Origin of the sequence: Brachyspira murdochii DSM 12563, from assembly GCF_000092845.1 — a bacterium.
GTDB lineage: Bacteria > Spirochaetota > Brachyspiria > Brachyspirales > Brachyspiraceae > Brachyspira > Brachyspira murdochii.
In genome coordinates, this window is the sequence record NC_014150.1 from 807,403 (window position 1) to 865,073 (window position 57,671).

A 57,671-nucleotide genomic window follows, 5' to 3' on the forward strand; every position below is an offset into this window, starting at 1 on the left:
TGTAATCTAATAATGTATAATTGTTTCCTCTCGAATATTTACCAGATAATGGAAATTTTACGCCTCCTCCTATACCTATTTGGAATATTGAAGGACGCCATTCAAGACTAAGTCCTGTAATAATACTATCAAATTCATGTATGAATTCTTGAAATTGAAATGTATCTCTATACCAGCCGAAATCTGCTCCTAATACTATATAATGTAATTTGTCTATTGTAAAATATATTGACGGCTGAAATATAACGCCTACTTCAAATGCAGATTCTGCCTGTTCTGTTAAATAGTCCGATATAATACCAGTTTGATAAAAACTAGGACGGCTTCCAGCTAATGGAACATACAAACTCATTACGAAACTATGTGAATATGCTAATGCTGATGTCATTATAAATATTAGTATAATACTTTTTTTCATATTTTTCCCTTAAAACTAAAAAACTAATATAATTTAGAATATTTCTTTAAATGCTATAAAACTTTTTCAATTAATATAATTTATCTAGTAAATAGTCAAATTATATATTATATTCCATTATCTCCAAATTCAAATATATCTAAATGTAAACCTATTTGAGCCCCTATATCAACAGAAGCTAATTTCCCAGTATATTTATATCCTTCACCTAATGAAGCTAAGTTATCTCTTATTTGATAGTATGGTATGTCAAAATTAACATAGAATGATAAACTTAAAACAACCAAATTTATACCTGTATAAAGTCTTACATAAGGTATAATAGTATTATTAAATCTGCTGTATAAATCGCCGCCGCTTAATTTCGTACCATTGTTATTTTCTAAGTATGCCCCTGAAAGAGGAAACTTAACACCGCCTCCTACACCTATTTGGAATATTAAAGGACGCCATTCTAAATTAATACCAGTCATAATACTATCAAATTGATGTGTAAAGTTTTTTGTGCTAGTTTGAAATTGAAAAGTATCTCTATACCAGCCAAAATCCAAACCTAAAGATATATAATTATAGCTTGCTGCACTTATTGTAAAATTCACTCTAGGCTGAAATATTACTCCCATTTCAAATGCCGATTTTGGACTTAATGATGAAGTTGTATTTAAATTATCGTTTTGATATAGACTAGGAATACTTCCTCCTAATGGAATATAAAGACCTAAACCTAAAGAGTGGGAATAGGCTAATGCCGATGTCATCACAAGTAAGCTAATTAGTATAATAATTTTTTTCATATTATTTCCTTTTATTTTCTTAAAACTAATAAAAAATTGAGTAATGATTTAGAATAAATTAATAAATTGAGACACAAATAAATGAATTTTAAAATATTGCATAAATTAATTCCATAAAACCTTTATAAACCTAGTATAATTTTTTTTGATATAAAAGTCAATATAAAAATATATAATTTTATTATACTATATAGTAGTATTTATTGTTTTTAGAAATTCTTATTTTATAATTAAAGTATATGTATATATGAAAACATTTTCTATTATTATGTTTTTTGATAAAGATTTAATTATATAAATATAAGTTCTTCTCTTTCATTTTTTCCAAATTGGAATATATCTAAATGTATACCAAACTGAACACCTATATCAATAGAAAATAACTTACCTGGATATTTATAGCCTTCACCCAATGAAGATAAATTATCTTTTATTTGTATATTTGCTATATCGAAATTAGCATATAATGATAAACTTAGAACAACCAAATTTATACCAGTATAAACTCTTATATAAGGTATTAGAGGGTTGTTAAATCTTGCTGAAATATTTCCTCCATTTAATACTGTATCATTGTCTCCAATCCAATATTTACCTGTAAAAGGAAATTTAACACCTCCTCCTATACCTACTTGGAATATTAAAGGACGCCATTCAAGATTAATTCCAGTCATAAGACTGTCAAATTCATGTGTAAAATCTTGAAATTTGAATGTATCTCTATACCAGCCTACATCTAAACCTATAGAAATACGATGAATGCCTTTTTTATCTGCCTGAAAACTAACTCTAGGCTGAAATATAACCCCTATCTCAAATGCACTATGAGGAGATAATGTTATATTTGGATTAGCATTATCATTTTGATAGAGGCTAGGAATACTTCCACCTAATGGAATATAAAGTCCTAATCCTAAAGAGTTGGAGTATGCTATAGTTGATGTTATTATAAATATGGTGATTAGTATAATACTTTTTTTCATATTTTTCCTCAAAACCTATAAAATTGTGTGAGATAGAATAATTTAGAATATTTACTTTTAAAAAAATTGTGATTTAATAAATTGAAAATACAAATAAATGACCGTTTAAATATTGCATAAATTAATTCCATAAAACCTTTATAAACCTAGTATCAGTATAAATCTTTTGATATAAAAGTCAATATAAAATATATAACCTATATTGGTATTATAATTTTTTAAACTTTATCTTTTTATAATGAAAGTATTAAAAATGGGGATATATAAAAAATATACCCCCCAAAAATTTTTTTCAATTATAGTAATAAAAATTAATTTATTATTAATTTTGTCCAAATTCAAATATATCGAAATGCAATCCTATTTGAGCCCCTATATCAACAGAACCTAATTTTCCGGGATAGCTATATCCTTTTCCTAATGAAGATAAGTTATCTTTTATCTGCATAGTTGGTATATCAAAATTAACATATAATGCTAAACTTACAAGATATAAATCTATACCTGTATAAAGTCTTACATAAGGTATAATAGGATTATTAAATCTTGCTGAGAAATTTCCGCCGCTTAATGATACTTTATTATTTCCTTCCCAATATTTACCTGTAAAAGGAAATTTAACACCGCCGCCTATGCCCAATAGAAATATAGAAGGACTCCATTTAAAATTAAGACCAAGCATAACAGTATCAAATTCATGTGTAAAGTTTTGAGAATCAGTTTGAAATTTGAATGTATCTCTATACCAACCTACATCTACACCTATAGATATTCTGTTATATTCATCTATCTCAAAATTAACTCTAGGATTAAATATAACTCCCACTTCAAATGCTGATTTTGGACTTAATGATGAAGTTGGATTTAGATTATCGCTTTGATAGAGACTAGGAATACTTCCTCCTAATGGAACATAAAGTCCTATGCCTAAAGAGTGCTAATAGGCTAATGCCGATGTCATCATAAGCAAACTGATTAGTATAATAATGTTCTTTTTCATATTTTTTCTCCTTTTTTCAAACTATAAATAGTAATGTTTGGGTATAAAATAATTATGAAATTGTATAAACAGTATTGATTGTATTATATTAAATATATTGATTTGATTTGATTTGATTTGATTTGATTTGATTTGATTTGATTTGATTTGATTTGATTTGATTTGATTTGATTTGATTTGATTTGATTTGATTTGATTTGATTTGATTTGATTTGATTTGATTTGATTTGATTTGATTTGATTTGATTTGATTTGATTTGATTTGATTTGATTTGATTTGATTTGATTTGATTTGATTTGATTTGATTTGATTTGATTGTTTCTTTTAATAAATTTCATTTTATTTCATAACCTCTAGGAGTATTATAAATATTTTTATATAAAAGTCAATATCAAATATAAGTTTTTATTATACAATACCTTGGTATTTATCTATAATAGAGAGAGTCTTTTTAGAAGCCCCGTTATTTTGTAGGAGTAAATTATACGCTTTTTCTGCCAGATTATTTCTAAGCTCTTCATTCTCATATGCTTCTTGTATAAGATCAGCTAGTTTTTCTTTATCTTTGCATGTAAATACAGCTTCTTTCATATACTCGTAAATTTCTATGAAGTTGTACATGTACTTTCCAACTATAACCGCCTTTTTAAAATAAATTGCCTCTAATATATTGTGTCCGCCCATAGTACCCATAAATGTGCCGCCCATTATAACCAAGTCAGAAAGTTTATACCAATTTAATAATTCTCCTATAGTGTTTATAATAATTCCGTCTTCTGAGCTTTTTTCATAATCTGTATAAAGAGGCAAGTCATAATTTAATCTTTCTGCGAGTTTTTGTATATCTTCTCCTCTGTTAATATCTCTTGGAACTATTACAATATAGACTTTATCTTTTAGGTTGAGTTTATCTATTGCTTTTAATATTAATTCTTCTTCTCCTGCATGTGTGCTTCCAGCTGTTATTACGAATTTATTTACAGGTATAGTGTTTTCCAATTCATCTATCTTTTTTTCATCAGCATAATATGTTATATCATATTTTAAATTTCCGGTAACTGTTATAAGTCCTTCAGGCATTCCTATTGTAATCATATTTTCTTTATCTATGTTGCTTTGTGCTAGAATTTTTGTATACATATTAAAATAAGGCTTAAAAAAGAATTTAAAATTTTTATATCCTTTTAATTCTTTTTTACCTATCCTTCCGTTAATCATATATAATGGTATAAGTTTTTTATGAAGAGTATATATAAGCGTAGGCCATATTTCTATTTCAGCTATCATAACATATTCCGGAGATATTAGATTAATAAGTTTATTAATCATATGCGGATAATCTAATGTAAGATAAAAAAGTTCTGCTTTATCCCCATAATTTTTTCTTGCTATATCATATCCTCCTACAGTAGTAGTAGATAGATAAACATTATATCCTCTCTCTATTAAAGTAAATACTATCTCTCTTACAGCGACTATTTCACCAACACTTACAGCATGTATCCAAACAGCATTTTTATTATTTTCTTTAGGATATATAAATCCTAGTCTCGATAAAGCACCTTTTCTAATAGGCTTATTAAATATCATCATAATAAAAAAGGATATAAATAAAAAAGGATATAAGATATACCCCAGAATTGTATATATATACATTAAAAACTTTTGCATTAACAAAACCTATTAACTTAAGAAATAGCAATAATAGATAATACAATAATAATCATATACATAAAAAAAGAAATTAATGCTTTTACAATAGCATGCTGCTTTCTGGTACCCCATTCGCACCTGAAATATACAATAATAAATAAAATAAATAATAATATTTCTATGGCATTAATTATAATAAAAATAGCACTGTATATACCGGTTTTTATATTATTATGTTCTACAATATAAAAAGCTGCTATAGGAAAAAGCATAAGTATAGCGGCATTAACTAATTTATGTATTAAAATATATTTATTAATATTCATAATATAGATTATACTAAATAAATATATTATGTCAATTAATTGCTAAATCAATTTTAATAATTTTTTAACTAAAATATTCATTATGTTTGAAATGATTTATAATTTTACCTTACTTAGTTTGTAAACTTTTATAAATATCTTTTAAAGTAGTTTTTTTAAGTTCTTTTTCCATAGCATACTGAACACTATCCAGTTTCGGCTGAAGTATTTTATTAATATTTCCGCCTACTGGGCATTTTTTATTTGGGTTTTCATGAAAGCTGAAAAGTTTTCCTTCATCTAGGCTTTCTACAGCATTAAATATGTCAAGTAATGTAATATTTTCTGTTTTTTTATTTAGACTTATTCCTCCTGTTCCCCTTTTTACGGTAATAATATCTGCTTTTTGAAGCTGTATTAATATATTTCTTATAATAACAGGATTAACTTGAACACTTTCTGATATGAAATTTGATGTTATCTTTTCATCTTTAAACTCTAATATGCAAAGCAATGTATGAACAGCTATTGTAAATCTTGAACTAATCTTCATTAAATTATCCTTATGATTATTAAAAATTATAATATATTTATTTTCTTAATGCAAATAAAAAACTGAAGAAAAAATGCTTAAGATATATAGATATTATTTAGTATACTTATAATTTAAATTAGATAAAAGAATTACAGATAGCACCACTTGTTATTTATATATTTGTAATAATATTGCTTTATGAAAATAAGGTTGTTATAAAGGGGCTTAAAAGAAATTTTAAGTCCCTTTATTAAATGGTTTAAAATATATGTTATTTATTATGATTTACTTCTAATATACTTATCATCTCTTTTATAAGATTTTTTTCGCTCATAGCTGTCATCAAATGATCCTGAGCATGAACAAAAAGCATAGTAATTTCTATTTTTTCACCGTCTGCTTCTCTAGTTATTAAATTAGTCTGAAACTCATGAGATTTTAATATTATCTCATCAGCCTCTTTCATTTTTTGAGCTGCCTCATCAAATTTTTTTTCTTTAGCAAGTCTTAAAGCCTCATAAGCCAAACTCTTACTCTCACCAGCCAAACTAATAATAGGAAATACATTCTCCTCCATAAATTTTTCTTGCTCTTCAGTCATAACTATAGCCTCCTAAATATAAATTATTTTTATTTTTTATATTACCAAGCAAACATCAAATGTATAAATATTTTCTATAATTTTACTTGATATAATATTCTATCCCTCAAAGCCCTTGTTTTTCACTAGCTCTTTAAACCAATAGCCTGATTTTTTTATTGTCTTTTTACCGCTTTCTAAATCAAACCTTATAAATCCGTATCTGTTTTTATAAGCATTAAGCCAAGACCAGCAGTCTATAGGAGTCCACATCAAATAACCTATACAATTAGAACCTTCTTCTATACCCTTGTGAAGCCATTTCAAATGCTCACTTACAAACTCTATTCTGTAATCATCTTCAACAATACCGTTTTTTATAAATCTTTCTTCGTTTTCCACACCCATACCGTTTTCTGTGATAAGCCATTTTTTATTGGAATAGTTTTCCTGTATATTTTTAGCTATATCATAAATACCTTTATAATATATTTCCCAGCCTCTGTAAGGATTCATAAGTCTGTTGGGCATCTCATAAGGCTCAAAGAAATTTTCAGGCATTAAAGTATCCGATTCAAACTTACTCTCTCTTGCTTTTACTCTTCTAGGCTGATAATAATTTATTCCTAAAATCGATATAGTATTTTCTCTTAATATATCCTTATCACCTTCTTCATATATAGGAGTAAGATTATTTTCATTTACAAAGTCTATCAAATCAGATGGAAACTCTCCCTTAACAGCAGGATCCAAAAAACTTCTATTAAAAATCAAATCGCATATATGAGAAGCATTTAAATCTTCTTTATTATTTTCATCTCTAGGATATGAAGGAGTAAGATTAAGTATTATACCTATATCACCTTTTTTACCAGATTCTTTAAAAGCTTTTACAGCCTTTGCACTTGCCAAGTTCATATTATAAACAACCTGAACCGCTCTTTTAAATGATACAACTTCTGGATAATGAAATTTATACAAATATCCGCCCTCAGCAACTACTATAGGCTCATTAAAAGTAAACCATTTATGAACTTTATCTCCATAAAGATCAAACATTTTAGAAGCATATTTTGCATAAAGTTCAACTACTTCTCTATTTTCAAATCCTCCTATCTCCTGAAGTTTTAAAGGCATATCAAAATGATACAAACATATTATAGGCTCTATATCATTTTTTATAAGCTCATCTATAACATTATTATAAAACTCAACAGCTGTTTCATCTAATTCTAAAGTATTAAAATCTTTTACTATTCTGCTCCATTGTATTGAAGTTCTAAAAACATTATGTCCTGTTTCTTTTATTAATTTTATATCATCTTTATAATCTCTAAAAAAATTAGATGTATATTCAGGTCCTACTTGATTATGGAATTTTTCTTTTGATATTTCAAACCAATAATCCCATATATTTTTATTAGTCTTATTATAAAAACCTTCGCTTTGAGATCCTGAAGTAGAACTCCCAAATAAAAAATTATCACTAAATTTATATTGTTTCATATTATAAAAAACCTCATTAATTTTATTTATTATTTGCTTCTTCTCTTTCTAATGACATCTCATAAGCTCTAAGGAAAGGTATATAAGCAAGATATGATGTGAATATTAATACCAAACTCAATATCATAGAAGCAAAATTCAAATTAGTAGCAAGCAATGCTGCCAATGGTCCCGGAGTTGTCCAAGGTACTAATGATACAATATGACCTATAATATTTAATTTTGTAAATACCCAAGCTATAGTTGCATTTATTATAGGGAGACATATAAAAGGTATAACAAGAATAGGATTCATCACAACAGGTGCTCCAAACATAATAGGTTCATTAATATTAAATACTGCTGGAACTATTGATAATTTTCCTATAGATTTTATATGTTCATTTTTGCTTCTTACCATAGCTATTGCCAAACCTAAAGTAGTACCTACTCCTCCTATAAATACATAGGAATCAAAAAATCCGCCTGCAAATATCTTTGTTACTGGCTCTCCAGCTTGGAGTGCTGCCTGATTTACTGCCAGATTTGATAATGTAATAGCTTTTACTATAGCATCTACTATATTAGTACCATGAAGTCCTGCAAACCATAATATATGTATCACAAGAAGAATAATTATTATAGAAGGAAGAGAATCTGATACTTTAAGTAATGGCTCAAATATTTTCATTACTAATTCCGGTATCATCATCATTAAACTTTTTTGTATAATAATATTGAAAGCCTGAAATATTACTATAACTACAACTATAGGTATTAAAAGTTCAAAAGACTTTGCTATGGCAGGAGGTACTGATTCTGGAAGTCTAATAATAAGTTTTTTATTTACCAAAAATCTGAATATTTCTATAGATATAATACCAAAAATTATAGCTGCAAATAAACCTTTAGCATCCATAAATCTAACGTCCATAACAGGTATTGAACTGTCAGCATTAACTAAAAATGATTTTGATACAGCCTCTGCTATAGGAGCATATTCTACTTTTGCAGATACTAATAAAAAACTAAATAATGATAAAAATCCTCCAGTAATAGAATTAAGCTGATAATGTCCTGATAATGAATAGCCTATACCATAAGCCACAAATAATGACATTATACCCATACTTACATAAAAAGGCTGAACCAAATCGCCTTTAAAAGAATTCATCAAATTAGTATACCATTCCATATACAAAAAATTACTATTATCTGTGAAAGGTAAATTTAATATCAAAAGTATAAAAGATCCTACTATTAAAAAAGGCATAGCAAACACAAATCCATCTCTTATTGCATTTAAATATCTATTGCCTGCTATTTTTGACGCTATAGGAAGAAGTTTGCTTTCTATAAATGCCATTAATTTATCATTCATTATCTACTCTCCATTATATATATGATTTTTATATTATATTAATAAAATATTTAATAAATATTATTTAAACTACACCTGCATATAATACATATGATAATTAATATAATTACCCAACTGTAATTTGGTGTTCGTACAGCAAAACTATTGAGTTATTTTAAATCTTTGAGCCATGTTTATATAATCCAATAAAAATAAATAATCTTCATCTATTTTACCTACAACATTGGTTCTTGAAGTATTTTTCATATCTTTTAATGCTATCTGAAGTTCTCCAGCATAAGTTCCATATTCGGAAGAATCAATAAGTATATCTCCTCGTTTAATGTCTGTAATAGGATTAAATATTTTAAAATTATTTCCTTTGTATTTTACTCTAGGATTTGATGACCTAATAAAATAACTGCTTGCATCTGCTCTGTTTTGATGCATCTCTTCAAGAATTATTTTTCTCTCTATTTCATGAAGATTGTCTAGTAATTTAGCTTTTAGAGTTATAAGTCTTTTATCCAAACATGCAAGTTTTTTAAAAGTCTCTTCATTAGCATAACAATTAGCGATAAACACAGCATCAACACCTAAAAAGAATAATTCCATAGCCTGTATTTCTATAGGAAGATTTCTATGTTCTTCTAAAGTACATATACCATCATCTACAGGCCAAGGTCCGAAACTAGCCTCTTTAGCATTAACAAAAGCTGATGATTTTATAGAATGTCTTTTAAAACGATTCATACTTTCAATAAACAGTTTTTTATCAAGTCCGCTGTAGGCATGAGGATAGAAGTTATAGCAGCCTATAAGATTTTCTCTATTCGGATAATAATTCATTATAGTATCTAAATATGATGTAGAATTACTCATATTAATCTCTATTTTTAAATTATAATCATTATAAGTCATTAAACTCTCTTCATTTCCGCTATATCCTAAATCAAGTCTTATAGCCCAAGCCCCTAGTTTATGAAAAAAATCAAGCTCCTCATATGAAATACCTAAATGCTTAAATACAGCAGGAGATATATCTAAAGTAGTATTTATGCCTCTATCTTTAGCATAATTTATGATCTCTGAAAACTCTTTCATAATATCATCTTTAGAATGCTCAACCGATAATAAACACATAAAACATCTAGTAAAGCCATATTTTGAAGCTAAATCTATATAAGACTTATTATCCTCCATTTTAGAATGAAAAGGATAAACAGAAATACCTAATTCTCGCATAAAAACAATCCTATAATAAATAATCCTATTACAAATTTATAAATTAACCCTATAAATATTATTGAACTTTTAAGTTTAAAGCAAAATCTAATATTTTTTCACCGTTCATAGTGCCGTAATCTTTGAAATCTATAACATCTAACGGTTTATTTTTTTCTTTAGCTTTAGCTTGGAATTCTGCTTTTTGGAATTTTACCTGCGGTCCAAGTAAAAATACATCATAACTATCTAATAATTCATAAAATCTTGCTGTAGCTACTGCTTCTATTTCTACGTCTATATTTTTTTTAGCAGCTGCCTCTTTCATTTTTTTTACAACCATACTTGTTGACATTCCTGCTGAACATAATAATAAAATTTTTGTCATAATTTTAAACCTCTCTTTTTTATTTTTTATTAGCTTATCACTTTTTTATAATAACTCAAACAATAAAACTACTATATTAATCTGGTATTTTTTTGTTTTTTATTTTGTTATGATATATAATATTTTTATGAAAAATAAATATATTAAAGAAATATTATCCATTTTATCTGCTGAATCCTATATAACAGCTGAAAAATTGGCAAAAGAATTAAATGTAAGCGAAAAAACTATACGGATAAAAATACAGGAATTAAATAACGATCTTGAAAAAACTGGTGTAAAAATAGTATCAAAGCCGAGATACGGGTATACTCTTTTATGTGATGATAATAATAAAGATATTAAGGCTATTAGTTTTAATACTGTTAATGATTTTGAATACAGAGTAAAATATATTTTTGAATACTTAATTAATAATAATGATGAATATATAAAATCTGATACTTTAAGTGAAGCTCTTGATATATCTAAAACAACATTGACAAATACTTTAAAAATCATAGAAGATAATATTAAATATTACAATATAAAAATAGAAAGAAGACCTAATTACGGAATAAGAATTATAGGAAATGAATTTGATATTAGAAACTGTATTATAGATTATTATTTAAAACAGTATATTCATGATGAAAAATATATTAATAAATCAATAGAAAAATTTGTAATAGACTTTATTAAAGACAATGATATTAAATTATCCGAAATAAATTTGGAAAACTTTATATTATATATATTAGTTTCCATAGAAAGAATAAAGATGGGTAAAGTCATTGACTGCTATGATAAAGATATTCTAAAAGATATAAAAGAAGAAGAATTAAAATTAGCAAATCAATTAGCGGAAATATTAGAAAAAGAAAGTAATATAAAGTTTAATGAAGCAGAAAAAATATTTATAGCAATACATATAGCCTCAAAAAGTTTATTAATATCTTCAGAGAATTCCAACTTTATAATACAAAATAAGCTTGATAATATAGTTCAGGAAATACTTGATTTGGTATATAGTAATTTAAAAATAGATTTGAGAAATAATCTTAATTTAAGGCTTTTATTAAATCATCATATGATACCGCTTGATATAAGAATAAGGTACAATGTATTACAAAAAAATCCTATGCTTTGCGATATAAAAAGTAACTACGGTCTATCATATTTAATAGCTTCTGAAGCAAACACAGTTTTGAAAAGTTATTATAAAAAAGAAATTTCTGATGATGAAATAGGATATTTAGCTTTACTCTTTCAAATAGCTTTGGAAGAAAACAGTAATGAAGAAAAAAATAAAATAAATATATTAATAGTTTGCGGGAGCGGAAAAACAACTTCAAAACTTCTAATGTACAAATATAAAAAAGAATTTGCTGATTATATAGATAATATTTATACAACCGATTTGATAATGCTTAAAGATTTTGATTTTTCAAAGGTTAATTATATATTTTCAACCGTACCTATTAATTTTAGAGTTCCGCTTCCTATTGTGCAAATAGGATTATTTTTAGAAAACACCGATATTATAAATGTAAAAAATGCCTTAGAATTATCAAAAAATGATTTTTTAAATGATTATTATAATAAAGACCTATTTTCATTAGATATTAAAGGAAACAGCAGAGATGAAATAATAAAAAACATATGCATTAATATCAAAAAATATATAGATATACCCGATAATTTTTATGACTCTGTTATGAAGAGAGAAGATTTATCAGAAACAGATTTCGGCAATTTGGTGGCTATACCGCATCCTTTTGATATTCTAACAGAAAAAACTTTTGTATATGTAGCGGTACTTGAAAAGCCTATTATATGGTACAAAAATAATGTTCAGGTGATATTTTTAGTTTCAATATCAAATAATAAAGATGATAATTTGCAGAAATTTTATCAGTATACTGTAGATTTTCTGCTTAATGAAGAAAGCGTTATAAAACTGATAGAAAATAAAACATTTGACAATTTAATGTATTTACTAAGAAATAATTAATGGAAATAACAAAATGACTAGCTTTAATTATACTATCAAAAATATTAACAATATACATGCAAGACCTTTGAGCGATCTTGCTAAAATAGCAAAAGACAGTAAATGCAATGTTATTATAAGCGACAGTAAAAAAAATAAAAAAGATGTAAAAAAGATAATAGGAATAATGCAGCTCAATTTAAAAATAGGAGATGAAGTTATAGTCTCAATAGAAGGCTATGATGAAATTTTAGAAAATAAAGCCAAAGAAAATATATATAATTTTTTCAAAACAAATTTTTAATTTTTATAATTATTTAATATGTACATAAGCAATTATAATTTATAAATTATAAATTTCTATATTAAACTATTTTAGAAACTAATTTTATCAATATTCATAGTTTTTTAATTTAATATTTTTTATTATAGCTGCATATTTGTCATGCATAATAGGTAAAAGCTATGCAAATATCTAAATTTAAAAAATATAAAAAAACTATAGTTAATTATATATGCCTAAACAAATATAGTTTGTAAAAAATTAATTTTTTAAATTTATATATTAGCATAACTTTACAGTTGTTTTACCCCAACTTATTTAGTAGTGCCACAAATAATCATTTTCTATGTGCCATAGGCAAGCGAAGTCTGGAAAAATTAATAAAAAATTGACAAACTTAAAAATTTTCAGCATATATAAAATAATAAAGCCTATTATATTAATTATAATAGGCTTATAATTTCTTTTAATATAAAATCTTAATCTTTATAAGGTGATATATCTCTAAGTCTAGCGACTATTTTTTCTATAGCATCAGCAGTATACATCATCTCTTCCATAGTATTATCCAAAGACATAGAAAACCTTGTAGAACTATGAGCATACTCAAAAGGTACTCCCATAGCCTGAAGTACTGGAGAAGGCTCTAATGTACCAGATGAACATGCACTTCCGCTTGAAGTACAAATACCATATCCGTCTAATAAAAGAAGTACAGCCTCCCCTTCTATATTTTTAAAACTTATATTTGCAGTATTACTTACTCTATTAGCACCTTTTCCATTAATTTTTATATCGGTTATTCTTTTAGTAACTTCTGCCTCTAAAGCGTCTCTAAGTTTTGAAGTATGTTCAATAAATCTTGGAAGCTCGGCTTTAACCATAGAAGCAGCTTTACCTAAACCAATAATATAAGGCACATTTTCAGTACCAGCACGGCGACCTCTCTCCTGATGACCGCCAGTCTGAACAGTCCTTAACTTAGTACCATTTTTTATATATAAAGCACCTATACCCTTAGGGGCATGTATTTTGTGTCCTGCTATAGTAAGCATATCAATATAAGGCTCATTTTTCATATTAAGAGGAAGTTTTCCTGCAGCCTGTACAGCATCCACATGAAATACTGCACCTGCATTTTTTACTATCTCTCCAATCTCTTTTATAGGAAAAATTACACCTGTTTCATTATTAGCATACATTATAGATACTATTGCGGTATTTTCGTTAATGGCACTTTTTAATTCATTAATATCTATATTTCCGTCATTATCTACTGAAAGATAAGTAACTCTGTATCCATGTCTTTCCAAATCTTTGCATGTTTCTATAACAGCAGGGTGTTCAACTTTTGTAGTAATAATATGATTTTTAGTAGGATATGCTTCTATAGTTCCTCTAATAGCCATATTATCGCCTTCGCTTCCGCATGATACAAAACATACTTCAATAGGCTCGCATCCTAAAAAATCAGCTACCTCACCTCTTGCTCTCTCCATTTCTTTATGTACTGCACCTGCTGGAGTATACATACTTGAAGGATTAAAATACTGATCTTTAAAATAAGGAAGCATAGCCTCTAATACTTCTTCATAAACTCTAGTTGTAGCATTGTTATCTAAATATATTATTTTTTTATCTGCCATATACTGCCCCCAATCAAACGCCTACAACTTCCAAATCTTTAGAAACTATTTCCTGCAATTTAGGCTCAACAAAACCTTTCAAAGTATTTTTAGAAGAAGCACAAGAAGAACAAGCTCCTTTAAACTCTATCATTACTTTATTACCGTCAACATCTACAAGTCTGCAGCTTCCTCCATCCATTTTAAGCATAGGATTAATAACTCTTTCCAAAGCCTCTTCTATTTTTTTAACTTTCTGTACTGTAGTAAGCGGTGCATTTTTAGCCTCTCTTTCCATCTCAGCAAGCTCTTCATTTAAGATGTCCTCAAGTTTAACTTTACAAGCTCCGCATCCGCCGCCTGCTTTAGTATAGAAAGTAATTTCCTCTACAGTTTTTAGTTTGTTTTCTCTTATAGCTCTTTTTATTTTTGTATCTGTTATACCGAAACATTTACAAACAATGGCACCTTCATCATGCTCATCTTCTTCTGTTGCAATTCCTCTGTAGTTATTGATAGCTTTTTCCAAAGTTTCCATTCCCATAACAGAACAATGCATTTTTTCTTCTGGAAGTCCGCCAAGCTCCATAGCTATATCTTTATTTGTAATTTTAGCAGCTTCATCAAGAGTTTTTCCTTTAATCATCTCTGTTAGAATACTGCTGCTTGCTATAGCAGAAGCACAGCCGAAAGTTTTGAATTTGGCATCCAATATTTTATCGGTGTCTTTGTCTATTTTTAATGTTAATTTCAATGCATCGCCGCAGACTATACTTCCAGTCATAGCCTCTGCATCAGGATTTTCTATTTCTCCTACATTTCTAGGATTAATAAAATGATCTCTTACTTTATCTGTATATTCCCACATGTTCCTACCTCCATCTAAGTTAATTATTAATATACATAAAATATATTAATTTATAATTGGGATATAAAATAAATATAATTTTTTTTATTTTTTAGAAATTTATTTATTCATTTCATTTAAGATTTGTTTGATAGCTTCCTGACAGCCGCCGCAGCCTGTACCTGCTTTAGTAGCTTCAGAAACCTGTTCTACTGTTTTTAATTTTTTTGATTTGATAGCATCTCTAATCTGACTTTCAGTTACAGCCATACAGAAACATATTGTCTTATCTGCCATTTTGATTCTCCTATTATCTAATTTGCAATTTATTATAGAAAATAGAAAAAATATGAATATTCACATTAATCTATTTTATAACCTTCAAAGTTAGAGAATTATAACATTTTACCAAATAAATATCAAGTGCATTTAAATATTAGTGAAATATTTTACTTATTTTTATATAAATAATATTTTACATATTAATAGTTTCTATCAAAATAGCTTCAGGTTTATAATTTTCAATGTTTTCAATATTAATCAACCTAAAACCATTTCTCACAGCATAAAATCTTATATTAGCACTTGGAAGACTTTCTGATAGAGATAATATCAAATCAAATACCTGATAAGGATAATTCTCTTCAAGAATCTTTTTCAAAGACATAAACATTTTTAAAGATAAACTCAAAACCTGCTTTATATCTCTGCTGTTTGCTATATATATTTCATTATTATCCCATTCAAAATTAGTTAAGTTTATTTCTTTAGAAACAACAGAACACATACTGCAGTCTGATTCATTACTAATAACCCAATATTTTTCATTGTTAGAACTTACTCTTTCAAACACAGAATAATAATTTTTTAATTCTATATTAGATAAGTCAATATCTGAAAGTAATCCTTTCATCTTTTCATTACTAAACAATTTACTATAACCTCTTTATTATCATTTTTGATTTTATTATAAAAAAATTTTATTTATTTTCAAGCTCACTAGCGATATATTTAACTATCTCCTCTCTTACATCTCTGCCGTAATAATTAAATTGTGCCTCTCTAATTTTAAGCAGTCTTTCTCTGCCATTTGCTATAAGCATATCAATCTTATCAAAAATATCATTTGTAGAAATAGTACTGCATCCTAAATTATTTTTTTCTAAATATAAAGGAGTAGCTTCTTCCTGTCCGGGTAAAGCCCCCATTGATACTATAGGTATAATGCAATTAATAGCTTCAGAAACTGATAATGAACCGCATCTAGTTATTAAAATATCGTTACTTTGAAACAGTTTAAATAAATTATCAGTATAACCTATTAAATTAATATCTATAGGATAGTTTTTAAGTTTTCGTTTTATATTTTTATAAATATTTCTATTTCTTCCGCATACAACAGTAATATAGCAATCATATTTTTCATTGAGCTTTCTTATTATATAATATATTCTTGAAGATTTTTCAGAATTGTTTAATAAAAGAATTTTTAACTTTTCATCTAAATTTGTATTTTTTCTTAAATCTTCTATATTAGAATAAACAGATGAAAAATGTTCTCTTACGGGTATTCCAAATGTTATAACTTTTTCTTTGTTTATACCATTCTCTATTATAAAATTTGAAGCTTCATAAGATGGGCTTATGATTTTATCTGTCCTATTATCTAACCAAATATGGCTTATACTTATTATATCAGTTATCAAAGTATAAAATTTTATTTTATAATTATATTTCTCTAAAATATCCAATACACTTCCATTAAATAATGGATGAACACTTAATATCAAATCAGGCTTATAACTATCCAAAAGCTTAACTAACTCTTTTTCTATTTTTTTAGAAGTATTTTTATTAAAAAAACTAACATTTTTATCTGACAATAAAAATAATGCTGACCACATATCTGGAAAATACTTGACAGAAGGATTATATAATTTCTCAAATGATGAGAATATTTTATCTGCTAATTGAAATCCATTTATTACTTTACACTCTATTTCATCTTTATATAATTTTTGAAACCCTTGAAGTATAGCGGTATGAACACTTTTATGTCCATGTCCTGTATATTCTGAAGATATTATTAAAATGTTTTTCATAATTTTTTCCTTTTTATTATTTATGAGTATAAAATTATTTAGTACAGTAAAATAATTTAGAAAAAATTATGCAACACCAAAAAGAAAGGTAATTCTATAAAAACAAATGATATAACTATATTATTATGATTTGCGATTTGCGATTTGCGATTTGCGATTTGCGATTTGCGATTTGCGATTTGCGATTTGCGATTTGCGATTTGCGATTTGTAAAATATTCATCATCATAATATTATATAGCAAAAATAGTTATTGTCAATATTTATAATATAATATCAGCAATATATTTAACTATCTTTTCTCTAACATTTCTGCCATAATAATCAAACTGGTTTTCACGTATTTTTATAAGATTTTCTCTATTATTTTGAATAAGCAAATCTATTTTATTAAAAATATCATCAGTTGAACTAGTATTATAACCAAGTCCATTTCTATTTAAATATATTGGATTTTCCTCTTCCTGACCTGGTAATGCCCCCATAGATACAACGGGTATTAAACAATTAACTGCTTCTATAATAGCCGTAGGACCTGATCTAGTTATTAATATATCATTTTCATGAAAAAGTCTAGGAAGTTCATTAGTATATCCTATTATTGTAGGGCTGTAGCTTCTTGAAGAAAAAAACTCTCTTAATTTATCATATGTTCTTTCATTTCTCCCGCATACAACAGTTACTTCGCATTTAAATCTGCTGTAAAGACCATTTATTATATATATAAGTCTTTTAACTTTTTCTGAATTATTAAGTAAAAGTATCTTCAATGTATCGTTGATATTTGTCTTCTCTCTTATTTCTTCTTTACTATTTAATAAAGCACAAAAACCTTCTCTAACAGGAAGTCCAAATGTAACAATCCTTTCTTTATCTATACCATTTTTCATCATATATTCAGAAGCCTCATTGGAAGGACTTATTATTTTATCTGCTCTATTATCAAACCATAATTTTGTTATAGTAATTAAATCAGTAATAATAATAATAAATTTTATATCAATGTTTTTCTTTTTAAGAACATTAAGTAAACTTCCGCTAAACATAGGATGAACATTTACTATTATATCAGGTTTATAATTTTTAACTATTTTCAAAAAACGTCTTTTAATAGTTAAAGAATTATGTCTATTGATAAAATTTTTATTTTTAAAAGAAAATTTGAATATATTATTCCATAATTTAGGGAAATATTTAACACAAGTATTATATAGCCTTTCTGCTGCTATTAAATCAGGACCTCCAAGAGTAAAACCATTTATAACCTTGCATTCTATTTCTTCCTTGTATAGAGAGCCAAAAGCTTGAAGTAAAGCAGTATGAACACTTTTATGTCCATGACCTGTATATTCAGAAGATATTATAAGTACTTTTTTCATAGCAACTTCCACCTTACATACTAAAAGAATTACAACTATAATATTTATATATTATACTCCAATGAAGCTATTTGTCAATAATTATAAAAAATCCTAATACTATAATTATAGTATTAGGATTAAAAAATATTTAAACAATATTTAATTAGTTATTTATGTTATCAAAAGGATTATAAGTTAAAGAAGTAGGTTCTGCTTTAGAGATATAATTTTGAGTTTCCTTTTTATTTTGAGCTTCCATATACTCTCTTCTTGAAAGAGATATTCTTCTTTTACTTTGATTAACTTCTCTTACAACAAAAGGATAAGTTTCACCAACTTTAACAACTTCTTCTAAAGTACTTCCTTTAGGAATCTCAACCTGAGAAACATGCATATACCCTTCCAAATCATCTTCCAAAGCAACAATAGCTCCAGAATCAACTATAGCTTTAACAGTACCATCAACTATAGAACCTTGAGGATGAGCTTTTTCAAATAATCTCCAAGGACTTTCTTTAGTATGCTTATAGCTTAACTTGATTCTTTGTTTATCTCTGTCTATAGACATGATAACCATATTAACATCTTCACCCTCTTTAATATAGTCTTTCATATTAACTATATTATTTCTCCAATCAAAATCGCTTATATCACATATACCTTCCAACCCATTAGGAAGTTCGAATACAGCAAAGTTTTTTATTATTCTTTTTACTTTACATTTTACAGCAGATTTTACAGGGAAATCTTTTTCAACAGTATCCCAAGGATTTTCTTTTACTTGTTTTAAGCCCAAAGTAAGTTTTCTTTCAGCTGCATTCATATCAAGTATTTTACATTCTAAAAAAGCACCTTTTTTAACGAAATCGCTAGGATTATTAACATGAGAGTTCCAGCTTAAATCAGAAACATGAACTAAACCTTCTATACCGTCAGCAACTTTAACAAAAGCACCGAATTTTTTAACATTAGTAACTTCACCCTGAATAACATCGCCTATATGATACTGCTCAACAAATTTACCCCAAGGATCTTCATCAAGCTGCTTAATGCCTAAATCAACTTTTTTGTTTTCTTTATCTATATGGAGAACTTTAAACATTCTCTCTTCACCTTTGGATATTATAGATTTAGGATTAATAACCTTATCCCAAGACATATTAGGTATAGCAAGAAAACCGTCAAAACCCGGAGTAATTTCTATAAATGCACCGAATTTTTCTATATTTTTTACTTTACCATTAATAATATCATTTTCTTTAAGATTATTTAAGAAACTTTCTATGCTTGCATTTTGTGTTTCTTCTAATAAAGCTCTTCTTGATACTACAACGTCTCTGCCGTTTTTCTTAATTACTCTAAACTCATACTCATTGCCTATATAATCAGTTTCTTTAATTCCTCTCGCTATATCTATTTGAGAAAACGGACAAAAAGCCTGATGTCCCATTATAGATACTTTAAATCCGCCTTTAATAACCTCTTTAACTACACCTGTAACTGTACTATTATTTTTAACAGCATTATCTATTAATTCTTGAGATTTCCTCTTATCTATTTCGCTTTTAGATAAAATAACATAACCTTTATCATCTTCTCCTGAAACAATAGCTTCTATTTCTTCACCAATAATAGGCTCTTTATCAAATTCATTTCTTTTAATTTTACCTTCAGATTTAGATTCAAAATCTATAAAAACGTCTGTATCGTCAAATTGAACTACTTTACCTTTAATGATTTTTCCTCGGCTCAAAGAAGTATTATCACTTCCTTCCAAAGCCTTACGAAATTCAATTTCATCATTTGATAGATTTTTATTATCTTCCATTGTTCCTTCTCCCTCCTGCACTTTCACAGGTTAAAAATATATCCAACTGTTAATTAGATTGTTTATTTAAAACCACATTAGTGATTTTTTCTGCAACTTCATCTATAGTCATACTTGTAGTGTCAATAATATATGCATTATTAGGAACCACCAGCGGACTATCTTTTCTATTTGAGTCAAACTCATCTCTCTTTCTTATACTTTCTCTAACCTCTTCATAAGTAAGTGTTTTTCCTTTGGACAATTCTTCATTATATCTGCGTCTTGCTCTTTCATCTAAAGAAGCGTCCATATAAAACTTATATTTAGCATTAGGAAAAACTATGCTGCCTATATCTCTGCCGTCTACTACATAATTACCGCCTTCAGCTATTTTTCTCTGTAAAGATACCATATTTTGCCTTACAGCACTGATAGATGATACTTTGGATACTAAATTGACCACTTCGGAACTTCTTATCTCTTCTGTTACATCTTCATTATCTAAATATATTCTTCCAGCATTATCAAAACTAATATTTAAATTATTAAGAGCGGATATGACTTCATCGTTATTATCTGTATTAATATTATGCTTAATCATATATAAGGTTACTGCTCTGTACATAGCTCCTGTGTCTAAATATTTAAAAGACAATTTCTTTGCTGTTAATTTTGCTATTGTACTTTTACCTGCCCCGGAAGGACCATCAAGAGTGATTATTTCATGTATATCCGACACATATAACCTTTTTTAATTAAAATAATTTTCTATACAATATATCATAAATAATTATAATTTGCAAATTTTTATTTTAATAAAAAGCAAACTTTATTATAATTTTTAAATATTTTCTAATAAATAATATATACTATTAAAATTATATATAAAAATTGACAGCAAATAGTATATCCGTATCTGTATAAAGATCTGAATAAGATGCGGACAAATCTCTTATCATAGAATTATAATTAACATTCATTGTAGATGAGTATGAAAATGATACAGACAAATCTTTACTGCCCTGAACAAAAAAATACTCTATCGTTTTTAAAGTTCTAAAAAAATCTAAATAACTTATATGAGTACTTACATCTTTATTATATCCCATAAACTGATAAAGCTCTAAAAAAATACCTAAAATAGGAAGTTTCTTCTCAACTATTAAAAAAGTACTTAACATAGGAAAGCCTAAAGTACTTAAATTCATAGAATAGTCTTCAAATGATATATCGCTTATATCAGCAACATCGTCCCGTAACCCATTTTCATTAAACGGGATAAAACTTCCATTTACATTAAAATTATAAATACAAAACAAATTGCTTGTACATACTCCCAATATTAATAATATATACTTGATATTCATTTTTTTACAAACCTAAAATTAATTTAATAAAGGATAACCATTATTTTTTATTTTTACAATATGTAATTATCTTTATCTATTATAAATTTACAAATTTATCCAAAAGATTTATATTTCTTTACAGAAAATTTGGCTATTCTTCTAAATTTCGTTACAATTCTTAAAATACCGTAAAAAAATCCAAATCCGTAAAAAAAGTGTGTTATAAAAAACATAAAAGGATATACAAAAATACCCCTTATTTTATTAATAATTCCATTATCATTTAAAGCATATATAAAGCCAGTAAGCACCGTCAATATTATGTAAACATATAATGGAAGAAAATAAAATTTCATTATGTTTACTTGAAAAATAATGTATAATGCCAATATTATCGGACATAAAACTATATAAGCTGAAAATAAGGCAGGCAAAGTGAATATTAAATTTTTACTGTTAAAATCTCTAAATAGCTGCTCAAGTCTTCCTCTGCCGTAATTAAGAAGCATTTTTATATACAATTTCAAATTCGCTCTTGGAGGTCTTTCTACTACTATCTTTGGATTATATATTAATTTATACCCAAGTGAAAGTATCTTATCTATCAAAGCATTTTCTTCATTAGGATATAAACTCTCATCAAAAAGCCCAGCCTCAAATAATACATCACGCCTTATAAATAAATTGCAAAGTATAACGTCCCTATCAGTACCCTCTTTTATATCAGTATTATTAACTCTATATCTATTAGCTATAGGTCCAACTGCATAATAAGAACGCATACATCTGTCAATATACATTTCAACCAAAGAGCTTACCTTATGAACTGCTGGTCCTCCTACTATAGCAACTTTTTCATCACCTTCAAATATAATACTTGCTTCTTTCATATTATCAGCACTTACTATAGAATCATTATCTATAAAGTATATTATATCGCCCAAAGACTGTTTAATACATTCATTTCTCTGAACAGTAGGATGCGTACCCTCAGCCTGAAAAATTTCAATATCTTCCTTAGGGTAATTAGAAAGATATACCCCTGCTAATGTCTTCTCTATATTTTCACCAATCCTATGAGGAATGACAACTGTAATTTTTAAAGGCACTTACATTCCCATATATCTAATATATGCTGTTCTTAACTGAGCAGCCATTTCTTCAGGGCTTGTAGGATTGCAAGGAGCCCAAGCACCGGTTTCTGAAGAAGCATTAAATTTCTGTTTTTCTTTGCTCCTCATAGGAGGGAAAAACTCTATATGATAATTCCATATATCATTATAATTAAATCCATCATTTACTGGGGCACTGTACATACACATCATATATGGAAACTTTGTATCAAATAATAAATCTAATGTAGAAGCAGCCTTTTTTAAAGCATCAGCAAGCGATAAACTTTCTTCTTTATTAAAATCAGTTATTGAAAGTGTTTTCTTTTTAGGCATTATCATTATACCATAAGGATATTCTGTAGCAAAAGGCAAAAAACATATAAAATGATCATTTTCAAAAATTACTCTTCTATTGTCTTCCAATTCTTGTTCAAGCATATCCATAAAAAGATTTCGGCAGTTAGTATTATAATAGCTGGAAGCCATTTCTATTTTTCTTCTTATTCTTAAAGGTATCCAACTGTAGCCGTATATTTGCCCATGAGGGTGCGGCATAGTAACCCCTACAACTTCACCTTTATTTTCAAAAGGCATAATATATTTTATTTTTTTATTTTCGGCTATAACTTTCATTCTCTCCTGCCATAAAGCCACCAATTTGGCAATATGCTCTACAGGAAGTTCCGGTAAAGTAGTATTATGATCTGGAGAATATAAAATTACCTCGCATTTACCTATAGAAGGGGCTGTTTTAAACATTTTACCATTATCTACTTCATCTGGATAAGGAGGTTCAAATGATAAGGCAGGAAAATCATTATCATATTTGTAGACATCATAACTATCAGGGACCTTTCCGCTTCCCGGACAAAACGGACAATAATCTTTAGGCATCTGTGGGCGTGCCTGTCTATGACTGGCTATCATAACATAATCTCCAAGCAATGGGTTGTAACGCAATTCTGCCATATTCATTTCTCCTTATATGATTATATTCATTGATATTTGTTAATATCATTATTTCATTTTTTAATATAAATATATTATATACCTTTTTTGATAATAAACAATACATAAAACATCTATAATTTAAAAATATAAAATTATTAAACATATTTAAAACTTAAAATTAATAGTAAATAAAAAATTAAAGTAATTTTATGTTGATTTTTTTCGTTTAAAAAATTATAATAAATACAAATTTTACAATTTAGAGAGCAAAATGACAACACAACACAACACAACACAACACAACACAACACAACACAACACTAACAAAAAACATTATTATCCAAATTTTAAACCCATATTGTCAGAAAAACAATGTGGGGCTTATGTGTTTTAAATAATTTAAGGCGGTAAAATATGGATAATAAAAAAAAGAAAATCGCTCTCCTTTTATGCTCTACAGGAAATGAAGCTTTTGCAGTTGGAAATGTTATAATAGGTGCTAAAAAATATTTATTTCAAAACTTAAAAGATGAAGATTATGATGTAGTATTTTATACTGACAAATTAGAACCTAATGATGAAAATGCTCTCAAAAAAATTTTCCCTAGAATTATTATAAGAATATATAAGCCTCCATTTAATATTAATGATAATGCATCAGATATAACATATTATACAGCTTTTGCTTATGCCAGATTTGAAGTATTTGATATGCTTGATGACTATCAAAAAATACTTTATATGGATACTGATATGGTAATACAAAAAAATATATCTAATATTATAAACATTGATTGTGTTTTTTCCATAAATCTTTATAAAAATGGAACTATAGATTTAAAGTATAATATGAATGAAAAATTGTTTGAAAAATTAAATAAAAAATATGATCTCAATGTGTTAAGAGGATGTTCTGGAATATTTTTAATTAATGATAATTTTCCTAGATATAAAGAAGCAAAGGAATGGTGCTACAAACAAATAAAAATTTATGAATGTAATGATGAAGATATACTCAATATATGTTTACAAGAATTTAATGCAGAAACAAATACATTAAGTGAACACTATAATTGTATGCCGTATTCTCCAATAGTAAATGATGCATATATAGTTCATTCATTAGGACCTGCTAAATTCTGGAGAGGAACTTATAACAAATTTTGGGAAGAAAATAATAAAGAATGGCTTGAAGCAGGCGGAAACTCTACTTATGAAAATAATTCTAAAAAAAGAAAATTAGTAGATAAAATTGTTTGGTTTATACCTAGTTATAATTTAAGAAATAAAATAAGAGGATTTTTATTGAGAAATATAGGACTTTCAGGAAGATAATAAAATAAATAAAATTAAGGAATATACAATGCAAGATTATAATATATGCCTATGCTCTGATGAGAATTATGCTAAATATATGGCAGTTACTATGGCTTCTATATTAAAAAATACTAATGATGATGAAAATATAATATTTCACATAATAGAATCAAATATTAAAGATGAAACAAAAAATAAACTAATTTATTTAAAAAAAATAAAAAACTGCGAGATTAAATTTTACAGAGTAGAATATAATAAATACCCTCTTGCTACTTATTTAAGGTTATTAATACCAGAATTAATAAAAGATGCTGATAAAGTTCTATATTTAGATTCTGATATAATAGTTAATGGAAGTTTAAAAGAATTATTTGATATAGATATAAATGGATATTATGCATTAGCTGTTAAAGACTTATATGTTGATATATATAAAGAACATAAAGAATTAATAGAAATAGGAAATAATAGAATATATTTTAATGCTGGAGTTGTATTATTTAACAATAAGTCATGTATTGATAATAATATATCGCAAAAGTTTTATTCTTATTTTACTGAGAATAAGAATAAATTAAAATTTCATGATCAAGATATACTAAATCATTGTTTTATTGACAAAGTAAAAATCATAGATAGAAAATGGAATTTCATGCCGTTTAGAGATTATAATACAAAATCGCATTACCCTACTAAAGATGATGCTGTAATTATACACTTTGTAGAACATAAACCTTGGAAGACTCAAAAAGACAGAACATATTTTTTAGATGACTATTGGAGATATTATCAATACACTCCTTGGTTTTTTGAAGAACCAATAACTGCTATACAAACTATGATGCAGCAAAAAATGTATGATTATGAAGATATAAGATTTAGAAGTAATTATTTTAAATTCTTTGGTATATATGCCAATAGTTCAAAACTGCAAATAGTTATTTTCGGCATAAGAATAACTATAGATGCTGTTGATTATAGAAATATTTTAAAAATAGCATGGTGGATACCAATAAAAAAATGGCGTGAAGCTTTTAAAAATAAATTCAGATAATTATTTTATTAATCAAAATGGTAAAATTAATATTATATTAATAATAGTATTTTAGTACGGAATATAAAAATGATAAAAGTAAGTATAATAATATTAGTATATAACACTAAACAATATTTAGAAAAATGTTTAAATAGTGTAATCAATCAAACTCTTAAAGAAATTGAAATTATATGTATAGACGATAAAAGTACAGATAATAGTATTGATATTATAAAAAATTTTCAAAAAATAGATAATAGAATAATACTTATAGAAAATAAAAAAAATATGGGTATGGGATATAATAGAGATGTTGGGATAAAAATAGCTAAAGGCGAATACATAGGTTTTGTGGATTCTGATGATTATATAGATGAAAACTATTTTTATGAATTATATAACACCTCTAAAAAATATGATGCTGATTTAACAAAAACAGAAAATATAGAAATATATAATAAAAATTATGAAAGAAAATCCAATCTAAAACATAAAAATGAAATTATAGAAGAAGGATTATATAAATCATCTATTAACAATTTTATAATTTCTCTTAATAATTATAAAAATAGAAATATTACTGTGGTAACAACTGTATGGAGCAAATTATTTAAAAGAGAATTTATTTTAAAAAACAATATAATGTTTAATTCTATAAGAAATGGTGAAGATCTATGCTTTGTATTAACTGTATTAGCTTTTAATCCAACTATAGCTATAAATAATAGAGCGATGTATCACTGCGTACAAAGAAATGAGGCTGGAGTAAATGTAGTTAATAAAGATTATATAGGAAATATTGTAGAAATTTCTCATGAATCTCTAAAAGCATATTATAATAATAACAGACAATATATTGGTTATGTATTTGATATCATTATGTATATGTTATTTAATACTATAAATGAATTATATTCAAAAGAAAGAATAAAAAAAGAATATGAAAGAATATATGAACTATTTAAAAATATAAACTTAAATAAAAATGATTTAAAAGTATCAAATGTATATCTAAAAAACGCTTATTTTAAAACATTAGAAAAAAATAATTATGAAGCTTTTTACTACTATTTTGTAACTTTATATAAACAATTAAGAAAATCTATGCCGCATTTTATATTAAAAATATTAAGAAATAAAAACATTATACCATAAAAATATTAATCTAAAATATCACTTCTAAATTTATCTCTTAATTTTTTTATAGGTATCCACCAAGATATTTTTTTTACTGTATCAAGATTAAGTTCTATTGTAATTTTTATAAAAAACAATACTATCTGAACTTTATCTTTATTTTTATAAAAACCTAAAAATTTTACTCTATTAACATTCAATTTTAATTCTTCATAATCATTTACTTTCTGACTAATCATTATTTTTACTGCATCTAATGTATTTTCTCTACACCAAGGAGTTAATTGATAATATTTCCAAAACTCATCTATAAAAAAAGCTTTAGAAGAAGTTTCTTTCCAAGGCTTTTCACCTGCATAATGTATAATATTAACTAATGATATATCCGGAGCTTTACTATATACTTTTTTATGTGAAAGAAAATTCCATTTAGAATCTACAATTTTTACTCGTCCCTTTATTATCCTATTTAAAACATCCTGATCAGCATGACCAGTATTTCCAAATTTTGAATAATCATCATAAAAAAGATTTTCCAATTTATCATCTCTCCATAATTTATTATTAATCATAAGCATGCCGGAATTAAAATATATATCATTTACATTGAGTCCATGCATATTTTTAAAAGAAATAATACAATTCAAAAAAACATCCTCACATGCAAGAGCATAATAATTACTTATATCTATTTCAAACAATTCTTTTAAACTATTTAAAACTATAGTATCACAATCTAAATATAGCAGCTTATCAACATTAGGTATAAGAGAAGGAACATTTAGTCTAAAAAAATGAGGAGCATCATATTTATAATTCATATTGTTAACACTATAAAATATGATATCACAATTCTTTATATTTTTTAATGATAATAATTTATTTTTATTTTCTTCTGTTATTCCGCCGTCTAATAAATGAAAATATATTTCCTCATCTTCTTTGGAATTTGAAAGTATAGAGGCAATAGTTGTACCCATATACTTAGCATAATTATCATCTGCCGATAAACATATATCCATTCGCATAAAAATTACCCTCCTACAAAATGATATTATTTTTTCTTAAAAATTTCAATATTACTGGAGGAAATAACTTTCTACACATGTAATACATAGAATATACTAGACGATAAACAAAATAACTAATATTCTTATTAGTAAGATAACAGCAATTACATATTAATTTTAAATAATAGACATTAACATAACAAGATATATTATCATCAAAACTTACAACATAACTTCTAAAATTAGAATATAATTTAAAGGAATTATCTTCAGCAACAAAATCATAAAGAATACGAATAAATAAAGTTACCAATGATTTATAATATTTATTATCGTCACTATTAATATTTTTTAATAAAGATTTTAATATATATTCATAATCTTTAATGCGTCTTTGTTTATTAATTTTATGCCCCAAAGATTGAATATTATTATTAATATGATAGTATATAGAATTGTTATTATAATACATAGACGGATTGTATATAAAACATTTAAAAATAAATTCTAAATCTTCTGATATAGTAACATTATCCAAAAAAAATATATTATTTTCAAGTATAAACTGTCTTCTAAAAATCTTATCCCATACAAAAGGACTGCAATTCATATTGAAATCACGTAAAAAAGAATCTGCATACTTATCTTTTTTAATATTAAATTCTCCAAATAAAGTATCATTACAATAATTTATCTTATTATTTTCATCAATAAAAAATACATTATTAGTGAATATAATATCATAATTTTTTATCTCTGTAGAATTATATAAATATTCTAAATAATTCATATTCACATAATCATCTGAATCTATAAAAGCTATATAATGACCTTTAGCAATATTGATACCAATATTTCTAGTTTTACTTACACCTTGATTAGTACTATTTTTTATAACTACTATTCTATTATCACCCTGAGCATATTCATTCAATACACAATAACTATTATCTGTAGAACAATCATCTATACAAATTATTTCTATTTCTTTTAATGTCTGGTTTATGATACTATCTAAACATTTTCTTATATAATTTTCTGCATTATAAACAGGAATAATAACAGTAACTTTAACCATAAAAATATCCATATATTAAACATCAAAAGCCCTTCTAAAAGCCTCTCTCCACTTCTTAACAGGTATAAACCAAGCTATTTTATTTACATTCTTAAAACTCATTTCTATTCTTATTTTGATAAAAAATATTACTATCTTTAAAGTATTTCTATTATGATAAACACCAAAACATCTTACATCATTGATTTTTAATTTAGTTTCCTCATAATCTCCATACTTTTGTGCCAATATAGTTTGTATAGCATCTATAGGACGCTCTAAAAACCAAGGGGTTAATTGATAGTATTTCCAAAACTCATCTATAAATATAACACTCCTACAATCAGATTTCCATGGTTTAAATGACATATAATGAATTATCTTAACATCATTTAAATTATAATCTATATAATACTGCTGTATTTTATTAGCAAAAAAATTCCATTTAGGTTCTATAAACTTAACCCTATTTTTTAAGCATTCATTTAATATTTCTTCATCTGTCCATACTTTACCATTATTTTTATAAAAAAAATCATTATAACTTTTTTCTATATTAATTTCTCTGCATAATTGAGAATTAAATAATATGACTCCTGAATTAAAATAATTATTATTTCTAGCATTGTCAGCCACTAAAGCATAATAATTATTTATATCTATCTCAAATAATTCTTTCAAACTGCTTCTTACAATAGTATCACAATCTAAATATAATACTTTATCAATATCTGGCATTAATATATGTATATCAAGTCTATAAAACATAGCTGGAGAAAATCTGCCATTATAATTTCCAAGTTCATACCATTTTTTATACTTCTCAAAATCTGGTACATAAAATTTCATATCACAATTTTTAATTTTTTTTAATGATAATAATTTATTCTTATTTTCTTCTGTTATTCCGCCGTCTAATAAATGAAAATATATTTCCTCATCTTCTTTGGAATTTGAAAGTATAGAGGCAATTGTTGTGCCCATATACTTAGCATAATTATCATCTGCCGATAAACATATATCCATTCGCATAACATTTTTCCTTTATCAAACATCAAAAGCCCTTCTAAAAGCCTCTCTCCACTTCTTAACAGGTATAAACCAAGCTATTTTATTTACATTCTTAAAACTCATTTCTATTCTTATTTTGATAAAAAATATTACTATCTCTAAAGTATTTCTATTATGATAAACGCCAAAACATCTTACATCATTAATTTTTAATTTAGTTTCTTCATAATCTCCGTACTTCTGTGCCAATATAGTTTGTATAGCATCTATAGGACGCTCTAAAAACCAAGGAGTTAATTGATAATATTTCCAAAATTCATCTGCAAAAAAAGCTACATTACATTCTTTTTTCCAAGGTTTCCCAACACAATGTATAATATTAATTTTATTTATATCCGCACTAATTTCTTTATAGCATGATTTATTATCCAAAAAATCCCATTTCTTATCTATAAACTTCACTCTATTTTTTAAACAATAATTAAGTATATCCTGATCCTTATATCCAAGTATGGGCATAGTATCTACTGCATTATAAAACTTTTCTTCTAAATTATCTTCTATCCAAAGTTTATTGTTTATCATTAAGAAGCCGGCATTAAAATATTTGTCTGTTTTACTAAAACCTATAGGAGCTTTTACCTCATCTATTTTATCCATAACATCTTCTACTACATAGGCATAATAATCTGACATATCATCTGAAAATAACTCTCTTAAGCTTGAATTAATTATCATATCGCCATCTAAATATACTATCTTATCAGCATTTGGTATCAATGAAGGAATAGATAATCTAAACCAAGTGGAATTAGATTTCATATTATATTTTGAAATATATTTAAAAATTTCTTCTTTAGGTTCAATAAAGTCTATACTGCATTCTCTTATTTTCTTTAATGATAATATCTTTTCTTTGTTAGAATTATTAATATTTTCAGATATTATATATATATTAATATTTTCATCATCTTTTGCATTTGAAAGTAAAGAGGCTATTGCAGTTGACATATACGGAGCATAAGCATCATTTGAAGCAAAACATACATTTATATCTATCATACTATATCCATAAGACATAATGCATTGAGCCTATTAAGATTAATAGGTATATGTGTAAAATATTGTTTAAGATTATTGCTTGCTTGCTTGCTTGCTTGCTTGCTTGCTTGCTTGCTTGCTTGCTTGCTTGCTTGCTTGCTTTTAATGATAAAAAGCCATTTATAGTATTAAAGAAATAATAAATCATAGTCAAATTGTATATTATTTTAATAAAAAAACAAGTAAATTATACTATATCCAAAGGCATTTTTTTACTTGGTTTTGGAAACTCTTTATTTATAAGTGCCATATCTTCATCATCAAGCTTAATTTTTTGAGACTCTATATTTTCTATTATATGTTTTTTATTAGAGCTTTTAGGAATAGCTATTTTATTATTAAAACTCATAATAAAAGCTAAAGCTATTTGAGAAGGTGCGGCATTATGTTTTTTTGCTATGCTTAATAGAGTATTATTTTTTAATATATCTTTACCCAAACCTCCAGCCTGTGCCAAAGGACAGTAAGCCATCAAAGCAATATTTCTCTCTTCCATATAAGGAGCTAAAGAATAATCTGCCCCCCTAGAACCCAAATGATATAATACCTGATTGACTGTGCATTTATCGCCGTCTTTTATAGTGTCAAGTTCTTTCATATCATCAATATCAAAATTAGAAACGCCCCAATCCTTTATAAGCCCATCTCTTTTTGCTTCTTCCATACATTCTACAGTCTCACTTAATGGTACTCTTCCCCTCCAATGAAGCAGATACATATCAAGATAGTTTAATCCCATACGTTTTAATGAGCATTTCAAACTTTTAAATAATTTATCTCTTCCAGCATTATGAGGATATACTTTTGAAACTATAAAAATCTCTTCTCTTTTAATATTTGACATTTTTAAAGCATTTCCTATTATGGATTCAGCTTTTCCTTCTCCATACATTTCAGCTGTATCGATAAGCCTTACTCCATTTTCTAAAGCAAATAATATAGCCTCAGCCTCTTTTTGTGCCTCTTTTTCAATCTCTCCCATACACCAAGTGCCTATACCAAATTTAGGCATTATATTTGAAGATTTTAAAGTATAATTCATAAATAATCCTTTGATTTTTATAAAATATTATTCTTTGCTTATATACAAAGTCCTTGAAGGGAATGCAAATCCTACACCAAGTTTATTAAACTCGTCTATTATTTTATAATTTATATCCTCAACTACTCTTACAAATTCATTATAATCCGCTGTATTTACGTAGTATATTACTTCAAAATTAAGAGAAGAATCAGCAAACTCTATAAATCTAGCACTTACAAATTCAGTATTATTGGTTTCTATAACTGTCTTTAAAATATCAGGTATCACTTTTAATTTTTCTAAAGGAGTAGAATATTCAACTCCAAGCATCATATACTGTCTTCTCTTTTCTAATATTCTATAATTTTGTATTCTTGAAGCGAGCAAATTAGTATTTGATATTAAAAGCTGCTCACCGCTGTTTCTTCTTATACGTGTAGATTTTATTCCAATATATTCAACCACCCCTTTATCAGCATCTATCTGTATATAATCGCCTTTCAAAAATGGCTTATCAAATACTATTACAAAATAATTGAATAAGTCCGCTATTATACTTTGTGCCGCAAAAGCAACTGCCACACCGCCTATACCAAGTCCTGCTATAAAAGTGTTAACATTAACGCCTAAATTTGAAAGTATTGTTAAAAATCCGATAACCCATATCAAAGCTTTTAATATGGTTATAATACCGTCAGATATAACAACCCCTTTTTTATTAGAAAGATAATTATTACTAAAATTGCTTATTATATCGCATATAAACATTACAACAAATATAATAAAAAATACTACAACTATTTTAGTCCAATAACCGCTTACTTCTTTTGGCAGTACAAGTCCTACTCTTGCAAAAGAAAGAGCAATAATAAAGATAAGAGGTCTAAGCCTTTTCTTTATACTTTTTGCCAAATTTACTATAAACTCATTTTGTAATTTAGTATTTAGTTTTAACAATACTTTAAGAAATAATATTAAAATAATATTCATTGCTATTAAACTAACAGCAAATACTATTACAGATATCAAATACTTCAGTAAACTATTATTCCAAATAATCGTTTCTTTTAAATATTCCATACATTCTCCTAAAAGCTGAATTATAGAGCAATTCTATTATAAAATAGTATTTTTTTAAAGAAAAAAATTCTAATAAAATTGTAATAAAATATAAATATTTTTTGACATAACATAAACAATATATTAAAATAGCTTACAATAATTCTAATAAAAATGAGGGTAAAAATGAAAAAGATTTTAACTATTTTTGTCATCTCTGTTTTAGCTATCGCATGCGGCGGTCAAAAAACAGAAACTACTACTACTAATGATACTGCTTATACTAATGACGCTGCAGCAGGAACATTAACAATTGATTTCCAAGCTATAGTTGGAGATACTAACAACGCTTCTATAAGCAGTAATTCATACTTAAAAATTACTGGTTCTTATGGAGATATAGACGGTAAAATAGATGCTGCTACAGGAGCTTCTATGCCTTCAAGAACACCAGACTTACTTAACAAATACAGATCAGCTGATAACAATGTATTAAACAATAGAATAGAAGTTAGTATGGGTCAGTTCTTATTATTTGGTACAGCTAATGCATCAAGATACATTGATGACGGTATGTCTGGTTCTGGTATAGCTCAAAGAACAGTTGACGGTACTACTGGTCCTAAAGTTACAGGTACTGGCATTACAAAAGGCGATGACGGAGTTATAACTATCAGATTCGTACATGCAGGCGGTAAAACTGTTGATCCTTATGTATTTGAAATGAAATCTGATACTAACGGAGTATTCCAAATTGGTGCAGGTACTGAAAACTTCAAAAGAAGCGAAACTGCTCTTACAAATGATTTTGACTTTAACACAGATTCTGCTCTTTTAATAGTTGATAAAGCTAAAGAAGGAAATTCTTATTGGAAAGGAGATCTTCAAGCTGCTTTTGAAAATAATATAATAAAACTTAATGGTACTTTAACAGAAGTTAAATAATAATCATTAATTTATATAATAAAAAAGCATAGGCCATATTTTTTAATATTTCCTATGCTTATTTTTTTCATAAAATATTAAAAAATACTTTTTATAAAATATTATCTATACTAACATCATTAAAAGTATTATCATACAAAACTTTTATATTAGAAAATCCTAATTTTTTTAACTCTTCAATAACTTCTTTATAGCAATGATCTATATTATTAGCATTATGAGCATCTGAATTTATCATAATAGGTATGTTATTTTCTAATAATTTTTTTATTGTATTTTTGTTAGGATAATGGGCATTTAAATTATTTTTATTCATAATCTTTGTATTTATTTCAGCTATACTTCCGCTTTTTTTTATAACTTCAACTACTTCATCTATCTTTTTTAAATACCAATCCTCTTCTTCAGTAAAATATTCTTTATTTAAATTATACTTTCTTACAAGGTCTAAATGCCCTATAATATCTGGATTTTGTTTTTCTATCATTTTAATAACATTATCATAATATCTATAAATAACTTCTCTAATATTTCCAAAATAATTAATAGTATCATTAAAACTTTCTTTTGACATATCTATAGGAAAATAATTGCCCTTACCGTCATCAACATAATGTACAGAGCCTATTCTATAATCAAGCCCCATTTCTTTATCAGTATCTTTATTTAAATTAGAATAATAATCCCCTTCAATACCAAGATAAACCTCTATCTTATCTTTATAAATATCTTTAGCTTTTTTGATATTTTCTAAATATTTAAATGTGTTTTCTCTGCTCATAGAAGTATCATCTTCATCAAAATGAGAATGCCCAGAAAAACCTATGCTTATTAGTCCTTTATTTATAGCAGCTTCGATATTTTCTTCTACAGTATTTTTTCCGTCACAGTAAATAGTATGGGTGTGTAAATTAGATATATATTTCATAATAATAAAACCCTTTTAAATAAAATATTAATAAACTTATTTATAAAAATAAAAAAATAATAAAAGATATAATAACAAAATTTTAATTAAAGTAAATAAAATAATAATCATTTGACAAAATAATTATTTAATATATAATACCTTACATTATTAAAGCTCGGGTGGTGGAATAGGTAGACACAACAGCTTGAGGTGCTGTCGGGTAACACCGTGCTGGTTCAAGTCCAGTCTCGAGCAATTTTTCTTAATTATTTATTATCTCTTCTTTATTTTCCTTTTCTTCAATTTTATTTACTATAAGTTTATCTATTCTCGCTCCGTCCATATCAACTATCTCTAAATTAAATCCTTTCCATTCTAAAGCCTCACCTTCTGAAGGTACATGCTGTAATAATTCTAATATAAGTCCGCTTATAGTATTATAATTACTTGAAGCATTTTCATCTTCTATTTCAAAATACTCTAAAAAATCATAAATATGACACTGCCCGTCCACAAACCAGCCTCCGTTTTTTCTCTTTCTTATATCTTTGCTTTCTTTACCTTCAGAGGCAGAGCCTACTAATGCCCCAAATATATCACTTTGAGTAACCATTCCGTCTATATTTCCAAACTCATCAGATACAAGCCCTATTTTAGTATTATTTTTCTTCATATCTTCAAGAACTAAATATACTTCCATATTGTTATGAAAATAATGTGCCTTTTTAACAAATTTCTCTATTTTGGCTTTTGAATTATTTAATTTATCAAATATATCAGTTACTCTAACAACCCCTATAATATTGTCCAGATTATTATCAACCACAGGATAAGCAGAAAAAGAATGCTTTGACACTATTTTTCTTATCTCATCATTACTCATATTAATGTCCAAAAACACTATATCATTTCTATGCGTCATTATAGACTCTATTTTTCTGTCCCCCAAAAAGAAAGCACGCTCTATAATATCCTGCTCAATTTCTTTTACTTCTCCTCCCTGTCTGCCCTCTTCTATCATAGATTTTATTTCTTCTTCAGTTACCGGGCTTTTATCATCTTTTATTCCAAGAACCCTAGAAACTAATAATGCACTTTTAGATAAAATCCATACAAAAGGAGCACCTATTTTTGAGAGTAATGTCATAGGTGATGCCACGACTTTAGCTATCTTTTCAGGCATTACCATACCTATTCTCTTTGGTACAAGCTCCCCAAATATAAGTGTCAGATATGTAACCAAGGCAACTACTATTATCTGAGAAGCTGCTGAAGCATATGATGACGGCATATTAAATTTAATTAATACATTTGCTAATTCTTTTGCAACAGTATCTCCAGAATAAATACCTGTTAATATACCTATTAATGTTATTCCTATTTGTATAGTTGATAAAAACTTATCAGGATTATCAGCTAAAGACAATGCTGCCTTTGCTCCTTTATCTCCTTCTTTACTGTCTTTCATTAAAGACGATTTTCTAGCTGAAATTACAGCTATTTCTGACATTGCAAATATGCCGTTTAAAAGTATTAACACTATTATTATTATTATATCCATTTTAATTTATCCTTAAAATAAAAAATTATTTACTAAATAAAAAATAATCTGAAAGCATTTGATAAGTATTATAGCTAGAACTATTAAAATATTTACATAAATAGAATATACAGTGAAGATATTTATCCTTAATTAAGGGCTTAATTTAGTTAGAAAATTATATTATAAAAAATAAAAATTACAATAGTTTATAAATATTTTTTACATTATATTTTTTATAACTTTATATATTCTTATCTTTTTATAATATACGGCTTTATTATAATATACAATAAATAATACTATATCTCTGCTTACAATATTATAATACATAATCTTATTTTATATATATTTTATAAGTATATTGTTAATATATAAAATTCATATAAATAATTAATATAAGCAATAGCATTATTGATATTAATTACAAATTTTATATTTATTTTTTTAATAATATAATCTGCATAATAGGTAAAAATTAGAAAATTTATATTTTTTTATAAAAATATAAATTTTTCATATTTTGGTGTTCAAAATACCCTATAGGTATATATATAAATATTTATAAATAATTAAATAATTAAGAATTATGCATATAACTCAAGAGAATAGATTTAAAAAATTCTATATTTTAATATTTTTTATTATTAAAAATTCAATTAAAAATGCTATATCAATTTTAAAATATAATAATAATAATATTGTAATACATTTTATACATTAAAACCCTTGAAATTCTTTATATTTTGTTTATAATAATAGAAAATAAATTTATTATAAAATAGAAGAAAATATGATTGATTTTAATTTAAAAGACATTAGAGAAAAAATTTTAAAGCTAACGCAAAGTCAGTTTGCGAAAATGTTAGGTGTGCGTCAGGATTATATTTCAAGATTAGAAAGAAATGCTAATAATATAACTCTTGACCTATTAGATAAGTTGGCTGAAAATACAGGACTTAGTATTGATGAGCTTACGAAGTATAAAAAGAACTCTTTTGAAGATGAAGATTTCGATTTATATAATGATCTACTTAATATACAAAATATAGCTGACAAACTGAGTGAAGAAATAAGTTCTGCAGACAAAAAGAACAATGATAAAATAACGGAACTTTTATCAAATGTTTATAATCAGATAAATGAAACATTTGATATTGTTGTATACGGAAGATACAGTTCCGGTAAAACATCATTTATAAATGCTATTTTCGACAAGAATATAGATACTAATCCTTACTCTGAAGATACAAATAATGATGAATACTATCTTCAAGATGATTCTAAACTATTTAGAATTATAGAATATAAGGAAAATGTGCTTGACACTAGAAAATACAGCAGAAATAATATGTTTATTTATCTTTGTGATATAAATGCATTTTCTCAGGAAGACATTACAAATATAAATGCTCTTGCTAACTTTACAAATAATTTTAATAATATATTTGTAATATTTTCTAAGGCAAATATTTTTGATGAAGATGAGCTCGGCAGTGTTATAGATAAGAAATTTGATAATTTAAGGAACTTTATATCTAAAAGCAATAACATAAATAAAATAGACTACAGTTTATTAAGAGAGAGATTTTTCCCTTTCTCAATAAATAATACTAATCTTGTTAAAGAAATAAAAAATAATTTTGCTCAAAGCATTAAAATAGCATACTATAAAAAAATATTAGAATGTGTGAATTTTGATATTGAAATAATAGATAATAAAAATGAATTCCAAGAAAATGATAAATTGGAATCTAATTTATCTAAAATAAAAACATCAGCAAAAGAAGCTTTCAGTGAAATATACAAAAATACTTTAAATATAGATAATATAATTAAAGCTATAGATGATAACAATGTATATAGAAAGAAAGATGATATAAAAGTACTATGCAACAGTATTAATTTAGAATTAGACACTCAGTTATACAATATACTTAAAGTAACAGAGGAAGATTTTAATAATAAAGATATTAGTAAAACATCTAAAATATCAGCCAATATAACAGCATGCAGTATGCCTATAGTTCCAACATTCAAACTATTAAATACAAGCAGTTTAAAACTTCTTAATATAATGGGGATATCTATATCGTTTCTTCCTAGTGTCGTATTTATACTATCTGGTTTTATGTCATTCTCAGGCAATTGGAAAAAAACTCTTGCTAAAAAAGTTATAAAGGCATATGAAGAAGAAAATGTTACTTCAAAATATAATAAGGTAATAGATGAATATTTTGCTACTTATCTGCTAAATATTAAAGAAATAGACAGCAAAAGAATAGAAATATTAAAGTATCATGATGATCCTAAACTTTATAAAAACATAAAAACTGTATTATCTAATTTTGCTCAATATGTAGAAAATGCTAAATAAAAAATTTAGTTTATAATAATGAAAAGGATATGTAATACATATCCTTTTTTTATATGATAGCAAAAAATAAATAAAAAGCTTTACCAAACTTATTAAGTCTAGTAAAGCTTTTATACTTTTATAAAGATTTAATAATTACAGATTATTAAGTCTATTCAAAACTTCTATATAAGCCTCTTCAATAGAACCCAAATCTCTTCTAAATCTATCTTTATCCAATTTTTTGCCAGTTTCCTTATCCCAGAATCTGCAAGTATCTGGTGTAATCTCATCAGCTAATAATATCTCGCCTTTTGAGTTTTTACCAAATTCTACTTTAAAATCAACTAAAGTAATTCCTATTTTATCCAATGCCTCTTTTAATAGATTATTAACTTTTGAAGTTACATCATATATGTATTTTAATTCATCATAAGTAGCCAATTTCAAAGCAACAGCATGATGATCATTAATCAAAGGATCCCCGTACTCATCATTTTTATAGCATATTTCAAATATAGTATTGGGAGGAACTGTACCTTCTTCTATACCAAGTCTTTTAGCCATAGATCCTGCAATTAAATTTCTAACTATTACTTCCAATGGAAATATTTTTACTCTCTGACAAAGCTGTTCCCTGTCATTTAATTTTTCTATAAAGTGAGTTTTAATACCATTTTTCTCAAGCATTTTAAAAAGCAATGAAGTAATCTCATTATTCATAACGCCTTTATCTTTTATAGAACCTTTTTTTTCACCATTGAAAGCAGTAGCATCATCTTTATAGTATACAATAATCTGATCTGGATCATCAGTAGCATAAACTTTTTTAGCTTTACCTTCATATATCATTTCTTTTTTTTCTTTAGACATATATTAACTCCTGTTATGTCAAAACTTTTTATACTATTATATACTTTTTTTATAATTTTTCTATATAGTAATGTTATAAAATATAAAAATAATTATATATCAAACTCTACGGCTTTATTATTATCAGCAATAAAATCTTCTTTCATTTTTTTTCTATATTCTACTAATTTATTTTTAATACTGTCATATTTTAAAGCAAGTATTTCAACAGCAAGCATAGCAGCATTATAAGAATTATTAATACCAACAGTTGCAACGGTTATAGGTTTAGGCATTTGAACTATAGATAAAAGTGCGTCCATTCCGTCAAGATTACCTGCACTAATAGGAACACCTATTACTGGAAGTATTGTTTTTGAAGCTATAACACCGGGTAGATGTGCGGCAAGACCTGCTCCTGCAATAATTACTTCAAAGCCTTCTTCTTCTATTTCTTTAATAGTTTTTTCAAGATGTTCTGGAACTCTATGAGCTGAAAGTATAAATGCTTTATATTCAACTCCAAATTCTTTTAAGCAAGCAGCAGCACCTTTCATTTTATCAGTATCAGATCTGCTTCCAAATATTATAGCAGCTTTCATATTATTTTCTCCTAATAATAAATTTATCTATATTATAAACAAAAATATATTATAGTGCAAATATTAATAGAGCTACTTTTTTATAATATGATCTATAGATTTAGTATCTTTACTTCCGCATTTGGGGCATTTAGGCATGCTTAAGATTGAAAATATAGTACCACCCAAAATAGGCTTTTTAGATTTACTGAAAATTTTGCCGCAGGAATTACATCTATACATAAATGGAGGATTAAAAGGCAGCATAATAAAACTCCTATAATAATTTTTAATTTACTGCCATTATAATACATACAAACGACAATTTTTGTCATTATTTTAGTGATTATTAAAAAATATTATATTTTATCTTATCGAAGTCTTAAACTCAGAAACAAATGTAGAATCCTGATTATCTTTTACTGTTACCTTAGCATCATAAACTTCAGATGGAAGATATTTTCCGTTTTTATCCAAACCAGACCATATACAAAAGGCAGTTTGCCTGCTGCTTTCAATAATCATGTCCTTTGAATCTATCAAATCTCCGTTTTGAGAATATATATCAAGTTTAGCACTTATAATTTCACCGCTTTTAATAGATACTTTATATGTGGTATTTTCACCATTAGAAAGGGTAAAAGGATTAGGATAATTATAAAACTCTGAAAGAAGAGAGCTAGGTTTATTAGGGGAGCATGAAATATAAAGGAAAGCTAAAAGAATTAATAATAATATTTTAGCTTTCCTTTTATTTAAGAAACTATTTATCATTAACAAATTAAATATTAATCAGTAGTAAACAATATTCTTCCGCAATGGAAACACATTATAATTTGATTTTGTCTTCTAACTTCATTAACAGTCATTTTAGGTATAGCTACATTACAAGCACTGCATTTATAATTTTCTATTTTAGCTAAAGCTTCGCCTTTATTTTCTTTAATTCTTTTATAATTTTCTAATACAGCAACATCTATTTTACTTAATATAGTGTCTTTATATTTTTTGTACTCTTCCAAAACAACATCAGATTTTTGCTGAGAGTGAGTAGAGCTGTAAAGTTCATATGCTTTAATTTGTATTTCAGCTCTTTCAAGTTCAATTAAGAATTTAATTTGTTTTTCAGCTTCAAATTTTTCATCTAATTTTTTGAAAGATTCTAAAACAGAAGATAATTCATCATAAGTTTTAGTAGCCATAACTTTATCAAGTATTTCTTTTTGATTTACCAAGAAGAAAATTTGAGAAAGATTTAATAGATAATCCTGAGGATTATCAAGGTCAGAAAGTATAGCAAATACAAGTTTTACCGGACTTTTTTCATCAGAATCTGAATCGTAGTTGATTTCATCTTTCAAGAAACCTACAAATATATCAGTTTTTCCATAGCCTTGAATTCTGCCATGAGGAACAGCAACGCCGTTGCCTATATTAGTTGTGTATTCATCTTCACGCTTTTTGAATGCATCAAATACAGCATCTGCAGAAGCAGAAGCAACTGGTGCAATTTTTTCACTTAAAGCTCTAAAAAGTGATTCTTTGTCTTTTGATTCCAAGTCTTCAAATACATGTTCTTTTGTAATTTTATCAATTATTTTGAGCATACAATCTCCTAGTGTTATACATATTAAATTATTATATTATAGTATATAAAAAATATCAACTTTATTTTTATATACAGCATTTAATTATCACTCTCCGCTGCCAAGCAAAGCATTTCTTTCCTCTATAACTTTATCAGCCAAAGGACCTGTTAATTCCTGATAATGAGAATGCTCCATTTCAAAAGTACCTCTGCCTGAAGTAGATGCCTTCATCTCTATAGAGTAAGTAAGCATTTCAGATAGTGGAACTTCAGCTTTAATCATCTGTACAGTATTTGATGCTGCTTCCATACCCAAAATTTTTCCTCTTTTGCCTGTAAGCTCATTCATTATAGCACCTGTAAATTCTTCCGGTACATATACAGTAACTTTCATAATAGGCTCTAATAATACAGGACTTGCATTTTTGAATGCTTCTTTAGCTGCCATAGAACCTGCTATTCTAAACGACAATTCATTAGAATCTACATCATGATACTTACCATCATATAGTCTTACCTTTATATCTACCATAGGATATTTACCCAAAGGTCCCTGTGCCATAGCATCTTGTATACCCTTCTCTACTCCCGGTATATACTGTTTAGGTATAGCACCTCCGAATATATCATTGACAAATTCATATCCGCCGTCTCTAGGAAGAGGCTCTACTTCTAAATGAACTTCTCCAAACTGACCGCTTCCTCCAGACTGCTTTTTATGCCTATATTGTGCCTGAGCTTTCTTTCTTATAGTTTCTCTGTAGGCTACTCTAGGAACACTCTGTTCTATTTCGGCTTTAGTTAAAGATACTACTCTGTCAAGTGCTAATTTTACCTGCAAAGAACCCATAGCTTTTATAATAGTTTCTTTTGTTTCGCTGTCAAACTCTACATGGAAAGTCAAATCTTCCTGAGAAATTGTATCAAGGACTTCAAGTGCTTTTATATCATTTTTTAATATTTTAATAGCTGTAAAATAAATAGGCTGCGGTATTTTTAGAGGCAGGAATTGGAAAGGTGAGCTTGGCGTACTTATGGTATCTGCTGTTTTGCAGTCTGAAAGTTTAGCTAATACTCCTATATCGCCTGCTGTAATAGTATCTGCTTCAAATTGTTTTTTGCCTCTTGCGGTATATATATGAGATACTTTTTCTTTTTTGCCTGTTCTTGAATTATATATTTCATCACCGCTTTTTATACTTCCGGAACGAACTTTAAAGAATGATATTCTTCCTGCATATTGATCTATAGTAGTTTTAAATACAAAAGCAGCAAAAGGATTATTATCGCCTAATATAGACCTTGTAGCTGGTTCATTTGTTAGAAGGTCTGTACCATCTGTAACAGGAACATATGAAGGAGAAGGCATATATCTTATTATAGTATCAAGTACCGCTCCCATACCTATATCTCTTATAGATGTACCAAATAAAATTGGAACTACTTTATACTGAAGTATAGATTTTGTTAAAGCTTCTATGTATTCTTCGTCGGTAAACTTTCCGCCTTCTAAAAATCTTTCTGTAAGACTATCGTCCACTTCGCATACAAGTTCTTTAAGTCTGTCTCTAGTAGCTCTGTACTCATCATAATACTCTTCTGGTATTTCTGCTTCTACAATTTTTCCATGTTCATCTCTAAAATATGCCTTATGATAAATAACATCTATTATACCTTTAAAATCTTTACCATTACCCATAGGTATTTGTATAGGAACTACAGGAGGCTCTTTAAAATTATTTTCTATTTTTTCTAATAAAGTTTTATGATCAACCATCTCCTTATCTATTTTATTGATAAATATTATTCTAGGTCTTTTAAAACTATTAGCCATCTGCCAATGTTTTTCTGTTTCTATCTGTATACCAAACTCTGCATCTATTACTACTATACAAGATTCTGCTACTCTTAATGCAGGATTAATCTCACCGCTAAAATCACCCGAGCCCGGAATGTCAATCAAATTAATCTTATGATCTTTCCATTCTATAAAACTTAAAGAAGTACGTATCGACATTTTTTGTTTTATCTCTTCGTCGGTATAATCACTGACTGTAGTACCTCTTTCTATTTCGCCTTTCTTATCTATAGATTTAGCTCTATATAGTAAGGCTTCATTTAAATATGTTTTGCCGCTTCCTACATGTCCCAAAAGGACCACATTACGAATACTTTCTGGGTTATAGATTTTTCCCATAGACATTCCTCCTTTTATAACAGGTGATATTTTGATATAATAGATTATTTATTATATTATTTCGGTGATTTCTAAAGAAGCTTAAAGAATAAGCTGATTCATAGAAAACTAAGCAATGCATGATAATTCAAGTATAGTAAAAAAAATATCAAAAATCAAATTTTATATCTCATTTTTACTATAGGATAAAATAATTTTCACAATTATTTTCTAAAGTCTGTAATAGTACTTTTTATACAATATTACTTGATTAATTATTAAGAAAAAATTGATTTTATGATTAAATGCTTTAAATGGTTTAAATATAAAAGGATAATAGAATGCTAAAATACAAACCGCAAACTTTAAAAGAATTATATAAACTAACAGAAAATGAGAATATTTATTTAGGCGATATAGATACAAGCCTTATTAAAGATATGAGCGGATTATTCTCTGGAAGTAAAAGAAAGGATTTTTCTGGAATAGAAACTTGGGATACTTCTAATGTTGTGAATATGAATTCAATGTTTTCTTTTGCATCAAATTTTAATCATAATATAAATAATTGGAATGTATCTAATGTTGAAAATATGGGGTATATGTTTAGGGATGCAGCTAAATTCAATCAGCCTCTTGATAAATGGAATGTTCATAAAGTAAAAATTATGAATTATATGTTTAATGATGCTTTTAGCTTTAATAAGGATATTTCATCTTGGAATGTTGAGAGCGTTAAAGATATGAGTTATATGTTTAGGGGATGCAGCAAATTTAATCAGACGCTCAATAGTTGGAATGTATCTAATGTTGAAAACATGTATTGTATGTTTGTACAAGCTTCGGAGTTTAATCAGCCTTTAAATGATTGGGATATATCAAATGTGAAAGATACATCATATATGTTTTATCTTGCTTCAAAGTTTAATCAGCCTCTTGATAAATGGAATGTTCATAAAGTAAAAAATATGAGTTATATGTTCGGCGGTACTTATAATTTTAATCAATATAATTCTTTAGAAAATTGGGATATTAGCCAAGTTAATTCAATGGAGAATATTTTTCAATTCTGTAATAACTTTAAAAATTTTAAAAATTTGAAATGGACTTTATATTTACATGTATTAGATGATGATTATTATGGTAATGATATTATAAAAAATAATTTAAAAGAAATTTATAAAATATCATCTGAAAGCAAAAATAAAAAAATAATAGCCTTCAAAAGAAAATTAGAAAATACTTATTATGACGAATTAAAAGATTTATCAAACTGCAAAATTTTTACAAGTATAGAAGAAGCAGAAAATTATACCAAAAAGAATTTAAATAAAAAAGATGAAAAGAAAGTTGACTTTATAAAAAAAGCTAATGTATTAATAAAAGATAAATCAAGAGAAGCTGATATAAAAGTAATAAAATACATATACTTAAAATATTTAGAATTAAAGAAATATATTTACCTTATTATTGAAATTGATTCTATTATAGATTTGCTTGATAAAGAAAGTTTTTTGAGCTTTGCTTATGATATTTATAGAGAAACAGGTAAAGAAACAGCACAATTAATTTACGGATTATATGGAGGATACGAAGCATTAGAAAAAATATACAAAAAATACGGAGAATCAAAATTATTTTTTAAGATACTATATTTAAATAAAAAAAATGAATACACAATTAAAATACTATTTAATATATATAATAATGCCCAAAAAATAGCAACAAAAAATAATGCTTTAGACATTTTAATAGAAATTGCAAGAGATAAAAAAATTCCTTTTTATAATTTAGAATTGAAATATAATTCAAATATTGGCTTTGATAAAAACAGCGAAAAAATACTTGATGAGAATTATAAATTAATATTAAACAATGATTATTCTGTAAGTATATTTGATATAAAAATGAATAAAATATTAAAATCAATTCCAAGAAGTTTAGATAATAATAAAAAAGAAGAAATAAAACATATAAGAGAACAAGCTGATAATATGATAAAAAAATTCTCATATATATTAAATAAATTACTTATTGCAGGTGATAAATACGATTATAATTTTTTCAAAGAAGTTTTTATAGATAATCCAATAATGAATAAATTTGACTTATCACTTATATGGAATTTATATGATATAAATAATAATTTTATAACAACATTCAGATATTCAGGAGACGGAAGTTATACCAACTCAGATGATAAAGAAGTAAAAATTGATGATAATACTTTTATAAGTTTGGCAAGCCCTATTGAAATGGAAGAAGAAACTATTACAAAATGGAAAAATCAATTAGAAGATTATGAATTATTGCAGCCTATAAAGCAATTAAGCATAATAAAACTTGATAGAAATAATTTGGAAAATGAAATAAACAAACTACAAAATATAGAAATCGCATACGGCACTTTTAAAGCATTTGGCACTAGATATGGAATGATGTCTTCATATACAGAATACAGGACAATAAAAGAATATAATTTAAGTCTTGATAATAGAGATACTTTTATAATAAAGGCTCAAATTGATGGTGAAGCTGATTATAAGGATAAAGTAAAAATAAATATTGAGTTTAAAAGCGATGAAAACAAAGAAATATCAAAAAGATTTATTTATACTATTCTTGTATTTATGATATGGGATTTTCGTTTAACTAATTTATTTTAAATAATAATAAAAACACTTTTTTAATAATTAATTTTGTAAAGTACAATAGTATTTGAAAATACGATGAAACTATCAATTGACAAACTTAAAAATTTTCAGCATATACTGGAACAATTTTATTTTGCCGATTTTTATCTAAATGTATTCGCTTATTCAAATGCCGAAATATAGTGTGCTTCAATGCCAATATATACAAATATATAATAAATTGAACAAATTAATTTTTTTTGCAAATTATAATTGTTTAGTTATATATTTTAATATATAAAAAATTAAGCATATTACTATTTTAATATCATCATAATAAAAATAATAAAAATACATATTAATATATTGACAATTTTAATTTAAATGTTAGAATACACAAACAATTTGTAAATATCTTATAATTTTCAAGGAGAAAATTGATGAAACTAACTGAATTGGATATTGAAGAAGGTTTTGTTGTTGATAAAGTAGCCACTGACGGTGAAATTAGACAAAGAATTATAGAAATGGGTTTTACTCCGGGGGCTAAAGGCTGGATTGTAAGAAAAGCACCTTTGGGAGACCCTATACAAGTTCATATAATGGATTATGAAATATCTTTAAGAAAGTCTGAAGCTAATGGAATCGAAGTTGATAAATCTAATTTTGAAATAAAAAAAGAAAGAGTATTAAAACCAATTGAACATAAAGAATTAAAAGAAGATGAAGCTTCATTAACTGAAAATAAAAGCGATATAGCCAAGAAGATAAAAGTTCCTTCTAACAATACAAAATTAAAAATAGCATTAGCTGGAAACCCTAATTCTGGAAAAACAACAATATTCAATGCACTAACAGGAGCAAATTATAAAGTTGCAAATTACCCCGGTGTTACTGTAGAAAAAAGACAGGCTAACATGATGTATAACGGATATACTTATGATTTGATTGATTTACCAGGTGTTTATAGTTTAAGTGCTTATTCGCAAGATGAAGTTGTTGCTTGCGATGTTTTACTTAATGAAAAGCCGGATTTTATTATAAATGTTATAGATTCTACAAACTTAGAAAGAAATCTCTATCTTACATTGCAGCTTGTAGAATTAGGTATTCCTATAGTATGCGTACTTAATATGTATGAGCATGCTGAAAAAAACGGAGTTAATATTAATGAAAAAATTTTAACAGAGCTTTTTAAACTTCCAGTAATGAAAGTACATGGCAATAAATACGAAAGTGTTGTTATGATATTAGAAAAAATAGAAGAGATGTACAAATCTGGAAACAAACTTCATCAGGATTCTGCTATAAGATACGGAGAAGAAGTTGAAAAATCTATAGAAATAATTACAAATAAAATGCAGGGTGATATAAGCAATCTTCATAAAAGATGGCTTGCTATAAAGGCATTAGAAAAAGATGAAAGAGCAATTCACTCTATAAGAAGAGAATGCAATAACGGCGGAGATGTTATAGAAACTCTAAATAAAGAAATCATAAAATTAGAAAACTCTATGAATGCCAAAACTGATTCTATAATGGCTGATAAAAGATATTCATATATAAGAGGAGCTTTGCAGGAGGCTGTTCATAGGGATAATATACAGGCATTCAACTTTACTGAGGCTGCTGATGTAATATTTTTAAATAAATGGCTTGGTCTTCCAATATTTTTAGTTGTATTATGGCTTATATTTAAGATAACATTTACAGTAGGGGCATATCCTCAGGGTTGGCTTGAAATGGGTATAGGAGCATTATCTGGTTTTGTAGGCAGTTTACTTCCAGAAGGCAGTTTAATACAGTCGGTTATTGTTGATGGTGTTATAGGAGGAGTAGGTGCTGTATTATCATTTCTTCCGCTTGTACTTATACTTTTTACAGGTATTTCATTTTTGGAAGACTCTGGATATATGGCAAGGGCTGCATTTTTAATGGACAAAATAATGCATAAATTAGGGCTTCATGGTCAGTCATTTATACCTCTTTTCTTGGGTTTCGGCTGTACTATTCCAGCTGTTATGGCAGCACGTACATTAAGAAGTAAAAAAGATAAAGTTGTAACTGTTTTAATTACTACATTTATGAGCTGCGGAGCAAGACTTCCAGTATATATACTTTTTATAGGTGCTTTCTTCGCTCCAAAAATGGCTGCTTCTGTAATGTTCAGCATATATATGATTGGCGTGTTAATGGCATTTATAATGGCATTTATATTTAGAAAAGCATTCTTCAAAGGTGAAGAAACTCCTTTTGTAATGGAGCTTCCGCCATACAGAATACCAAGAGCTAAAGCTGTACTAAGACATATGTTTGACAGAGGACTAATGTACATAAAAAAAGCTGGTACTTATGTATTTGCTGCTTCAATAATTATTTGGGCTTTGATGACTTTCCCTCAATACAAACCTACAGATGCAGATAATCAAAGATTTATGAATGAAGCTAAAACATTGATGGCAAGTCAAGGTTTAGATGTTAATGATGAAGAAGCTGTAAATACTGAGTTTGAAAGATTAGTTTCTTCTGAAGGATTAAAACATAGCTATGCTGGTAAAATAGGTACTTTTATAGAACCTGTATTAAAACCATTAGGATTTGACTGGAGAATAGGAATAGGTCTTGTAGCGGGAGGAGCTGCTAAAGAGGTATTAGTATCTACTATAGCTCAGATTAAATCCATAGAAGACGGAGATGAAGCCGTACTTACTGAATCTTTAAGAAATGATCCAGTATTCAATCCTATAGTAGCTTATACACTGCTTTTATTTGTACTTTTATACTTCCCATGTTTTGCGGCAATAGGAGTAATAGGTTCAGAAATAGGTAAAAAATGGATACCTTTCTTAATGCTTTATACATTGGCTGTTGCATGGATAGTAAGTTTTGCTTTCTATCAAATAGCTGGAAGAATAGCAGGTATTATTTAGACATAAGGATAGTTTTTTAATATAGTGTTTGGCTCAAGGCTTTGCTTATTAAAAGTGAAGTCTTGAGCTTTTTTATTAATTAAACCTTATAGATGAAATAATTTAGAAAATAAATTGTTTTAATTTTATAATTGCCTCTTTAAAAATAAAAAATTTATAAACTTAAAAATTAGTTTGTTAAATTTATTGTTTTTGGTTTTTACTTGCAAATAACTAAAATTTAAAAATATATTTTTGATTAACTATATTTGTTCAGGTATATACTAAAAATTTTTAAGTTTGTCATTTTTTTATTCAACTTTTTCCAACCGCACACCATACTTAACAGTACTTCCTTCAGTCGCAAAAGAAGCGGAGAAGTTATTGCTATATCTTCTAACAGCACTATTGAGGATTTTCCGATTAATAATTTAAGCGGACTTATAGAAAGTATTAATAAACTTGAAGATGACATAACAAAAGCCTTGAATGATACGCCTGCCTCAATTTTATTTGACAAAAGTCTTTCAAACGGATTTAGCGAGGGAGATAAAGACAAAGAAACTGAAATATCAATAATCGAAAGTTTTAGAGAAAATAAACTCACTCCTTTATACAACCTTACTGATTATTATGTTATGCTAAAGGCTTGGGATAGTGCTTTTATTGACGATATGCGTTACAAATATAGCGAATATCAAGACAAAACAGACAGCGAAATATTTAGAAGCTGGGCGGATAATTTCTCATATCAATACGGCAACTTATTTCCAGAGCCTGAGAGCATTACTCAAGACAATAATGCTAAAAAACTTGATAATTTACTTAAAGCTCAGCAATTAGGAGCTAATATAGCAGACATACAAGAAGAGCTAAACGAAAGCGAAATATTTAAGAATGAAATGGAATTAGACTCTCCGCCTCAAGGAATGGACGGAATGGAAGGATCTGAAGATGATGAGGCAATGTTTGATTATACAAAAAATGACAGCAGTATAAAGGCAGATTCTGACGCTTACAGCGGGCAGTCGCCTGATTTTAAGGAAGAAGAACACAAAAGAGATAAAGACGGTAAGTTTACAAAAGGAAGCGGAGAAAAGGATAAACAGGAAGATAAATAGGAAACTAATAACGAAGATTCAAGCAAAGAAGATAAACAAAAAGAAGAAAAAGAAATACAGGATAAAATTGATAAAGTTTATAGTTCCGATTTATCAAAAGCATGTATTTTACCAGAACTAACTACTTTTATTCAAAAAAAATATGGCTTTACTAATAAACAAATTAGCTTAAAAGAGAATATTATAATTAAAAATAATAATAGACATAATGAAATAACAGAAGAATTAGCAAAAGATATTTTATCAAATTCTCTGTATAAACCTGAATCTATTTTGAAATGGAACCCTGAAAAAGAAAATTACCATAATTTTATTACAAGAATAGGAGAAGATAAAAACACTATTGTTCTTTTAGATGTAGATGAAACAAAAGATTATTATGAGATAGTAAATTATCATATAATAGATGATGATGGATTTTTTTGGAAAAAGAAAAAAGATAAAAAAATAAGAAATAAAAAAAGCTAGCGGAGAGGACTCACATTCCCTCTATCGTATCAATTTAGTAAATACTAAATATCACGGCAGTCGAGTGAGATTTTCTGCAGTTCGCACTAGCTCTATATATTTAGTTTAACAAAGTTTTATGATAAGTCAATACGAAAATAAAAAAATATTAAACAGCGATAAACTAACTATAGTATAAATCTTTTTTCATTAATTGATTTTATACTGTAGTTATGCTTAGCTTATTTGATACAGCAAAAAGAATATTAAAATCTTTCTTTGCCGAAAGGCACCTTGCCTACGGCACGCAAAGCGTCGGTGAAGATAATTTATTCAGCATTGATAATATTTTGTCAAATACCGCCATAGGTGTGCCTTCGGCAAAAATTGAGGCACTTGTCAGAGCAATAGATAAAGGCATAAAAAAAGATTATGACAAAGTATTAAAAAGTGTGAATAAAGAAGTGCGTTCTAAATTAAAAAATGAATATAATCAATTTATAAAAAAAGGTGTGTTCAGAATTGCCCCAAGTTTACAGAAATATAAAATTGAAGATTTAAAGCCTGATTTCAGAAAGGAATTAGAAAGCAGAATAAATGTTTCATTATCATATATAACAACTCAAGACAAAAACACAATAGAAGAGATAAAAAACAGATTAATGAACTTTGCCTCAATTCCGCACCCGGACTTTCGTCATAAAAATTTAAAAGAATTAGAGTATGATTTTTGGAATGATGTACTGGGCAGTCGCCAAAAAGCTAAAAAAGTATAAAAATAATAACCTGTATCCAAAGAAATGTGGTCTCTTGCAAAGCCATATATATTAAAAATAAAATATAACTTTATTTTTTAAAAATTATAATTATTTAGGTATATATTAAATCACTTTCTCTTTAAATTTATTATAACAACTTCTGGGTATGCTAATAATCTAAAAGGCATAAGCACCGCCCCTATACCAGAGGTTACATATGCTTTCATCTTTCCATAATTCATAATGCCGTAAATTACTGGAAAATGAGGATATTCTTTATTTTTATTTAAACCTTCCCAAACCCACATAGGAAGAAAACTTATTTGAAGTCCATGAGTATGACCTGATAAAAACAAATCTATAACTTCAGTATATCCTTTGTCTTTTGCTCTTTTTAAAGGTATATTTGGTTCATGCGATAATAATATATGAAAATTATTTGACTTAATATTTTTAGTAGCTGCTTCAAAATCAACCTTATCAGTTAAAAAATCTCCCACACCGCCTATAGATATATATTCTCCCATTTCATTTGTTATAAATGAAATATTATTGTCTATAACTTTAAATCCGTTTGAATATAGAGCATTTGAAACATCATAAGTATTTTCCCAATTATCATGATTGCCTAATACAGCATACTTTCCGTATTTTGCTTCCAATCCTTTTATACCGTTAGCAAATTTCTTTGTATTTTCTTCATCATAATGACTAAACTTATGAGGAGCACTGTAAATATAATCGCCTGCAAATAATATTATATCTGGTTTTTCATTGTTTATCAAAGCAGACATATTCTTTACATGACTTTCAGGTATATAAAGCCCTGCATGCATATCGGCTGCTAAAGCAATTTTTGTATTGTCAAAACTTTCAGGTAAATCTTCAAACTCTAATGTAATATATCTTACTCTCAAAGAATGAGCAGTTTTATACATATACAAAGTTATACAAATAAATAATACTATAACAATTAAAAATATTATCTTATTTCTCTTTGATATTTTTTGTAAAAAATTCATTTTTAATCCTCAAACTCATTATATATTATTATAGTTAGATATTAAAAGAGATAATACAAAAGAAAGTACAGATATAGATATACTAAATAATAAAAACTTCAAACTAAAAGGAATAAGTATAAATATAATCAATACAGATACTACAATAGAAGATAGTAAAGACACTAAATATAATACATTTAATAATACCTTTTTATACCAGCCCATTATAAACTTTGATAAACGCCTGTGAAAAATAGATAGTATTGACGAAGACAGCAAAGATAAAGTAAATGCTAAAGATATTATAAACAAAATAACAATGTTTTTATCTAATCCGCTATGTTCTGTATAATACTCTTCGTTTGCAGATACAGCCCTCAAATTATTACTATTTACAAAATCACTTTTAGCTAAAAGAGAATACATATTATCATTATCAGAAAAAACTATTATACTTTCATTATATGGAGATTTATCGCCTTCTTTTAAGTGTATAAAACTATTCATAGCAGTAATGTCTCCTATAATATCATAATTTCTATCTTTCAAATCATATATACCGCTCACATAAAAATATCCGGTTTCAAGCCAGCCTCTTGAAGCTTTTGCTATTAATGACAAAGCATCTCCTATTTTTAAGTTTAAATAATTAGCCAAATCTTTTCCTATAATGATTTCTCTTTTAGGACTTTCAAATATTTCTCCTTCTATTATAATATTAGATATGCTAAGTCCGCTTTCCAATATATTTTTTTCATAAGTATATACTCTTGAAGCTATACTTCCAGTTCTTATAACTACGCCAACTGGAAAATTAAATACCCTTTCAATTTCTGCATATCTGTCATATGATTCTATTTCTCTATAGAGCATATTATATATATTATCATCTACAGAGCCATTAAATAAAAATGTATTTTCTGAGGTATTATCCTTTACTATCCTCACAATGCTTTCTAATTTTTTATTATTAGAAATATTATTTGTAAATGAAATAAATGACAAATATAATAATATAAAAACTAAAGCATAAGTAAATGATAAACCTATTACTATAAGCAAATTTTTGTTTTTATTATAATTTTCTTCTTTTACTATAAATAGATTCTCTAAAATATTATATTTCAAATTGGACGATAAAACTGATAATATATTTACAGCAAGCATACAGGCATATATATAATTAAATATAAAATCTGTTTTATAATACAGCTTTACAATAATAAAATATATAATAAATGATATTATAAAACCAATAAAAGAAAATAATACTTTGCTTTTTAATAATATTTTATATGTGCGTACTGTATATGAATTAATAAATAAAAATACTGAAAACAATACGAATAAATACACTAATAATATATAAATATTAATTATTTTATTATCTTCACTTATATTATAATTTTCTCCTAAAATATCACTTTTTGAGTATATATAAAAATCATCACCAAAAATAGTTTTAATATCATTATTATAATTATTAAAATCCATTATATTTTTTTTAACATAAACTTCAGTTGCAGCATCTTTCATTCCTATAAAATTATTCAAATTATCAATATCTATTAAAGCATAATTGTAATCTAGTTTTTCTGATATTTCTATAATAGTATATTCTTCAGCATTATAATGACCTGTTTTTGTAATGAGTTTTAGTATAACAGTATCGTTAGTATTAACATCTAAAACAGAAGCTATTGATTTACTTATTATTATAGAATTACTTGAATCAAAATTTTTTGCTGTTTCATTCTTTAATATATCAAAAACTTCATTATCGTTTTTTATATCAATACCATTTATAACAATCTCTTCTTCGCCTATATATGATATAAGACTAGCACGATATTTTAGCCTTGCAGTTATAGGATTTGATTTAAATACTTCTTTTAATTTATTCACCTTATCTTTATAATCATATATATAGTACTCATCTAAAGCATAGTCTCTTGAGTTTTTATAATTTGTATTCATTATATTAATATAGCTTAAAGATGTATCAGTGTCTTTATTAGTAGAATAATTTATAGTTAAAAATGCAGTTAAAGTTATTATTATAGATATTATTAATGTTAATATATTACTCTTTATCATAATTTACCTATTATCCAATACAAAAATTATTTAATTTTTATGATTATATCTTAATAAGCATTTTTGTAAATAGTAAATATTATTTTTTGATAATGATAGATTTTTTAATAAAAAAACAAATTATAATATTATAATAATGAAGAAGCCCTATTAGTGTCAAACAAGATAATTTTTGTAACTATAAAAAATGTTTCTGTAGTACTTTTTTCTCTGCCTTCTCTCTCTTCTAAATATCCCTCAGCCTTGAGATAAACTTTTGTAGGACCTTCAAAATTAAAACTTAAAAACTCTCTTTCAAGATTATAATATTCTCCTTCAGCTGGAATCTGATAATTGCTTGAAGAAGCATAATCAATAAAATATGATGATCCTGTGAGACATATAAAATCTCCTTCAAACACTTTATATTCTCTTGGTTTACTATTTAATTTTGAATTATTTTTATTACTGCAATTACTAAAAGAAAATAAAAGAGTAATAATAAAAACAAAATAAATTATTTTCATTTTTTATCCTTTAATATTTTAATGCTGCTTTATTATATATAAAACATATTAATAATAAAAAAGGAATACCAAAAAATGATATTCCTTTTAATTATTTTTAATAGCAATCTATTATTACTGATCTGATTTTCTCATTTGAGGGAAAAGAATAGTATCTCTAATACTAGCAGCATTCAAGAATAGTATAGCCATTCTGTCAATACCTATTCCAAGACCGCCTGTAGGAGGAAGTCCGTATTCTAAGGCATTGATATAGTCCAAATCCATATCCATAGTTTCATCTTCGCCTCTTGCTTTAGCTTTTAGCTGTTCTTCAAAACGTTCTTTTTGATCCACTGGATCATTAAGTTCGCTGAAACCATTAGACAACTCCATTCCTCCTATAAATAGTTCATATCTTTCTGTGATATCTGGATTGTCAGGATATGATTTTGAAAGAGGAGAAACTGCTTTAGGATAATTAATAACAAATGTAGGCTGTATTAATTTTTCTTCAACTCTGTCTTCAAATACAGCAACCATAACTTCCCATTTTGTAGGTTTAGTTTTTGAAGTATCTATTTCTACACCTATTGATTTTGCTTTTTCTATTGCTTCATCATCTGACTCTATTGCATTAAAATCAAGTCCAGAATGTTCTTTAACCAAATCTACCATAGGAACTCTTGCAAATGGAGGCTTAAAGTTAATCTCATAATCTTTATACACCGAAGTATATTTTCCATTTAGTTTATAGCATACTTTAGAAAAAACATCTTCTACCAATTCCATAACCTTATAAAAGTTGGCATATGCCATATACGCTTCCATCATAGTGAACTCTGGATTATGTCTTGTAGATATTCCCTCATTGCGGAAATTTCTATTAAGTTCAAATACTCTGTCAAAACCGCCTACTACTAATCTTTTTAAATAAAGCTCTGGTGCTATTCTAAGATAAAGAGTCATATCCAAAGTATTATGATGCGTAACAAAAGGTTTTGCCTTAGCTCCGCCTATAAGAGGATGCATCATAGGAGTTTCTACTTCTAAAAAATTATGCTCTATCATTACTTCTCTTATGGCTGATATCATTTTTGAACGTTTGATAAATGCTTCTTTTACATCATCATTCATTATCAAATCAACATATCTTTGTCTGTAGCGAAGTTCTGTATCTGTAAGTCCATGAAATTTTTCTGGAAGAGGATTAAGAGATTTAGTAAGAAGTTTTAATTCGCTTGCATATACTGTTATCTCTCCAGTTTTAGTTTTAAAAACTGTACCTTTAATGCCTACTATATCGCCTATATCTATTAACTTTTTAAATACTGTATTATAAAACTCATCGCCTACCTTATCTCTTTGTATATA

General features: G+C 26.6%; 52 protein-coding genes, 1 tRNA gene and 1 pseudogene (2 of these 54 only partly in view). 13 read left to right on the plus strand and 41 right to left on the minus strand.

Features of this window, described 5'->3' with window-relative positions; translation table 11 throughout:
• The 12 genes and pseudogenes from BMUR_RS03400 to BMUR_RS03455 all read right to left on the minus strand — a co-directional run.
• Positions 1-418, minus strand: partial view of a hypothetical protein gene (locus tag BMUR_RS03400; protein WP_013113200.1) — the 5' portion only. The gene continues 275 nt to the left of window position 1, outside the view; only the first 418 of its 693 coding nucleotides appear in the window; it begins with the start codon at positions 416-418; the stop codon falls past the left edge of the window.
• A 107-nt stretch (positions 419-525) separates the two neighbouring features.
• A complete protein-coding gene (locus BMUR_RS03405) occupies positions 526-1,212 on the minus strand; it encodes a hypothetical protein (RefSeq protein ID WP_013113201.1) in 687 nt (228 codons plus the stop codon).
• Between the two features lie 290 nt (positions 1,213-1,502).
• Positions 1,503-2,195, minus strand: a complete 693-nt coding sequence (locus BMUR_RS03410; RefSeq protein WP_013113202.1) for a hypothetical protein — start codon at positions 2,193-2,195, stop codon at positions 1,503-1,505.
• 325 nt (positions 2,196-2,520) lie between these two features.
• Positions 2,521-3,120: pseudogene (locus tag BMUR_RS03415) on the minus strand (hypothetical protein); the annotation flags it as partial.
• A gap of 484 nt (positions 3,121-3,604) precedes the next feature.
• A complete protein-coding gene (locus tag BMUR_RS03420) occupies positions 3,605-4,867 on the minus strand; it encodes a 3-deoxy-D-manno-octulosonic acid transferase (protein ID WP_013113204.1) in 1,263 nt (420 codons plus the stop codon).
• Between the two features lie 17 nt (positions 4,868-4,884).
• On the minus strand, positions 4,885-5,175 hold the full coding sequence (locus BMUR_RS03425; protein ID WP_013113205.1) for a hypothetical protein: 291 nt from the start codon (positions 5,173-5,175) through the stop codon (positions 4,885-4,887).
• Between the two features lie 109 nt (positions 5,176-5,284).
• Positions 5,285-5,707 (minus strand): Rrf2 family transcriptional regulator, encoded by a 423-nt coding sequence (locus BMUR_RS03430; RefSeq protein ID WP_013113206.1) that lies wholly within the window; start codon positions 5,705-5,707, stop codon positions 5,285-5,287.
• Positions 5,708-5,960: 253 nt separating this feature from the next.
• Positions 5,961-6,290, minus strand: a complete 330-nt coding sequence (locus BMUR_RS03435; protein WP_013113207.1) for a PTS lactose/cellobiose transporter subunit IIA — start codon at positions 6,288-6,290, stop codon at positions 5,961-5,963.
• A gap of 99 nt (positions 6,291-6,389) precedes the next feature.
• Positions 6,390-7,775: a glycoside hydrolase family 1 protein gene (locus BMUR_RS03440; protein ID WP_013113208.1), complete on the minus strand. Its 1,386-nt coding sequence runs from the start codon at positions 7,773-7,775 to the stop codon at positions 6,390-6,392.
• 22 nt (positions 7,776-7,797) lie between these two features.
• Positions 7,798-9,135 (minus strand): PTS cellobiose transporter subunit IIC, encoded by a 1,338-nt coding sequence (celB, locus tag BMUR_RS03445; protein WP_013113209.1) that lies wholly within the window; start codon positions 9,133-9,135, stop codon positions 7,798-7,800.
• A 141-nt stretch (positions 9,136-9,276) separates the two neighbouring features.
• Entirely contained in the window at positions 9,277-10,359 is a 1,083-nt protein-coding gene (locus BMUR_RS03450; RefSeq protein ID WP_013113210.1) for a DUF871 domain-containing protein, read from the minus strand.
• Positions 10,360-10,417: 58 nt separating this feature from the next.
• Complete coding sequence (locus BMUR_RS03455) at positions 10,418-10,726, minus strand: PTS sugar transporter subunit IIB (RefSeq protein ID WP_013113211.1); 309 nt, start codon at positions 10,724-10,726, stop codon at positions 10,418-10,420.
• A 109-nt stretch (positions 10,727-10,835) separates the two neighbouring features.
• Between BMUR_RS03455 and BMUR_RS03460 the strand changes: the two genes are divergently transcribed.
• Both BMUR_RS03460 and BMUR_RS03465 read left to right on the plus strand, forming a co-directional pair.
• Entirely contained in the window at positions 10,836-12,719 is a 1,884-nt protein-coding gene (locus BMUR_RS03460; RefSeq protein WP_013113212.1) for a BglG family transcription antiterminator, read from the plus strand.
• 13 nt (positions 12,720-12,732) lie between these two features.
• Positions 12,733-13,002: an HPr family phosphocarrier protein gene (locus tag BMUR_RS03465; RefSeq protein ID WP_013113213.1), complete on the plus strand. Its 270-nt coding sequence runs from the start codon at positions 12,733-12,735 to the stop codon at positions 13,000-13,002.
• A 458-nt stretch (positions 13,003-13,460) separates the two neighbouring features.
• Here the strand turns inward: BMUR_RS03465 and nifS are convergent, their stop codons facing one another.
• The 11 genes from nifS to galT form a co-directional block, all read right to left on the minus strand.
• Positions 13,461-14,627: a cysteine desulfurase NifS gene (gene nifS / locus BMUR_RS03470; RefSeq protein WP_013113214.1), complete on the minus strand. Its 1,167-nt coding sequence runs from the start codon at positions 14,625-14,627 to the stop codon at positions 13,461-13,463.
• A 13-nt stretch (positions 14,628-14,640) separates the two neighbouring features.
• Positions 14,641-15,474: a Fe-S cluster assembly protein NifU gene (nifU, locus tag BMUR_RS03475; RefSeq protein WP_013113215.1), complete on the minus strand. Its 834-nt coding sequence runs from the start codon at positions 15,472-15,474 to the stop codon at positions 14,641-14,643.
• Between the two features lie 99 nt (positions 15,475-15,573).
• On the minus strand, positions 15,574-15,750 hold the full coding sequence (locus tag BMUR_RS03480) for a (2Fe-2S)-binding protein (RefSeq protein ID WP_020005591.1): 177 nt from the start codon (positions 15,748-15,750) through the stop codon (positions 15,574-15,576).
• 178 nt (positions 15,751-15,928) lie between these two features.
• Entirely contained in the window at positions 15,929-16,384 is a 456-nt protein-coding gene (locus BMUR_RS03485; RefSeq protein WP_013113216.1) for a hypothetical protein, read from the minus strand.
• Positions 16,385-16,433: 49 nt separating this feature from the next.
• Positions 16,434-17,555, minus strand: coding sequence for an MGDG synthase family glycosyltransferase (locus tag BMUR_RS03490; RefSeq protein ID WP_013113217.1), 1,122 nt, complete (start codon positions 17,553-17,555; stop codon positions 16,434-16,436).
• Positions 17,556-17,817: 262 nt separating this feature from the next.
• Complete coding sequence (locus BMUR_RS03495; RefSeq protein WP_013113218.1) at positions 17,818-18,933, minus strand: MGDG synthase family glycosyltransferase; 1,116 nt, start codon at positions 18,931-18,933, stop codon at positions 17,818-17,820.
• A 145-nt stretch (positions 18,934-19,078) separates the two neighbouring features.
• Positions 19,079-20,743, minus strand: a complete 1,665-nt coding sequence (locus BMUR_RS03500; protein ID WP_013113219.1) for a S1 RNA-binding domain-containing protein — start codon at positions 20,741-20,743, stop codon at positions 19,079-19,081.
• Between the two features lie 49 nt (positions 20,744-20,792).
• Entirely contained in the window at positions 20,793-21,464 is a 672-nt protein-coding gene (cmk, locus tag BMUR_RS03505; protein WP_013113220.1) for a (d)CMP kinase, read from the minus strand.
• Positions 21,465-21,603: 139 nt separating this feature from the next.
• Positions 21,604-22,092, minus strand: coding sequence for a hypothetical protein (locus BMUR_RS03510; RefSeq protein ID WP_013113221.1), 489 nt, complete (start codon positions 22,090-22,092; stop codon positions 21,604-21,606).
• Between the two features lie 95 nt (positions 22,093-22,187).
• Positions 22,188-23,183 carry a glycosyltransferase family protein gene (locus tag BMUR_RS03515; protein WP_013113222.1) on the minus strand — a complete coding sequence of 332 codons (996 nt, stop codon included), beginning with the start codon at positions 23,181-23,183 and terminating at the stop codon, positions 22,188-22,190.
• Positions 23,184-24,158, minus strand: a complete 975-nt coding sequence (galT, locus tag BMUR_RS03520; protein ID WP_013113223.1) for a galactose-1-phosphate uridylyltransferase — start codon at positions 24,156-24,158, stop codon at positions 23,184-23,186.
• A 396-nt stretch (positions 24,159-24,554) separates the two neighbouring features.
• Between galT and BMUR_RS03525 the strand changes: the two genes are divergently transcribed.
• From BMUR_RS03525 to BMUR_RS03535, 3 genes are all read left to right on the plus strand, one after another.
• Positions 24,555-25,475, plus strand: coding sequence for a glycosyltransferase (locus BMUR_RS03525; protein WP_013113224.1), 921 nt, complete (start codon positions 24,555-24,557; stop codon positions 25,473-25,475).
• Between the two features lie 28 nt (positions 25,476-25,503).
• On the plus strand, positions 25,504-26,514 hold the full coding sequence (locus BMUR_RS03530; RefSeq protein ID WP_013113225.1) for a glycosyltransferase family 8 protein: 1,011 nt from the start codon (positions 25,504-25,506) through the stop codon (positions 26,512-26,514).
• A 69-nt stretch (positions 26,515-26,583) separates the two neighbouring features.
• Positions 26,584-27,651: a glycosyltransferase family 2 protein gene (locus BMUR_RS03535; RefSeq protein ID WP_013113226.1), complete on the plus strand. Its 1,068-nt coding sequence runs from the start codon at positions 26,584-26,586 to the stop codon at positions 27,649-27,651.
• A 5-nt stretch (positions 27,652-27,656) separates the two neighbouring features.
• Here BMUR_RS03535 and BMUR_RS03540 read toward each other — a convergent pair whose 3' ends face one another.
• The 6 genes from BMUR_RS03540 to BMUR_RS03565 all read right to left on the minus strand — a co-directional run bounded on the left by BMUR_RS03540 (position 27,657) and on the right by BMUR_RS03565 (position 33,916).
• Positions 27,657-28,661 carry a glycosyltransferase family 8 protein gene (locus tag BMUR_RS03540; RefSeq protein WP_013113227.1) on the minus strand — a complete coding sequence of 335 codons (1,005 nt, stop codon included), beginning with the start codon at positions 28,659-28,661 and terminating at the stop codon, positions 27,657-27,659.
• A 13-nt stretch (positions 28,662-28,674) separates the two neighbouring features.
• Positions 28,675-29,721 carry a glycosyltransferase family 2 protein gene (locus BMUR_RS03545; protein ID WP_013113228.1) on the minus strand — a complete coding sequence of 349 codons (1,047 nt, stop codon included), beginning with the start codon at positions 29,719-29,721 and terminating at the stop codon, positions 28,675-28,677.
• A 15-nt stretch (positions 29,722-29,736) separates the two neighbouring features.
• Positions 29,737-30,732 carry a glycosyltransferase family 8 protein gene (locus BMUR_RS03550; RefSeq protein ID WP_013113229.1) on the minus strand — a complete coding sequence of 332 codons (996 nt, stop codon included), beginning with the start codon at positions 30,730-30,732 and terminating at the stop codon, positions 29,737-29,739.
• Between the two features lie 15 nt (positions 30,733-30,747).
• Positions 30,748-31,773 (minus strand): glycosyltransferase family 8 protein, encoded by a 1,026-nt coding sequence (locus BMUR_RS03555; protein ID WP_041749975.1) that lies wholly within the window; start codon positions 31,771-31,773, stop codon positions 30,748-30,750.
• A 226-nt stretch (positions 31,774-31,999) separates the two neighbouring features.
• Entirely contained in the window at positions 32,000-32,854 is an 855-nt protein-coding gene (locus tag BMUR_RS03560) for an aldo/keto reductase (protein WP_013113231.1), read from the minus strand.
• Between the two features lie 27 nt (positions 32,855-32,881).
• Complete coding sequence (locus BMUR_RS03565; RefSeq protein WP_013113232.1) at positions 32,882-33,916, minus strand: mechanosensitive ion channel family protein; 1,035 nt, start codon at positions 33,914-33,916, stop codon at positions 32,882-32,884.
• 165 nt (positions 33,917-34,081) lie between these two features.
• Here BMUR_RS03565 and BMUR_RS03570 point away from each other — a divergent pair, with 165 nt between their 5' ends.
• Complete coding sequence (locus tag BMUR_RS03570; protein WP_013113233.1) at positions 34,082-34,840, plus strand: hypothetical protein; 759 nt, start codon at positions 34,082-34,084, stop codon at positions 34,838-34,840.
• Positions 34,841-34,931: 91 nt separating this feature from the next.
• Here the strand turns inward: BMUR_RS03570 and BMUR_RS03575 are convergent, their stop codons facing one another.
• A complete protein-coding gene (locus BMUR_RS03575; protein ID WP_013113234.1) occupies positions 34,932-35,768 on the minus strand; it encodes a histidinol-phosphatase in 837 nt (278 codons plus the stop codon).
• A 155-nt stretch (positions 35,769-35,923) separates the two neighbouring features.
• Between BMUR_RS03575 and BMUR_RS03580 the strand changes: the two genes are divergently transcribed.
• A tRNA-Leu gene (locus tag BMUR_RS03580) sits at positions 35,924-36,005 on the plus strand.
• Positions 36,006-36,012: 7 nt separating this feature from the next.
• Here BMUR_RS03580 and BMUR_RS03585 read toward each other — a convergent pair.
• Entirely contained in the window at positions 36,013-37,311 is a 1,299-nt protein-coding gene (locus BMUR_RS03585) for a hemolysin family protein (protein ID WP_013113235.1), read from the minus strand.
• A 772-nt stretch (positions 37,312-38,083) separates the two neighbouring features.
• Here BMUR_RS03585 and BMUR_RS03590 point away from each other — a divergent pair.
• Positions 38,084-39,667 (plus strand): helix-turn-helix domain-containing protein, encoded by a 1,584-nt coding sequence (locus BMUR_RS03590; RefSeq protein ID WP_013113236.1) that lies wholly within the window; start codon positions 38,084-38,086, stop codon positions 39,665-39,667.
• 135 nt (positions 39,668-39,802) lie between these two features.
• Here BMUR_RS03590 and purC read toward each other — a convergent pair whose 3' ends face one another.
• From purC to fusA, 6 genes are all read right to left on the minus strand, one after another.
• On the minus strand, positions 39,803-40,519 hold the full coding sequence (purC, locus tag BMUR_RS03595; protein WP_013113237.1) for a phosphoribosylaminoimidazolesuccinocarboxamide synthase: 717 nt from the start codon (positions 40,517-40,519) through the stop codon (positions 39,803-39,805).
• Between the two features lie 92 nt (positions 40,520-40,611).
• Positions 40,612-41,100, minus strand: a complete 489-nt coding sequence (purE, locus tag BMUR_RS03600) for a 5-(carboxyamino)imidazole ribonucleotide mutase (RefSeq protein WP_013113238.1) — start codon at positions 41,098-41,100, stop codon at positions 40,612-40,614.
• Between the two features lie 72 nt (positions 41,101-41,172).
• Positions 41,173-41,346 carry an FmdB family zinc ribbon protein gene (locus tag BMUR_RS14595; protein WP_013113239.1) on the minus strand — a complete coding sequence of 58 codons (174 nt, stop codon included), beginning with the start codon at positions 41,344-41,346 and terminating at the stop codon, positions 41,173-41,175.
• Positions 41,347-41,445: 99 nt separating this feature from the next.
• Positions 41,446-41,853, minus strand: a complete 408-nt coding sequence (locus BMUR_RS03605) for a hypothetical protein (RefSeq protein ID WP_013113240.1) — start codon at positions 41,851-41,853, stop codon at positions 41,446-41,448.
• 14 nt (positions 41,854-41,867) lie between these two features.
• Positions 41,868-42,686, minus strand: coding sequence for a PTS sugar transporter subunit IIA (locus BMUR_RS03610; protein ID WP_013113241.1), 819 nt, complete (start codon positions 42,684-42,686; stop codon positions 41,868-41,870).
• Positions 42,687-42,773: 87 nt separating this feature from the next.
• The gene (gene fusA, locus BMUR_RS03615; protein WP_013113242.1) at positions 42,774-44,864 is read right to left on the minus strand and encodes an elongation factor G; all 2,091 of its coding nucleotides are present in this window, start codon (positions 44,862-44,864) and stop codon (positions 42,774-42,776) included.
• 320 nt (positions 44,865-45,184) lie between these two features.
• On the opposite strand from fusA, the gene BMUR_RS03620 reads away from it, so the two are divergent.
• The 5 genes from BMUR_RS03620 (at position 45,185) to BMUR_RS03640 (ending at position 52,729) form a co-directional block, all read left to right on the plus strand.
• Positions 45,185-47,509, plus strand: a complete 2,325-nt coding sequence (locus BMUR_RS03620; protein WP_013113243.1) for a BspA family leucine-rich repeat surface protein — start codon at positions 45,185-45,187, stop codon at positions 47,507-47,509.
• 407 nt (positions 47,510-47,916) lie between these two features.
• Positions 47,917-50,406 carry a ferrous iron transport protein B gene (gene feoB, locus BMUR_RS03625; RefSeq protein WP_013113244.1) on the plus strand — a complete coding sequence of 830 codons (2,490 nt, stop codon included), beginning with the start codon at positions 47,917-47,919 and terminating at the stop codon, positions 50,404-50,406.
• A 248-nt stretch (positions 50,407-50,654) separates the two neighbouring features.
• Positions 50,655-51,506 carry a hypothetical protein gene (locus BMUR_RS03630; protein ID WP_013113245.1) on the plus strand — a complete coding sequence of 284 codons (852 nt, stop codon included), beginning with the start codon at positions 50,655-50,657 and terminating at the stop codon, positions 51,504-51,506.
• Between the two features lie 54 nt (positions 51,507-51,560).
• A complete protein-coding gene (locus BMUR_RS14715; protein ID WP_181039096.1) occupies positions 51,561-51,974 on the plus strand; it encodes a hypothetical protein in 414 nt (137 codons plus the stop codon).
• 212 nt (positions 51,975-52,186) lie between these two features.
• Positions 52,187-52,729, plus strand: a complete 543-nt coding sequence (locus BMUR_RS03640) for a hypothetical protein (protein WP_013113247.1) — start codon at positions 52,187-52,189, stop codon at positions 52,727-52,729.
• Positions 52,730-52,839: 110 nt separating this feature from the next.
• On the opposite strand, the gene BMUR_RS03645 is transcribed toward BMUR_RS03640, so the two are convergent.
• The 4 genes from BMUR_RS03645 to lysS form a co-directional block, all read right to left on the minus strand.
• Positions 52,840-53,733 carry a metallophosphoesterase gene (locus BMUR_RS03645; protein ID WP_013113248.1) on the minus strand — a complete coding sequence of 298 codons (894 nt, stop codon included), beginning with the start codon at positions 53,731-53,733 and terminating at the stop codon, positions 52,840-52,842.
• Between the two features lie 18 nt (positions 53,734-53,751).
• Positions 53,752-55,812, minus strand: coding sequence for an ABC transporter permease family protein (locus BMUR_RS03650; RefSeq protein WP_013113249.1), 2,061 nt, complete (start codon positions 55,810-55,812; stop codon positions 53,752-53,754).
• A gap of 128 nt (positions 55,813-55,940) precedes the next feature.
• Entirely contained in the window at positions 55,941-56,318 is a 378-nt protein-coding gene (locus BMUR_RS03655; RefSeq protein ID WP_013113250.1) for a lipoprotein involved with copper homeostasis and adhesion, read from the minus strand.
• A gap of 114 nt (positions 56,319-56,432) precedes the next feature.
• On the minus strand, positions 56,433-57,671 hold the 3' portion of the coding sequence (gene lysS, locus BMUR_RS03660) for a lysine--tRNA ligase (protein ID WP_013113251.1). The gene runs 285 nt beyond the window's last position; only the last 1,239 of its 1,524 coding nucleotides appear in the window; its start codon lies off the right edge, out of view; it ends in the stop codon at positions 56,433-56,435.

Excerpts from the sequence above, each read along its gene's own strand:
- BMUR_RS03405 (WP_013113201.1), bottom strand. The coding sequence starts at position 1,212 with ATGAAAAAAATTATTATACTAATTAGCTTACTTGTGATGACATCGGCA.
- BMUR_RS03410 (WP_013113202.1), bottom strand. The coding sequence starts at position 2,195 with ATGAAAAAAAGTATTATACTAATCACCATATTTATAATAACATCAACT.
- BMUR_RS03420 (WP_013113204.1), bottom strand. The coding sequence starts at position 4,867 with ATGCAAAAGTTTTTAATGTATATATATACAATTCTGGGGTATATCTTA.
- BMUR_RS03425 (WP_013113205.1), bottom strand. The coding sequence starts at position 5,175 with ATGAATATTAATAAATATATTTTAATACATAAATTAGTTAATGCCGCT.
- BMUR_RS03430 (WP_013113206.1), bottom strand. The coding sequence starts at position 5,707 with ATGAAGATTAGTTCAAGATTTACAATAGCTGTTCATACATTGCTTTGC.
- BMUR_RS03435 (WP_013113207.1), bottom strand. The coding sequence starts at position 6,290 with ATGACTGAAGAGCAAGAAAAATTTATGGAGGAGAATGTATTTCCTATT.
- BMUR_RS03440 (WP_013113208.1), bottom strand. The coding sequence starts at position 7,775 with ATGAAACAATATAAATTTAGTGATAATTTTTTATTTGGGAGTTCTACT.
- celB (WP_013113209.1), bottom strand. The coding sequence starts at position 9,135 with ATGAATGATAAATTAATGGCATTTATAGAAAGCAAACTTCTTCCTATA.
- BMUR_RS03450 (WP_013113210.1), bottom strand. The coding sequence starts at position 10,359 with ATGCGAGAATTAGGTATTTCTGTTTATCCTTTTCATTCTAAAATGGAG.
- BMUR_RS03455 (WP_013113211.1), bottom strand. The coding sequence starts at position 10,726 with ATGACAAAAATTTTATTATTATGTTCAGCAGGAATGTCAACAAGTATG.
- BMUR_RS03460 (WP_013113212.1), top strand. The coding sequence starts at position 10,836 with ATGATATATAATATTTTTATGAAAAATAAATATATTAAAGAAATATTA.
- BMUR_RS03465 (WP_013113213.1), top strand. The coding sequence starts at position 12,733 with ATGACTAGCTTTAATTATACTATCAAAAATATTAACAATATACATGCA.
- nifS (WP_013113214.1), bottom strand. The coding sequence starts at position 14,627 with ATGGCAGATAAAAAAATAATATATTTAGATAACAATGCTACAACTAGA.
- nifU (WP_013113215.1), bottom strand. The coding sequence starts at position 15,474 with ATGTGGGAATATACAGATAAAGTAAGAGATCATTTTATTAATCCTAGA.
- BMUR_RS03480 (WP_020005591.1), bottom strand. The coding sequence starts at position 15,750 with ATGGCAGATAAGACAATATGTTTCTGTATGGCTGTAACTGAAAGTCAG.
- BMUR_RS03490 (WP_013113217.1), bottom strand. The coding sequence starts at position 17,555 with ATGAAAAACATTTTAATAATATCTTCAGAATATACAGGACATGGACAT.
- BMUR_RS03495 (WP_013113218.1), bottom strand. The coding sequence starts at position 18,933 with ATGAAAAAAGTACTTATAATATCTTCTGAATATACAGGTCATGGACAT.
- BMUR_RS03500 (WP_013113219.1), bottom strand. The coding sequence starts at position 20,743 with ATGGAAGATAATAAAAATCTATCAAATGATGAAATTGAATTTCGTAAG.
- BMUR_RS03510 (WP_013113221.1), bottom strand. The coding sequence starts at position 22,092 with ATGAATATCAAGTATATATTATTAATATTGGGAGTATGTACAAGCAAT.
- galT (WP_013113223.1), bottom strand. The coding sequence starts at position 24,158 with ATGGCAGAATTGCGTTACAACCCATTGCTTGGAGATTATGTTATGATA.
- BMUR_RS03525 (WP_013113224.1), top strand. The coding sequence starts at position 24,555 with ATGGATAATAAAAAAAAGAAAATCGCTCTCCTTTTATGCTCTACAGGA.
- BMUR_RS03530 (WP_013113225.1), top strand. The coding sequence starts at position 25,504 with ATGCAAGATTATAATATATGCCTATGCTCTGATGAGAATTATGCTAAA.
- BMUR_RS03535 (WP_013113226.1), top strand. The coding sequence starts at position 26,584 with ATGATAAAAGTAAGTATAATAATATTAGTATATAACACTAAACAATAT.
- BMUR_RS03540 (WP_013113227.1), bottom strand. The coding sequence starts at position 28,661 with ATGCGAATGGATATATGTTTATCGGCAGATGATAATTATGCTAAGTAT.
- BMUR_RS03545 (WP_013113228.1), bottom strand. The coding sequence starts at position 29,721 with ATGGTTAAAGTTACTGTTATTATTCCTGTTTATAATGCAGAAAATTAT.
- BMUR_RS03550 (WP_013113229.1), bottom strand. The coding sequence starts at position 30,732 with ATGCGAATGGATATATGTTTATCGGCAGATGATAATTATGCTAAGTAT.
- BMUR_RS03555 (WP_041749975.1), bottom strand. The coding sequence starts at position 31,773 with ATGATAGATATAAATGTATGTTTTGCTTCAAATGATGCTTATGCTCCG.
- BMUR_RS03560 (WP_013113231.1), bottom strand. The coding sequence starts at position 32,854 with ATGAATTATACTTTAAAATCTTCAAATATAATGCCTAAATTTGGTATA.
- BMUR_RS03565 (WP_013113232.1), bottom strand. The coding sequence starts at position 33,916 with ATGGAATATTTAAAAGAAACGATTATTTGGAATAATAGTTTACTGAAG.
- BMUR_RS03570 (WP_013113233.1), top strand. The coding sequence starts at position 34,082 with ATGAAAAAGATTTTAACTATTTTTGTCATCTCTGTTTTAGCTATCGCA.
- BMUR_RS03575 (WP_013113234.1), bottom strand. The coding sequence starts at position 35,768 with ATGAAATATATATCTAATTTACACACCCATACTATTTACTGTGACGGA.
- BMUR_RS03585 (WP_013113235.1), bottom strand. The coding sequence starts at position 37,311 with ATGGATATAATAATAATAATAGTGTTAATACTTTTAAACGGCATATTT.
- BMUR_RS03590 (WP_013113236.1), top strand. The coding sequence starts at position 38,084 with ATGATTGATTTTAATTTAAAAGACATTAGAGAAAAAATTTTAAAGCTA.
- purC (WP_013113237.1), bottom strand. The coding sequence starts at position 40,519 with ATGTCTAAAGAAAAAAAAGAAATGATATATGAAGGTAAAGCTAAAAAA.
- purE (WP_013113238.1), bottom strand. The coding sequence starts at position 41,100 with ATGAAAGCTGCTATAATATTTGGAAGCAGATCTGATACTGATAAAATG.
- BMUR_RS14595 (WP_013113239.1), bottom strand. The coding sequence starts at position 41,346 with ATGCTGCCTTTTAATCCTCCATTTATGTATAGATGTAATTCCTGCGGC.
- BMUR_RS03605 (WP_013113240.1), bottom strand. The coding sequence starts at position 41,853 with ATGATAAATAGTTTCTTAAATAAAAGGAAAGCTAAAATATTATTATTA.
- BMUR_RS03610 (WP_013113241.1), bottom strand. The coding sequence starts at position 42,686 with ATGCTCAAAATAATTGATAAAATTACAAAAGAACATGTATTTGAAGAC.
- fusA (WP_013113242.1), bottom strand. The coding sequence starts at position 44,864 with ATGGGAAAAATCTATAACCCAGAAAGTATTCGTAATGTGGTCCTTTTG.
- BMUR_RS03620 (WP_013113243.1), top strand. The coding sequence starts at position 45,185 with ATGCTAAAATACAAACCGCAAACTTTAAAAGAATTATATAAACTAACA.
- feoB (WP_013113244.1), top strand. The coding sequence starts at position 47,917 with ATGAAACTAACTGAATTGGATATTGAAGAAGGTTTTGTTGTTGATAAA.
- BMUR_RS03640 (WP_013113247.1), top strand. The coding sequence starts at position 52,187 with ATGCTTAGCTTATTTGATACAGCAAAAAGAATATTAAAATCTTTCTTT.
- BMUR_RS03645 (WP_013113248.1), bottom strand. The coding sequence starts at position 53,733 with ATGAATTTTTTACAAAAAATATCAAAGAGAAATAAGATAATATTTTTA.
- BMUR_RS03650 (WP_013113249.1), bottom strand. The coding sequence starts at position 55,812 with ATGATAAAGAGTAATATATTAACATTAATAATATCTATAATAATAACT.
- BMUR_RS03655 (WP_013113250.1), bottom strand. The coding sequence starts at position 56,318 with ATGAAAATAATTTATTTTGTTTTTATTATTACTCTTTTATTTTCTTTT.